The 57,671-nt window shown below is 57.9% G+C and carries 52 protein-coding genes and 2 pseudogenes (2 of these 54 only partly in view); 28 read left to right on the top strand and 26 right to left on the bottom strand.

The genetic code is table 11. From position 1 onward, the window contains the following. The 6 genes from AC5I5B_RS06550 to AC5I5B_RS06525 all read right to left on the bottom strand — a co-directional run. A protein-coding gene (locus AC5I5B_RS06550; RefSeq protein ID WP_495752595.1) for an alpha/beta fold hydrolase crosses the window boundary here: on the bottom strand, positions 1-68 show its start. The gene continues 733 nt to the left of window position 1, outside the view; only the first 68 of its 801 coding nucleotides appear in the window; its start codon is at positions 66-68; the stop codon falls past the left edge of the window. Between the two features lies 1 nt (position 69). Beyond that, on the bottom strand, positions 70-1,146 hold the full coding sequence (locus tag AC5I5B_RS06545; RefSeq protein WP_495752594.1) for an LLM class flavin-dependent oxidoreductase: 1,077 nt from the start codon (positions 1,144-1,146) through the stop codon (positions 70-72). A gap of 22 nt (positions 1,147-1,168) precedes the next feature. Then, positions 1,169-2,683 carry an aldehyde dehydrogenase gene (locus AC5I5B_RS06540; protein WP_495752593.1) on the bottom strand — a complete coding sequence of 505 codons (1,515 nt, stop codon included), beginning with the start codon at positions 2,681-2,683 and terminating at the stop codon, positions 1,169-1,171. Position 2,684: 1 nt separating this feature from the next. Continuing rightward, entirely contained in the window at positions 2,685-3,677 is a 993-nt protein-coding gene (locus AC5I5B_RS06535) for a flavin reductase (protein ID WP_495752592.1), read from the bottom strand. 166 nt (positions 3,678-3,843) lie between these two features. Further along, positions 3,844-5,646, bottom strand: coding sequence for a helix-turn-helix domain-containing protein (locus AC5I5B_RS06530; protein WP_495752591.1), 1,803 nt, complete (start codon positions 5,644-5,646; stop codon positions 3,844-3,846). Between the two features lie 254 nt (positions 5,647-5,900). Beyond that, positions 5,901-7,217 (bottom strand): amidohydrolase, encoded by a 1,317-nt coding sequence (locus tag AC5I5B_RS06525; protein ID WP_495752590.1) that lies wholly within the window; start codon positions 7,215-7,217, stop codon positions 5,901-5,903. 349 nt (positions 7,218-7,566) lie between these two features. Here AC5I5B_RS06525 and AC5I5B_RS06520 point away from each other — a divergent pair, with 349 nt between their 5' ends. From AC5I5B_RS06520 to AC5I5B_RS06500, 5 genes and pseudogenes are all read left to right on the top strand, one after another. After that, positions 7,567-8,160 (top strand): amino acid synthesis family protein, encoded by a 594-nt coding sequence (locus AC5I5B_RS06520; protein ID WP_495752604.1) that lies wholly within the window; start codon positions 7,567-7,569, stop codon positions 8,158-8,160. Positions 8,161-8,208: 48 nt separating this feature from the next. After that, positions 8,209-9,705, top strand: a complete 1,497-nt coding sequence (locus AC5I5B_RS06515) for an NAD-dependent succinate-semialdehyde dehydrogenase (RefSeq protein WP_495752589.1) — start codon at positions 8,209-8,211, stop codon at positions 9,703-9,705. A 35-nt stretch (positions 9,706-9,740) separates the two neighbouring features. After that, complete coding sequence (locus tag AC5I5B_RS06510) at positions 9,741-11,117, top strand: aspartate aminotransferase family protein (RefSeq protein WP_495752588.1); 1,377 nt, start codon at positions 9,741-9,743, stop codon at positions 11,115-11,117. Between the two features lie 173 nt (positions 11,118-11,290). Beyond that, a pseudogene (locus tag AC5I5B_RS06505) lies at positions 11,291-12,232 on the top strand (recombinase family protein); the annotation flags it as partial. Positions 12,233-12,459: 227 nt separating this feature from the next. Next, complete coding sequence (locus AC5I5B_RS06500; protein WP_495752587.1) at positions 12,460-13,296, top strand: p-hydroxycinnamoyl CoA hydratase/lyase; 837 nt, start codon at positions 12,460-12,462, stop codon at positions 13,294-13,296. A 276-nt stretch (positions 13,297-13,572) separates the two neighbouring features. Here AC5I5B_RS06500 and AC5I5B_RS06495 read toward each other — a convergent pair whose 3' ends face one another. Further along, entirely contained in the window at positions 13,573-14,451 is an 879-nt protein-coding gene (locus tag AC5I5B_RS06495) for a LysR family transcriptional regulator (RefSeq protein ID WP_495752586.1), read from the bottom strand. Between the two features lie 215 nt (positions 14,452-14,666). Between AC5I5B_RS06495 and AC5I5B_RS06490 the strand changes: the two genes are divergently transcribed. After that, entirely contained in the window at positions 14,667-15,191 is a 525-nt protein-coding gene (locus AC5I5B_RS06490) for a hypothetical protein (protein WP_495752585.1), read from the top strand. 386 nt (positions 15,192-15,577) lie between these two features. On the opposite strand, the gene AC5I5B_RS06485 is transcribed toward AC5I5B_RS06490, so the two are convergent. After that, positions 15,578-16,411: an MBL fold metallo-hydrolase gene (locus AC5I5B_RS06485; protein WP_495752584.1), complete on the bottom strand. Its 834-nt coding sequence runs from the start codon at positions 16,409-16,411 to the stop codon at positions 15,578-15,580. Positions 16,412-16,699: 288 nt separating this feature from the next. Here AC5I5B_RS06485 and AC5I5B_RS06480 point away from each other — a divergent pair, with 288 nt between their 5' ends. Beyond that, positions 16,700-17,668, top strand: coding sequence for a LysR family transcriptional regulator (locus tag AC5I5B_RS06480; RefSeq protein ID WP_495752583.1), 969 nt, complete (start codon positions 16,700-16,702; stop codon positions 17,666-17,668). Between the two features lie 210 nt (positions 17,669-17,878). Here the strand turns inward: AC5I5B_RS06480 and AC5I5B_RS06475 are convergent, their stop codons facing one another. From AC5I5B_RS06475 to AC5I5B_RS06410, 14 genes are all read right to left on the bottom strand, one after another. After that, entirely contained in the window at positions 17,879-18,703 is an 825-nt protein-coding gene (locus tag AC5I5B_RS06475) for a glycoside hydrolase family 16 protein (RefSeq protein ID WP_495752582.1), read from the bottom strand. A gap of 145 nt (positions 18,704-18,848) precedes the next feature. After that, entirely contained in the window at positions 18,849-19,805 is a 957-nt protein-coding gene (locus AC5I5B_RS06470) for an ABC transporter ATP-binding protein (protein ID WP_495752603.1), read from the bottom strand. Beyond that, positions 19,805-20,791: an ABC transporter ATP-binding protein gene (locus AC5I5B_RS06465; protein ID WP_495752581.1), complete on the bottom strand. Its 987-nt coding sequence runs from the start codon at positions 20,789-20,791 to the stop codon at positions 19,805-19,807. The genes AC5I5B_RS06470 and AC5I5B_RS06465 overlap by 1 nt, the downstream gene beginning before the upstream one ends. 9 nt (positions 20,792-20,800) lie before the next feature. Further along, positions 20,801-21,709, bottom strand: a complete 909-nt coding sequence (locus AC5I5B_RS06460) for an ABC transporter permease (protein WP_495752580.1) — start codon at positions 21,707-21,709, stop codon at positions 20,801-20,803. Next, positions 21,706-22,695, bottom strand: coding sequence for an ABC transporter permease (locus tag AC5I5B_RS06455; RefSeq protein ID WP_495752579.1), 990 nt, complete (start codon positions 22,693-22,695; stop codon positions 21,706-21,708). Before AC5I5B_RS06455 ends, AC5I5B_RS06460 begins: the two co-directional genes overlap by 4 nt. A gap of 162 nt (positions 22,696-22,857) precedes the next feature. Further along, entirely contained in the window at positions 22,858-24,441 is a 1,584-nt protein-coding gene (locus AC5I5B_RS06450) for an ABC transporter substrate-binding protein (RefSeq protein ID WP_495752578.1), read from the bottom strand. A 305-nt stretch (positions 24,442-24,746) separates the two neighbouring features. Next, positions 24,747-25,505: a GntR family transcriptional regulator gene (locus AC5I5B_RS06445; protein ID WP_495752577.1), complete on the bottom strand. Its 759-nt coding sequence runs from the start codon at positions 25,503-25,505 to the stop codon at positions 24,747-24,749. Positions 25,506-25,589: 84 nt separating this feature from the next. Beyond that, positions 25,590-26,579 (bottom strand): ABC transporter ATP-binding protein, encoded by a 990-nt coding sequence (locus AC5I5B_RS06440; RefSeq protein ID WP_495752576.1) that lies wholly within the window; start codon positions 26,577-26,579, stop codon positions 25,590-25,592. A 26-nt stretch (positions 26,580-26,605) separates the two neighbouring features. Continuing rightward, the gene (locus AC5I5B_RS06435) at positions 26,606-27,610 is read right to left on the bottom strand and encodes an ABC transporter ATP-binding protein (protein ID WP_495752575.1); all 1,005 of its coding nucleotides are present in this window, start codon (positions 27,608-27,610) and stop codon (positions 26,606-26,608) included. Then, entirely contained in the window at positions 27,607-28,269 is a 663-nt protein-coding gene (locus tag AC5I5B_RS06430; protein WP_495752574.1) for an ABC transporter permease, read from the bottom strand. Before AC5I5B_RS06430 ends, AC5I5B_RS06435 begins: the two co-directional genes overlap by 4 nt. A 218-nt stretch (positions 28,270-28,487) precedes the next feature. Then, the gene (locus AC5I5B_RS06425) at positions 28,488-29,507 is read right to left on the bottom strand and encodes an ABC transporter permease (protein ID WP_495752573.1); all 1,020 of its coding nucleotides are present in this window, start codon (positions 29,505-29,507) and stop codon (positions 28,488-28,490) included. Between the two features lie 24 nt (positions 29,508-29,531). Further along, complete coding sequence (locus tag AC5I5B_RS06420) at positions 29,532-31,151, bottom strand: ABC transporter substrate-binding protein (RefSeq protein WP_495752572.1); 1,620 nt, start codon at positions 31,149-31,151, stop codon at positions 29,532-29,534. A gap of 106 nt (positions 31,152-31,257) precedes the next feature. After that, on the bottom strand, positions 31,258-31,773 hold the full coding sequence (locus AC5I5B_RS06415; protein ID WP_495752571.1) for a RidA family protein: 516 nt from the start codon (positions 31,771-31,773) through the stop codon (positions 31,258-31,260). Further along, entirely contained in the window at positions 31,770-32,555 is a 786-nt protein-coding gene (locus tag AC5I5B_RS06410; protein WP_495752602.1) for an HpcH/HpaI aldolase family protein, read from the bottom strand. The genes AC5I5B_RS06415 and AC5I5B_RS06410 overlap by 4 nt, the downstream gene beginning before the upstream one ends. Before the next feature lie 142 nt (positions 32,556-32,697). Between AC5I5B_RS06410 and AC5I5B_RS06405 the strand changes: the two genes are divergently transcribed. From AC5I5B_RS06405 to AC5I5B_RS06340, 14 genes and pseudogenes are all read left to right on the top strand, one after another. Further along, entirely contained in the window at positions 32,698-33,582 is an 885-nt protein-coding gene (locus AC5I5B_RS06405; protein WP_495752570.1) for an SMP-30/gluconolactonase/LRE family protein, read from the top strand. Between the two features lie 61 nt (positions 33,583-33,643). After that, positions 33,644-35,116 carry an NAD-dependent succinate-semialdehyde dehydrogenase gene (locus AC5I5B_RS06400; RefSeq protein ID WP_495752569.1) on the top strand — a complete coding sequence of 491 codons (1,473 nt, stop codon included), beginning with the start codon at positions 33,644-33,646 and terminating at the stop codon, positions 35,114-35,116. A 48-nt stretch (positions 35,117-35,164) separates the two neighbouring features. Then, positions 35,165-36,364, top strand: coding sequence for an L-2-hydroxyglutarate oxidase (gene lhgO / locus AC5I5B_RS06395; RefSeq protein ID WP_495752568.1), 1,200 nt, complete (start codon positions 35,165-35,167; stop codon positions 36,362-36,364). Positions 36,365-36,370: 6 nt separating this feature from the next. Continuing rightward, positions 36,371-37,585, top strand: coding sequence for a multidrug effflux MFS transporter (locus AC5I5B_RS06390; RefSeq protein WP_495752567.1), 1,215 nt, complete (start codon positions 36,371-36,373; stop codon positions 37,583-37,585). Between the two features lie 422 nt (positions 37,586-38,007). Beyond that, positions 38,008-38,949 carry an ABC transporter permease gene (locus AC5I5B_RS06385; protein WP_495752566.1) on the top strand — a complete coding sequence of 314 codons (942 nt, stop codon included), beginning with the start codon at positions 38,008-38,010 and terminating at the stop codon, positions 38,947-38,949. Next, positions 38,946-39,851, top strand: coding sequence for an ABC transporter permease (locus tag AC5I5B_RS06380; protein WP_495752565.1), 906 nt, complete (start codon positions 38,946-38,948; stop codon positions 39,849-39,851). Before AC5I5B_RS06385 ends, AC5I5B_RS06380 begins: the two co-directional genes overlap by 4 nt. Before the next feature lie 2 nt (positions 39,852-39,853). After that, positions 39,854-40,834: an ABC transporter ATP-binding protein gene (locus AC5I5B_RS06375; RefSeq protein ID WP_495752564.1), complete on the top strand. Its 981-nt coding sequence runs from the start codon at positions 39,854-39,856 to the stop codon at positions 40,832-40,834. Then, the gene (locus tag AC5I5B_RS06370) at positions 40,831-41,823 is read left to right on the top strand and encodes an ABC transporter ATP-binding protein (RefSeq protein ID WP_495752563.1); all 993 of its coding nucleotides are present in this window, start codon (positions 40,831-40,833) and stop codon (positions 41,821-41,823) included. The genes AC5I5B_RS06375 and AC5I5B_RS06370 overlap by 4 nt, the downstream gene beginning before the upstream one ends. Before the next feature lie 33 nt (positions 41,824-41,856). Beyond that, the gene (locus tag AC5I5B_RS06365; protein WP_495752562.1) at positions 41,857-43,446 is read left to right on the top strand and encodes an ABC transporter substrate-binding protein; all 1,590 of its coding nucleotides are present in this window, start codon (positions 41,857-41,859) and stop codon (positions 43,444-43,446) included. A gap of 70 nt (positions 43,447-43,516) precedes the next feature. Beyond that, complete coding sequence (locus tag AC5I5B_RS06360; RefSeq protein WP_495752561.1) at positions 43,517-43,864, top strand: N,N-dimethylformamidase alpha subunit family protein; 348 nt, start codon at positions 43,517-43,519, stop codon at positions 43,862-43,864. Next, positions 43,861-46,134 (top strand): N,N-dimethylformamidase beta subunit family domain-containing protein, encoded by a 2,274-nt coding sequence (locus AC5I5B_RS06355; RefSeq protein ID WP_495752560.1) that lies wholly within the window; start codon positions 43,861-43,863, stop codon positions 46,132-46,134. Before AC5I5B_RS06360 ends, AC5I5B_RS06355 begins: the two co-directional genes overlap by 4 nt. Further along, positions 46,131-47,447: an amino acid deaminase gene (locus AC5I5B_RS06350; protein WP_495752559.1), complete on the top strand. Its 1,317-nt coding sequence runs from the start codon at positions 46,131-46,133 to the stop codon at positions 47,445-47,447. The genes AC5I5B_RS06355 and AC5I5B_RS06350 overlap by 4 nt, the downstream gene beginning before the upstream one ends. A 32-nt stretch (positions 47,448-47,479) precedes the next feature. Further along, positions 47,480-48,295, top strand: coding sequence for an SDR family NAD(P)-dependent oxidoreductase (locus AC5I5B_RS06345; protein ID WP_495752558.1), 816 nt, complete (start codon positions 47,480-47,482; stop codon positions 48,293-48,295). 126 nt (positions 48,296-48,421) lie between these two features. Further along, positions 48,422-49,128, top strand: a pseudogene (locus AC5I5B_RS06340) (IS6 family transposase). Between the two features lie 174 nt (positions 49,129-49,302). Here the strand turns inward: AC5I5B_RS06340 and AC5I5B_RS06335 are convergent. Together AC5I5B_RS06335 and AC5I5B_RS06330 are read right to left on the bottom strand one after the other, a co-directional pair. Then, positions 49,303-50,109: an SDR family NAD(P)-dependent oxidoreductase gene (locus tag AC5I5B_RS06335; RefSeq protein WP_495752557.1), complete on the bottom strand. Its 807-nt coding sequence runs from the start codon at positions 50,107-50,109 to the stop codon at positions 49,303-49,305. 105 nt (positions 50,110-50,214) lie between these two features. Then, positions 50,215-51,198, bottom strand: coding sequence for an MDR family oxidoreductase (locus AC5I5B_RS06330; RefSeq protein WP_495752556.1), 984 nt, complete (start codon positions 51,196-51,198; stop codon positions 50,215-50,217). Between the two features lie 122 nt (positions 51,199-51,320). Between AC5I5B_RS06330 and AC5I5B_RS06325 the strand changes: the two genes are divergently transcribed. Beyond that, positions 51,321-51,698 (top strand): winged helix-turn-helix transcriptional regulator, encoded by a 378-nt coding sequence (locus AC5I5B_RS06325; protein WP_495752555.1) that lies wholly within the window; start codon positions 51,321-51,323, stop codon positions 51,696-51,698. Between the two features lie 105 nt (positions 51,699-51,803). Here AC5I5B_RS06325 and AC5I5B_RS06320 read toward each other — a convergent pair whose 3' ends face one another. Both AC5I5B_RS06320 and AC5I5B_RS06315 read right to left on the bottom strand, forming a co-directional pair. After that, on the bottom strand, positions 51,804-52,307 hold the full coding sequence (locus AC5I5B_RS06320) for a hypothetical protein (protein WP_495752554.1): 504 nt from the start codon (positions 52,305-52,307) through the stop codon (positions 51,804-51,806). Between the two features lie 145 nt (positions 52,308-52,452). Continuing rightward, positions 52,453-52,593, bottom strand: coding sequence for a YjiS-like domain-containing protein (locus AC5I5B_RS06315; RefSeq protein WP_495752553.1), 141 nt, complete (start codon positions 52,591-52,593; stop codon positions 52,453-52,455). A gap of 298 nt (positions 52,594-52,891) precedes the next feature. Here AC5I5B_RS06315 and AC5I5B_RS06310 point away from each other — a divergent pair, with 298 nt between their 5' ends. The 6 genes in view from AC5I5B_RS06310 to AC5I5B_RS06285 are tightly spaced (at most 43 nt apart) and all read left to right on the top strand, a layout consistent with a single transcriptional unit that may run on beyond the window. Then, positions 52,892-54,082, top strand: a complete 1,191-nt coding sequence (locus tag AC5I5B_RS06310) for an ABC transporter substrate-binding protein (RefSeq protein WP_495752552.1) — start codon at positions 52,892-52,894, stop codon at positions 54,080-54,082. Between the two features lie 21 nt (positions 54,083-54,103). After that, a complete protein-coding gene (locus tag AC5I5B_RS06305) occupies positions 54,104-54,976 on the top strand; it encodes a branched-chain amino acid ABC transporter permease (RefSeq protein ID WP_045019934.1) in 873 nt (290 codons plus the stop codon). A 43-nt stretch (positions 54,977-55,019) separates the two neighbouring features. Then, positions 55,020-56,006 carry a branched-chain amino acid ABC transporter permease gene (locus tag AC5I5B_RS06300; RefSeq protein WP_495752551.1) on the top strand — a complete coding sequence of 329 codons (987 nt, stop codon included), beginning with the start codon at positions 55,020-55,022 and terminating at the stop codon, positions 56,004-56,006. Further along, positions 56,003-56,776 (top strand): ABC transporter ATP-binding protein, encoded by a 774-nt coding sequence (locus AC5I5B_RS06295; RefSeq protein WP_495752550.1) that lies wholly within the window; start codon positions 56,003-56,005, stop codon positions 56,774-56,776. The genes AC5I5B_RS06300 and AC5I5B_RS06295 overlap by 4 nt, the downstream gene beginning before the upstream one ends. Continuing rightward, entirely contained in the window at positions 56,766-57,509 is a 744-nt protein-coding gene (locus AC5I5B_RS06290) for a branched-chain amino acid ABC transporter ATP-binding protein (RefSeq protein WP_495752549.1), read from the top strand. Before AC5I5B_RS06295 ends, AC5I5B_RS06290 begins: the two co-directional genes overlap by 11 nt. 36 nt (positions 57,510-57,545) lie before the next feature. Next, positions 57,546-57,671 carry the start of an aspartate transaminase gene (locus AC5I5B_RS06285; RefSeq protein WP_495752548.1) on the top strand. It continues 1,083 nt past the right edge of the window, so only the first 126 of its 1,209 coding nucleotides appear in the window; the start codon lies at positions 57,546-57,548; its stop codon lies off the right edge, out of view.

Raw genomic sequence — 57,671 nt, 5'->3', positions numbered from 1 at the left:
TCGCCGCTGCCATCGATGCGGTAGTTGAGCGTTACGTCTGCGACGGTATGGCGCTGGAGATTTGCCATCTCAACCCGCCGCCGCGGTTCGCTGTACATCCTTTTCGCGGGCTGCGAAGAAGGGCATAACTTCATTGGCAAACAGTTCCAGCGTCCGCTTTTGCAGTTCGAACGGCAGGTTGAAGGTGAGGCCCAGACAATATTGGTCGACGCCAGCTGCCTCATATACCAACAGCTTTTCAATAACCTCGTCGGGTGTACCGAACATCAGGTTTTTGCGGATGTTTTCCGGATTATAATTATCCTTGCCCTTCACAGCTTCGTAAGGAACAGCCTCAGGGAAACCGTCTTGCACATTGCCAATGTTCTGCATCAGGTTTTCGAAGGCACGGCCATAATCCATGCTGTGCTGAACAGCCAATTCCCAGCCATCGGACTTGTCGTAGACGCAGGTGCGGCGCTGCATCATGAAACGCGGACGTGGAACTTCCGGATGGTCGGAAACAGCCTTGTTGAACTTGTCGGCAAGCACCTGAATTTCAGCAGCCGGTGCAGAAAGCGGGGTCGAGAGAATATTGGCGCCATTGGCAATCGCCCAGTCGAACGATCCCGGATCACGCGCAGCAACCCAGATGGGCGGATGCGGTTGCTGCAGTGGCTTGGGAACGGCAGCGGTGACAGGGAATTTCCAGTAGTGGCCGTCATGCGCATAGTCGCCGGACCAGAGCTTTTTCACCGCTGGCACGATCTCCTTCATGTAGGCAACGCCTTCCTGCTGCGGCATGCCGCCGGCCATCCGGTCGAATTCATACTGATAGGAACCGCGCGCAATACCAAATTCCAGACGACCGTTTGTCAGGTGGTCGCATAGTGCAGATTCGCCCGCGAGACGGATGGGGTTCCAGTAAGGTGCAACCAATGTGGAGGTGCCAAGCCGGATACGGTCCGTATGCTGGCCAAGCCACACCAGGGTCTGGAAGGGGTTAGGAGAAATCGTGCATTCCAGCGTGTGATGTTCCGCCGTCCAGAGTGCTTCGAACCCGCCCTCGTCTGCGAGGCGCGCCAGAGTGAGAAGGTTGTTCTTCACCCGTTCCATCGGAACATCGGGTGAGAAACGTTCCATTGAGAGAGAGACCGCGAACTTCATGGTGCTGCCTTTCGATATTTGATTACTTGAGGCGAATGACGAATGGGTCCTGCATCGAACCCGAATAGTCGATGATGACGTTCTTCAACCGCGAAAATTCCTGCATGACTTCGAAACCGCCACGACGCCCGTAGCCGCTCTCCTTGAAGCCGCCATTTGCCGACATGAAGGAGGCAGAGCGGTAGGTATTGACCCACACCGTGCCTGCCTCGATCTGGTTTGCGAACCGCAAGGCGCGGTCGATATCCTTCGTCCATATTCCCGATGCAAGACCGTAGCGGGTGTCGTTGGCAAGCGAGATCATCTCCGCCTCGTCGCGAAACGGCATTATGCCGACCACGGGACCGAAGATTTCATCCCGCATGAAGGTCATGTCGTTTTGGGCGTCCACCATCACTGTCGGCTCGAAGTACCAACCGCCGGGCGCAAGCTCTCCTTTTTGCGGCCTGCCGCCACCGGCTGCCACTTTTGCCCCTTCTTTCACGCCCGATGCTACGTAGGAATGGACTTTGGAAAGCTGGTCAGCGAGCGCCAGCGGGCCGATATCGGTATCCTCGACAGTGGGAAGACCGACACGTATCTGTTGGGTGCGGGCCACGAGCGCTTCAACGAATTTGTCATAGATACTGGCCTCGACAAAGCAGCGCGACCCGGCAACGCAGGTCTGGCCAGCAGCCGCGAACACACCCGAGACAACGCCGTTTACGGCATGTTCGATCTCCACATCGCCAAACACGACATGCGGAGACTTCCCACCAAGCTCCATCGAGCATGGCACGAGGTTTTGTGCAGCATTGCCAGCAATCCGTCGCCCAGTGACGGTGCTGCCGGTAAAGACATATTTCGAAATGCCTGGATGGCGCGTGAGCGCTTCACCAGCGCTTTTACCAGTGCCAGTGACCACATTGACGACACCGGCGGGAAAGCCTGCTTCGTGGATAAGCTCGGCAAGCGCCAGCGTCGATGCCGTTGCATGTTCGGATGGCTTGATGACGACCGTGTTGCCGATTGCAAGACACGGTGCGAGTGTGCCTGTCAGCAACATCAGCGGCGAGTTCCACGGCGTGATCATGCCAACAACACCAAGCGGTTCGCGCAGGTTGATGTTCAGCGTATCGAGCCGGTTAATCGGGATCGTATCACCCTGCATCTTGTCGGCCATGCCAGCGAAATAATGAAAGGCGTCCGGCATGGCACGCATCTGCGCGCGCGTTTCCTTCAGCAGCTTGCCATTGTCCCGCGTCTCTATTTCGGCGAGCGTATCGGCATTTGCGCGAACGAGTTCGGCGAGTTTGCGCAGCAGCGCGCCCCGGTCCGTTTGCGTCATACGCCGCCAGACGGGATTACGGAAAGCATCGGTTGCGGCAGCAACAGCAATCGCAACATCGTCGGCGTCAGCTTCTGCAAATTCATACCAGACCGCGCCAGTCGTCGGGTCGTAGCTTTCGATGAAGTTGCCGTTCTTCGGAGCGACGAAACGGCCGCCGATGAAAAGCTCCTGGCGTGAACCTTCGATGGAATTGACTGTCGTCTTCATATCATTGTCCTTGGTCTTGGGAGGCCTGGAGCCAGGTTTGGGCTTCGCCTTCGATCATTGCGACACGGCCGCCATCATCGGAATCCATGTAGATACCGAAGCGACCCGCCTGCCGTTCACGAACGTAACGTCGCAGCATGGACCGCATTTCATGGGTGGCGATCGCCTCGTAAGGGAGATCCTCGATGGAAAAGAAACGCAGGTCGGCAGGAAGCGCGATACCAGCTTGTTCACCTGCCAGTCTGGCGCGATAGACAAGGTAACCCGGATCGCTGTCTGCAACGTCAAAGACGGAATAAAGGAACGTGTTCTCAGGAAGAAGGCGAAGCGCATCGCCGCCATCGACCACGAGCTGGCTGTCGGCTTTTCGCCGACGTGCCGAAGGCAGGACCCAGCCGCCTTTGCCGTCCGAACGAAGGAGAAGGCCATCACGCGCCTCGATGAGATATCCGATAATCATGCCATGCGAGGCAAGCCATCCACTCGGCAGCGGGTCTTTCACGCTGGCGTAGCGACCGCGGCAAAAGCCGAGCGGTGCTGTCGGGCTGGTGCCGAAGGCACGCACCTGGCCGATCAGAACCGTGTGGTCACCGGCATCGACCGAATTGTAGGTCGTGCAATCGAACCATGTGAGGCTGTCGGTCAGAACGGGTGCGCCGGTATGAATACGATCATGGGTGACAGACTGGAACTTGTCGGGCGATTTGGACGCAAAGGTGCCGGAAACGTCGATCTGACCTTCATGCAGAATATTCACGGCAAAACAGCCGGAACTGGTGAAAGCTTGATAGCTGGAGGCAGACTTTGCCACGCACACGAGCAGCAACGGCGGGTCCAGCGAGACCGAGGTGAAGGAGTTGGCCGTCATGCCCCGCGGAGTTCCATCCGCATCGAGCGTGGTCACGACAGTCACGCCCGTGACGAAGGTTCCGAAGGCACGCCGCAGCGCGACAGGGTCAATGGAAGCATTCTCCAGCGCCACTATGTCCGTCATCCTGATCGCCTCCTCTTATTGTCGTTGAAAGAAGGCTATCGCGGCATGCACAGCCATTCTTCCTCGACTTCTGAGGATTGTCTGGAAAACTTCTCCTGCGAAGCATAGGAGGCGAAAAATGCCGGGAAAACGGCCTCTCCGGCGTCTGTTTTGACGTGGAATTCGATCACTTTTCGGCGGCAGCGCTGTTGTCGATAACGCCATGCAGGCGAATTGCCAGCTCGACGGCAAAACGCTTGTCCGGAGTCTCCACGTCTATGCCGAAGAGTTCCTGAATGCGTGACAGCCGGTAACGCAACGTCGTGACGTGCAGGCCAAGAGAATCAGCGCATGCCTGACTGCGGCAGCTTTCCTGAAGGTAGGTGGACAGTGTTTCCAGATAGGGTGTGCCGTTTTCCCGATCATGCACCGCGATGGCACCGACGCTTTCTTCAACGAAACTGCGGACATCACCGGCTTCCGATGCGGCAACCAGCATCGGCAGAGGACCAAAGTCCTGCGTAGAGACGGCCCCCGTTAATCCGAAAGAACGTCCGATGCGGATCATGCGGCTGCACCGCTCCCAAGCCGCCGGATAATCGGTAAGCCCGGCACAACGGTTCCCGGCAACCACAATCGGCGCCTCATCGAAATATCGGCCAAGCGCGTCGGAGATACGGCGCGTCAGTTTGGTTGTGCGTTCCTGGCGCTTGCTGACATCATAGGGAATGAGGCATACCACGCCGCCATCGGTCGCGATAAGATTTACCGGAAGCGCCGACTGGAGCATGATGCGCGACAAGGTATGTTCGACATCGACAGACGCGCCCCCGAAAGCCTTGGTCTTTTCCGGAAAGTCGATAACGATCATCTGCTGCGGTATCGAGAAATTCATACCCAGTCGCTGCGCTCTCTGAGCGATATCGCCGACATTGCGCCAACGCCCCTCGACGATCTCGAAGAAAAGTTCGGTCTGTGTTCTGGTCTCGAAACGGAAGCGGATGAAGCTTCGCATCATCTGAACGCTCAGCGCGAATTTGGCGCTATCGAGCATCAGGAGATCGAGTTCGCTGAACTCGCGCGAGGTCGGAAAGATGATCAAGGCTCCGACCAGTTGATTATCCACCATCAAGGCCTCAATCCGTGTCGTGATCCTGAAACGTTGAACGCCATCGTCCAGAAACAAGGTCGCAGCGTCCGCGGTCCCGCGCTCGACCGCGTCGCGCGCTGCCTTCATCAACGGCTTGGCGAGGCTGCCGAGGACAGCATGTTGCCAGCTGGCTTCGGTATACATCTCATTCGGGGGGCGACCGGAAATGACCTGATTGGCGGTAAAATCCACAACCACTGTGGGATTGGGCAGCATTTTGTCAACCATCGCGGAAAGCGGTGCCACCGACCCATCCCGCAAAACGTGCTCAAGCAACGATGTGTGGGAATTCAAGGCACGATCGAGACGCTGGGCTGTGCGTTTTTCAGCCTCCAGCCGATGTTCCCGCTCTACCGCGATGGCACCCATGTGAATGATGGTGCCGAGAAAGGCGAGGTCGGCGTCCGAAACATCGGTGATCTGCCGCGCGATGACGCTGAGAACCATCGGTCGGCCAGCAGCATCGTTGCAGTTCATCGGGATCACCAGCACTGTACGGTAATCGCGCTCGAACGCCTCTTTTCGGTAACCGGGAAATTCGTCGGACTCGCGGGCATCGCGAATGTAAACGGGTTCGTTGCGCTGCAATGCGATGAGTGACGGGCTTGTCGCTAGCTGCCATTTTTCCGGCAACGGCCGGTCGATCAACGTCGGATCGTAGCGGGCAATGACGTAGGCATCACCATGCGCCGCATCGATTCCCATAATCGATCCCAGCGCCCAATGAGCATGACGGCAAGCGGCGTCGATGAGGTGCTGAAGCACTGTCTGAAGGTCGCCAACACTGTTGATTTGGCTTGCTACATCGCGAAGCGACAATATTTGAGACTTCTGATCCAACACACCCGCCTTTGACATTCGTCAAACACAATGCGCGGACACGCGACGCTAGTCTACTCTGTTTCAGAGAAATATTTCAACTTCTCTTACTCAGAAGCAAAGTATGGAGAGAGCCGCCGATGATCAATGCCATGACAATGAGCAAACGCTCAAATATGCGCTATTCATAAAGCCGTGGGTCAGACGGCGCACCTGTCGCGAAACCAGCAAAGCACCGTCCGACCCTGAAAAACCAAGCTAAGCTATAGCGAGCGTCAGTTTACCTTGGCTTTTTCATGCACCGAAAGCGCCAGCACCTTCGCACCCGTGCGAATCGCGACGTCGGCATCAGGCGAAAACAGTGGCGAGTGATTGGCAGGGACAGGCTTGTTTTCCAGCTTGGCCTTTTCGATCTGCGCCGGGCTGCTTGCACCAATCCAGTAGAAGATGGAGGGAACGCCTGCCTCGATGAACTCCGGGTATGTCTCTACACCCAGATTTGGCTTTACGGCCGCAGGAACGTAGGTGATGTCCGTAAACGACACATCCAGCGATGGCTTTAAATCCTCGATCAACTGAGACGAATTCACGCCTGCGACGGCACCGCCGCCGATGCGCAAGAACTCCGGATCCGGTGCCATTGCCGATTTGGCGGCGCTATCCGCCACACGATGCATCGCATCCAGAAGCAGCTTGCGTGTTTCCGGCGATGTGGAACGCATCGTCAGCTTCAGCTTCGCCTGATCGGGAATGATGTTTCCGGCAGTTCCGGCCTGAAAACTGCCTACGGTGATGACGCCGGGTTCGCGCGGGTCTTTCTCACGGCTGACGACAGCCTGAATATCGGTCACGAAACGGGCGCCGATAACGATTGGGTCAATAGAAAGATGCGGCGCACTGCCATGCGCTCCCCGGCCCTTGAATGTGAGATCGAACGTATCCGAATTTCCGCTGAACGCTCCATCCTTGACGGTGATTTTGCCGGAAGGATCGGAATTGATATGGACTGCAAAGCCGAAATCAGGTTTCGGAAACTTCTCGAACAAACCAGCCTTCAGCATCGCCGTTGCACCGCCGCCGATTTCCTCGGCAGGTTCGCCCACCAGCAGCAAAGTTCCGCGCCACTGGTCTTTCATGTCCACCAGCATCTGCGCGGCACCAAGCCAAGCTGCCATGTGGACATCGTGCCCGCAACTGTGAGCCACGAACACCTTGGCAGAACTGTCCGTATGTCCGGGCCATTGCGTTGCTGGCACCTGAACACGACTGGCATATTCCAGCCCCGTTTTTTCCTCCATGGGAAGAGCGTCCAACTCCGTGCGCAACATGATGGTTGGTCCATCGCCATTTTTCAAAACGGCAACGACACTGGATTCGACGCCAAGCCCGAGCGTTACGTCAAAACCAATTTTTTGAAGTTCCCCGGCCAGCAATTTGGCCGTGCGCATTTCATGAAAACCAAGTTCCGGGTTGGCGTGAATGTCGCGGTAGATTGTTTGCAGTGCAGGATATTTCTGCTCGATCAGAGCATCGACATGTTTGCCATCGGCAAGCGCCGGGCCTGCGCCCAGTTGCAAGGCAAGAAACAGCAAGGCGGTGTTTGCGGGTCTCATCTTCATTCGGTTCCCCTTTGGTTTTTCCCGACATTAATGACCGGGTCATGATGGGGATGCCCTTTCGCCCGGGCATTCTCCGAGACAGAGGACAAGGGGCGTAATTTTTTCTCCTGATCAAGCTAAGCGCCTTTATATGAGGCATGCCGTGTACTCTGGTCTTCACCCTCGCCCGATCCTTGAACACATCAGCCGTTGGACATCGCCACGCTACGGCTCCTACCAATTACAGGAACCGTATTCTTCGATTTCCTCGATACTGCGGAAGATATGGCCCGGCGACACGCCCTAGACTGCGAACATGTTCAACCAATTGGCGGCGTTTCACATGACCATCGGCATCAGAAAAATTTGCACCTTCCTTGAGGAAACGATCATCGAAGGCGGCAAAGTCGCACCTCGCCCGGTCAACATCGTCGTGGTCGCCGCCATCATACAGAACCCGTGGGCCGGTCGCGGCTTTGTCGAAAACCTTCGCCCGGAAATCATCCGCATTGCGAGCGATCTCAGCCATGAAATGACCTGTCGTCTCCTTCGTCAGATGCCCTCGGACAAGATCGAGGCCTGCGGCAAGGCCGCAGCCGTCGGCGTCAACGGTGAAATCGAACACGCGTCTGCGATGATCCACACGTTGCGGTTCGGCAATCCTTTTCGAAATGCGATAGGCGGAACGAATTATCTTGAGTTTGCCAATACCCGAAATGCACCAGGTGCCCTGCTTGCCTTGCCGATGATGCACAAGAGCGAAAACGGCAAACGTTCACATTTCCTGACGGCGAATTTCCAGATCGCCGATGCACCGGGGCAGGACGAGATCATTGTTGCTATCGGCGCATCCGACAATGGACGCGCGCATGCACGCATCGCCGACCGTTTCCAAGACATCGCCGAGATGGAAGCCGAGGACGCTGCCCGGGCTTAGAACAACGCGGCAGTGCATCGATCACACCCGTACCAAGAGGAGGCAGGTATGACCGCCGAATATGCTTTGACTGTTTTTCACCACGCACTTTCCAGACTGAGCGATCCCGGTCTCTTGCGCGAACTCTCCTATATAGGCGGCCAATGGATCGCGAGCCGTGATGGTAAAAGCTTCCAGGTAACCGACCCGTCGACGGCTGAACCGATCGCCTGGGTAACCTCACTCGATGCCGATGAGACCGCGGGAGCCATTTCGGCGGCGGCAGCGGCATTCCCTTCGTGGCGGGACGTTATGCCGCAAAAGCGGGCAGATATTCTGCGCGACTGGCACAGGCTCATTCTCGATGCACGCGAAGACTTGGCTCTGCTGATTACCCTCGAACAGGGCAAGCCGCTCGACGAATCCCGAGGCGAAATCGACTATGCCGCTTCATTCGTCGAATGGTATGCGGAAGAGGGAAAACGCATCAACGCAGAGGGTGTGACCAGCCATCTGCCCAATGCCGAAATGATTGTACGGCGCGAGGCACTGGGCGTCGTCGGCATTCTCACGCCGTGGAATTTTCCATGCGCCATGATTACCCGCAAGGCCGCGGCCGGACTGGCGGCAGGTTGCACCGTGATCGCTCACCCCTCCAGTGAAACGCCGCTTTCCGCACTGGCACTGGCAGAGTTGGCCCATCGTGCCGGAATTCCGGCAGGCGTTTTCAACGTCGTGACGGGCGACGCTGCCACCATTGCCGGACGCATGAACGCAGATGCGCGCATTCAGGCCATGAGCTTCACAGGCTCCACGCAGATCGGAAGGCTGGTTGCCGGCCAATGCGCGCCAACCATGAAGCGGCTGGTGATGGAACTGGGTGGCCACGCGCCTCTGATCATCTTTGCCGATGCCGATATCGACAAGGCGGTGGACATCGCCATCAACGCGAAATTCGCGACCTCCGGCCAGGACTGCCTCGCCGCCAACCGTATCTATGTCGAGCGGCCGACGCTTGATGCTTTCGCGAAGGCCTTCAAGACTCGCATCGAGGCGCTGAAGGTTGGCAACGGACTTGAGGCGGCCGTGGAAATAGGCCCGCTTATGCATGAACGCGCCATTGCCAAGGTCGAAGAGCAGGTTGCCGATGCACTAAAACGCGGCGCTACGCTTTTGACCGGCGGCAAGCGCCATAAGGCTGGCCAGCTATTTTATGAGCCTACACTTTTGACAGATGTATCGGACAATGCGCTGATCATGCGTGAAGAAACATTCGGCCCGGTCGCCGCCGTCACGGCCTTCGACAGCGAAGCGGAGGTGATAACCCGCGCCAATGATACCGAATACGGCCTCGTCGCTTACATCGTCACCGAAAATGGCGCCCGCCAGATGCGGCTCTCCCGCGCGCTGGAGTACGGCATGGTGGCAGTCAACCGCGTCAAGATCACCGGCGGCCCAATTCCCTTCGGTGGCTGGAAACAATCCGGTCTTGGCCGCGAGGGCTCGCGTCACGGCATAGAGGCCTTCACCGAGCTCAAATATCTCTGCATCGATACGGCTGCCTGATCCCGGCGCCACATGAAACAGAAAAGGAAAAGACGATGTCCGACAGAAGCAACGAACTCACTGCCTGGGACCGCGACCACTTTTTCCATCCCTCCACGCATATGGGCATGCATGCCCGCGGCGAGGCGCCGACACGCGTCATCGCCGGCGGCGAAGGAGTCTACATTACCGACACAAACGGCAAAAAAAGTCTCGATGCCTTTGCCGGTCTGTACTGTGTGAATGTTGGTTACGGCCGCCAGAAGATCGCCGATGCGATTGCCGAGCAGGCCAAGAACCTTGCCTATTATCATGCCTATGTCGGCCATGGCACGGATGCTTCCATTACGCTTTCAAAAATGATCATCGACCGGGCGCCGGAAGGCATGAGTCGTGTCTATTTTGGGCTTTCCGGTTCCGATGCCAATGAAACCAACATAAAGCTGATCTGGTACTATAACAACATTTTGGGTCGGCCGGAAAAGAAGAAGATCATCTCGCGCTGGCGCGGTTATCATGGATCCGGCGTCATGACCGGCTCGCTGACCGGCCTACATCTTTTCCACAATGCGTTCGACCTGCCGCGTGCGCCGGTTCTGCACACGGAAGCGCCCTACTTCTTCCGCCGCCCTGACCGCTCGATGGACGAGGAACAGTTTTCGCAATATTGCGCCGACAAGCTGGAAGAAATGATTCTTGCGGAGGGACCGGATACGGTTGCCGCCTTCATCGGCGAGCCGATCCTTGGCACCGGCGGCATCGTGCCGCCGCCGGCCGGCTACTGGCTGAAGATCCAGGCCGTGCTTGATAAGTACGATATCCTGCTTGTCGCCGACGAGGTGGTCACGGGCTTTGGCCGTCTCGGCACGATGTTCGGGTCCGATCACTACGCTATGAAGCCAGCGCTGATTACGATCGCAAAGGGTCTGACCTCTGCTTACGCACCGCTTTCCGGCACGATCGTTTCCGACAAGGTCTGGCAGGTTCTGGTCAAGGGTTCAGACGAACTTGGAGCTATCGGCCATGGATGGACTTATTCGTCGCACCCAATTTGTGCGGCCGCCGGCATTGCCAATCTTGAATTGATCGATGAACTAGGGCTCGTCGAAAATGCAGGCTCCACCGGTGCTTATCTCCGCGCTGAATTGGCCAACGCTATCGGGCATCACAAGAATGTCGGAGAGGTGCGTGGCGATGGACTGATGGCGGCTATCGAATTTGTCGAGAACAAGGACGATCGCGCCTTCTTCGATCCGGCGAAAAAGATCGGGCCACAGATTGCCGCTGCACTTCTGGAACGCGGTGTCATCGGTCGCGCCATGCCACAAGGGGATATCCTAGGTTTCGCGCCACCACTTTGCCTAACTAAGGAAGAGGCCGATACCGTCGTCGAGGCTGCAGTCAGCGCCATCGAGTTCGTGGTTGGTCGCTGAATGACATCTCCTTGCTGACGGACAAGCTGCCACGCCTTCGGCGTCGTTGCTCGACCTGATATTCAAACCCCGAACGCTCGACGGACTGAGCGACAAGGATCGCAAGAAGGCAGTATCAACTCTGGCTTGCCTGTTAATGCAGGCGGCCGGTCTGGTCGTCGAGGAGATCAACGATGACCAGCACTGATTTGATTCCGACAGCGCTGCTCGCGCGCAAGGCCGTCGTTTATGTGCGGCAATCCACGCAGTCGCAGGTTATGACCAATCTGGAAAGCCAGCGACGGCAATATGATCTTGTTGACGTGGCGCGACAACGCGGCTTCAGCGACATCGCGGTGATCGACGACGACCTGGGACGCTCTGCCAGCGGAACGGTCGCGCGCGCCGGCTTCGATCGTCTCGTCGCCCTGTTGTGCGGCGGCAAAGTTGGTGCCGTTTTTTGCTTCGACGCCTCACGCCTCGCACGTAACGGCCGCGACTGGCACCATCTGCTCGAACTATGCGGCCTCGTTGAGGTCCGTGTCATAGATCACGACGGTATCTACAAGCCATGTCGGCCCAATGATCGCCTGCTGCTGGGAATGAAGGGCAGTATCAGCGAGTTCGAACTGGGCGTGCTGAGAGCCCGCATGCTGGATGCCGCCAGATCGAAAGCGCGGCGCGGCGAATTGCGACTTTCCGTTCCGTTCGGCTACATTTGGCATAGGGAAGCGGGGCTTGGACTTGATCCTGATCTGCGTCTGCAAGACGTGATCCGATCGATCTTCGCCCGCTTCCATGAGCTTGGAAGCGCACGCCAGGTGCTGCTGTCGATGACAAAAGATCAGATTTACTTCCCACGGCCGTCGGATGAGGGGCGCATGACCAACTTCGTCTGGACGCCGGTCCGTTATCGCAATGTAATCGGCATCCTCAAGAACCCCTTCTACGCCGGGGTCTACGTCTATGGGAAGAGCGAGAAGCGGACTGCCATCGTTGATGGACGAGCACGTCGCAGCTATGGGCATGGCAAGCCGGGTGGCACCTGTGAGGTAATGATCCGGGGCCGTCATGAGGGTTATATCAGTTCGGACGAGTACGAGCGTAACCAAAAAGCATTTAAGCGCCCCCGATATTTTTCCTCCGTTGAAGGATTTCCACGCACGCCATCGAACAAAATCAGGAAAGCGGCACTGAAAGAAGCGCCATACAGCGAACTGCCCATGGTCGACACAGTCGCAAACAAGGCAGCAAGCTAGATCGGAAATACCGATCCAAATCACATGCCACCAAACGGAGAAACAACGTTTCTTCGAACGATCTCCTGCGCTTACCCGCGCGCATTTCCTTAGGAGGAAATCTTATGACTGAGACGACTGTTACCAGCGGGCCTGTAGTATACGACGTCAAAGACGGTATTGCCTGGCTCCGTTACAACCGTCCTGAAAAACGGAACTGCATGAATCCGGCTCTAAACCGGGGCATGATGGAAGCCCTGACCGAACTGGAGTACCGTGATAACGTCCGGGTTCTCGTTCTAACGGGCGAGGGGGCTGCCTTCTCCGCCGGTATGGATTTGAAGGAATATTTCCGGGAGACCGAGGCGAAAGGCCTTGGGGCTGTTCGCCAGGCGCAGTCCGAAAGCTACGGTTGGTGGCGGAAGCTTCGCTGGTATCAGAAGCCAACAATTGCGATGGTCAATGGCTGGTGCTTTGGTGGCGGGTACGGTCCGCTCTTCTCATGCGATCTGGCTTTCGCGGCCGATGAAGCCCAGTTTGCTTTGTCTGAAATCAACTGGGGCATTCTTCCCGGTGGCGGCGCTACCAAGGTCGTCACCGAACTGATGTCCATGCGTGATGCGATGTACCATGCTTTGACCGGCGAACTTATTGATGGTCGCAAGGCGGCCGGGTGGCGCCTGGTGAATGAAAGCCTTCCCCTCGCCAAACTACGGGACCGCGTCAAGGAGGTGGCCAAGATCCTCATCAGCAAGAATTCCACAGCTTTGAAAGCGACAAAGGACGCTGTTCGGCGCGTTGCCGAAATGACATATGATAACGCGGAGGATTATCTCGTTCGCGCCCAGGAGGCCGCAAACTCGTTCGATGCCGGCGGGCGTAAGGAAGGGATCCGTCAATTTATCGAGGAGAAGAGCTACAAGCCAGGTCTTGGTGGTTACGACACGAGCCGCGCAGGTTGACGCCATATCCAAGAGCAATTCACCGAGACGGGCGTCTTCGCTGCTTGCGTTCCGATCACTTAGCCCTTTAACTCCTCGGAGAACCTGAAGTCGTTGCCATGGTCGCCGTGTAGCTGTGCACGGACGGAGCACGCTTCGTGACGGGTCAAACGCTCTCCAGCAAGGGAGGCTTTGCAATTCCGGGCCTGCACAATAGGCGACGAACCGCGGGACGTCGATATCATGGGATCCGGAGGGTTTCATCCAAGGCGATTTTACGCAGGCCAGCTACCGAGATTACAGATGCCCGTCCGGAAAGGCCTTTTCCAGAAAGCGGGCAAAGGCTTTGACTTTCGCGCCAGGCAGTCGGCTCGACGAGTGAAGGACCCACAGTTCAGCCGGGCGCTCCGTTGCAGGTCCCCAACTGATCAGGCGGCCAGTCGCAAGGTCCTCGGTAACCAGCACCTGCGGCAACTTGGCTGCGCCGATCCCTGTCAGGACAGCATCCCGAACCGTCGGGAACGTGGGCAGTTCGAGGACAGTCCGGGTCTGCACAACCGCGCCGTCTGGCCCTGGCATTCGCCAGGCATTGCGATCCGTGGCGCCGTTCCTGCGCACAACTGGTAACAGATACTCTGTGTCGTTGGCTTTGTCCGCCGGGGCCACGAGTGACGGGGCGGCAACGATTAGCAACTGGTCGCGCGCGAAACAACGGCCGACCAAAGTGGAATTTGGTGTCGGGTTCAGGCGGATAACGACATCGTAACCTTCTGCGACGAGCTCGACCTCGCGGTCCTCCATGATCGCGTCGAGCTTCACCTCGGGATAAGCTTTGGTGAAATCGGCTGCCAGCTTTCCGAGGAGAATTTGTCCGAAAACGGTGGGCAGGCTGATCCGCAACCGGCCGCTTGGCCGGGAGCGTCCATCGCGCAGCAGTTCCGTGACCTCGGCGATTTCGCCCAGCGGACCCGACGTTCGCGAAAACAGGGTCTCTCCCTCCGCCGTGAGATGAATCGAGCGCGCGCCTCGCTCGAAAAGGCGAACGCCCAGGCTCGCTTCCAATTCCATGACCTTGCGGGAGAGGGTCGCCTTCGGTCGACCACTCGCGCGGCTCGCTTGTGTAATGCCACCGTTCGCTGCGACCAGAACAAAGTCAGATAAAGCTTCCAGATCCATAAACGCTCCGCCTTCAATTGCATGCCGGAGGATATCACCTCAGGCTCTCGCAAGACACAGTTCGCCCTCTGCAATCGTTCCAATTTTGAGACGCAAGGTCTCACACCGGGAGCTCTGATCTCAACATTAATTGCCTTATAACGACTTCGAAAGCAACTGATCGACCCGGCAACAACGCCCCGACCAAGCTGCCAACCTGACGATTGGAAAAAGAAATGACGACTTATACATCTTTGGATCAAGCACACGCTCGCCCTGTGTTAACTATCGCTGGCAAAGTCGGTGCAGCGCTCTTTGTCCTTTGGGGCATACTGCATATGTGGGTTGGCTACGAAGGTCTCCGCCTTTACTTCGCTAGTCCCGCCCAGGATCAGTGGCGCATGTTCATCGGCGGCAGCAACGTGCCTTTTAGCTCGTTCGTGTTTCCGACCGACCCGGTAACCTCCCTCGCCCACGCCAATCTTATCCTGAACTTCAGCCTGGATGTGGCCGGTTATGGCGTACTTGGAATCATTGTTGCGTGGTTGCTGTTCACGCGTGCTTCCTGGATTGCCTATCTGCTCGGAGTGGTCCTGGTCGGCATCGCAGACCTGAGCTTCACGTTACTACTGGTCACGCCTGGCATCATCGAGCTAAACGTCGCCACCATTAGCGGCCCGGTCATCTGGTTGCTGGCAATCATTATCACGCCCTTCGGTATGCCAACGCCCTTCAAGAGCTTCGTGCAGGAAGCCATCTAAGCAAACTCACGATCAGTGATCGAAAAGATCAGGCGGTTGCGATCGCAGAGCTTGGTCCAAGCGAACGATGCAGCACGTGCCCAACATTCCGTAGGCACGTGCTGGTTTTTTCAAAAGTGACGGCGGAATATGCCTTACAAGAGAAGTTCTACGAGTCCCCAACATCATCACCGCACTGCGGTACCTTTTTGGAAAAACGTTACGACCTCGAAGCGAGTTACATTGCCCGTGCCAAGAATTCCGCCCTACGTCTATTGACCGGCCGCGTCAACATCTACACAGCAAGTCCTTCCAATATTGCCGTTTAAGTAACATAGGGCTGGTATGACTACGCGCTTTCCAGCGCGGAACGCAGATAACCATCAAGAATTGCGATCCTGACCAGGTCAAAACTCTGTCGAATAGTTCACCGGAATCCAGTCGTAGCCACTTTCATTTGTGCGCACGCGGCCAAGCCCCGGAAAGGCGAGATGTGCTCCCCCAAGCAGTGCGCCGGACTGGGCGGCGTGATCGAACAGAACGCGACGGGTCTCCGCTGCCTTTGCGTGATCGCGGTCGAAAGAGATTGTCACATCTGGCTTTGCAAACTGTACGGGACCAACATGGATGAGGTCGCCGATAACCAGCAGCCGCTCACCTTCACTCTCAACGGCGTAGACGATGCTGCCGGGTGTATGACCGTAAGCGGTGGTTGCCGATATGCCATCCAGGAACTGGGTGTTACCGTCGAAAGCCTTGAAACGGCCTGCTGCCACATACGGCCGAAGAGACGCCATCGCGCCCTCGAAGAAGCCGTCCGGGTCCCCTTCTTTGGCCTTGTTCGTTTCAGACAGCCAAAACTCGGAATCGTGGCGGTCGGCATGGACAGTTGCATTTGGAAAGACGGCCGCGCCTTCCTTGACGAGTCCGCCGACATGATCGGGATGAAGGTGGGTCAACAGGACATCGTCGACCTGTTCCGGCTGATATCCGGCCTTCTTCATGTTTTCGATAAGTTTGCCAAGCCTGGGTCCGAATAATGCTCCGGCGCCGACGTCGATGAGGATGAGACGCTTTCCGGTATTGATGAGGTAGGAGTTGAATGAGGTTTCGACGGGAACACCAAGATGAGACGCAGCCAGCGATGCCCGAGTATCTTCCCCGGGACCCGAGAGTAGTTTGTCCACGGGCAATTCAAGAGTGCCGTCACTCACCGCCGTCACTTCGAAGGAGCCGAGCATAAGTCGGTAATAGCCCGGAGCCTGGGTCCGCTGCATCGGGGCAGCGGCATTTGCTGGTGGAGCAAACGTTGGCGCTCCCAGCGGAGCTATGGCTACAAACGCAGCGAGTGCGATCGTGCGGAGTGAACATGAGGATGCAAGCTGTCTGACCATGTTGAATACCTTTCGGAAACTTCCTTCGCGACATCGTTGGCGTGCGCTTGACCCGCAAGGCGATATCGATCGATCAACATGTGGACCAATCAGAATACGCTTACAAATTGATAGTAGCGATGGTAAGTATCTCCCATGAAGATAAGAGATGCGACCCTTCGAAACCTCGATCTTAATCTCCTGCACGCTTTTTCCGTGCTCATGGAGGAGCGAAACGTTAGTCGTGCGGCAGAGCGCTTGCTGATCGGTCAACCTGGTTTATCGACGGCGCTGAAACGCTTGCGCGATGCACTTGGAGACGAACTGTTCGTGCGCGTAGGGCGAGGGCTGCAGCCGACGGCGCGAGCGCTCGCAATTGCACCGGCGATCGAAGATGCGCTGTCCGGCATCGAACGGGCGGTTCGCCCTCCAACAGCTTTTGATCCGGCGACATGGCGCGGCGAATTCCGCGTCGGAATGTGTGACAATCTGGAAATGGTTTTCTTCGGCCCATTGGCTGCGCGCCTTCGACAGGCGGCCCCCAGGGCGCGGGTTGTGGCGGTCGCTTCGTCGAAACGCGATTCCGTGCAGTTGCTCGAAGAAGGTGCCTACGACTTCAGCGTCGCCGTTCACAACGAACCAGCCTCTTGGCACATCCGACAACACCTGTTCGACCAGCATCTCCTGTGCGTCTATGACGCCAAGCAGATAAAGCTGCGGACCCCCGTAAGTCTGGCGACCTTTGCCAATGCGCCACACGTTGTCGTTTCATCGGAAGGGAATGCGTCAACGAACATCGACGCTGTAATCGAGAATGGCGGCGGCGGACGACGTGACATCGTTGCCGGCGTCTCGCGCTATGCAGCAGTTGCGCCCCTGTTACAGTCAATTCCCGCTATCGCAACGATCCCGGAAGCGATCGCTCGTTGCATGGAACGTCTTTATGGCCTGCAGGTCTTCGTCCCACCTCTTCCATTGACTGTAGAGCCGATTTCAATGCTTTATCGCCGGCTCGACCTCGCAGATGAAGGGCAGGTGTGGTTCAGGCAACTCTTTAGAGACGTCGTTGCCCATACGTTAGCCACGTCGGGATGCACGACCGCTTTGAAGAGAGAGGCAGCTTAATCCATCTCTTATAACTGACCACGTTTTGTCGTCGACATCATCGGGCGAAGCGGAAGCGCTACGAACCGATTCCGGCGCTCACCGAGCATATCAAGTCAGCATTGATGTCGGCTCGTCTTCGTCCGCCTCGGATACGACATTCTAGCTGGCTTGCAGGATCACCAATCGATAGCAAACGTGTCGAAAGAGCCTTGCTTTTGTCCCGGGGTGTCAGTTCACTTTCTGGTAAATTCGGAGGTAGTCGATATCCATGCTGACCGGGAAGATCTTGTTGTCTACGTTACCGGCCATGTCGCCGCCGATTGCCAGGTTGATGAGGAGATAGTGGGGGGTGTTGAACGGCCAGCTCGCGGCGCCCTTGCCCGGGTTGTTGTAGGTTAGATAGGACTTGCCATCGACACCGATCGAAATCATATTCTCCGTCCACGTCGCGTAGTAGGTGTGGAAGCGGCGGCAGGCATCACTGACGGTCGTTTCTCCGCCAATGCCGAACGTTCCCGCCGTTGCCTTTGTGTGAATCGTTCCGGTAATCTTGCTCGGTGCCTTCCCGACCTGCTCCATGATGTCGATCTCGCCGTTGTCCGGCCAGGGGGTTCCCTCAGGACCGAGCATCCAGAAAGCCGGCCAAGTGCCGAGGCCGCAGGGTAGACGCGCCCGGATCTCATAGTGGCCATATGTCCAACTGGCCTTACCGCGCGTAATGAGACGCGCAGACGTATAGTCCTGACCGCCGTAGTCTGCCGCCGACGTGAGCCGCTCCTTGCGAGCGGTGATGGTCAGGTTGCCGTTCGCTACCTTGCTGTTTTCCGACCGCTTAACCGAATAATACTGCTTTTCGTTGTTGTACCAGCCCGACTTGTTGGCTTCCGTGTCATAGGTCCACTTATTCGGATCGGGTAGACCGCGTCCGTCGAACTCATCCGACCAAACCAGCTTATAGCCGCTCGGCACCGAAGCACTTTGCGCCAAGACTGGTGACGCGCAGAAAAGCGCGAAAGCAAAGAACGCCGTACGCGAGGCGAAGGGTGCACTCAAGTAACTCTCCTCGATTGGAATAGACCGGTTGTTTATTGAGCAAGCAGTGTGGCCAAAATTGCCGAACCAAAATCTCCGGTCATCAGCGTTAGCCCGCCATGCAAGAGTTCGAGCGATTTTTCGACTTTGCCTTGGTGGTTGGCCCTCACGTCTGGAGATGGCAGGCGACAACATGATTTGAGATTGAGGAGACGAGGCTCGGCGCTTCCGTTCGGCAACGATCAAAGACATAGGGACATCGCGTATTGAACCGGCAGCCAGACGGCGGATTGACCGGGCTAGGCAGTTCACCACGAAGTACCAGGCGACTTCGGTCGACCGCAGGATCCGGGATGGGGACTGCCGACAGAAGGGCCTGCGTATAAGGGTGCCCTGGCGACTGGAAAATATCGCGCCTCGATGCCACCTCCACGACCTTGCCGAGATACATCACCGCCACGCGATGCGTCATGTGCTCTACGACCGCCAGATCATGACTGATAAACAGCAGTGCCAGACCGAGCCGGTCCTGGAGATCTTGTAACAAATTGACGATTTGGGCCTTCACCGAAACATCGAGGGCCGAGACCGCTTCATCACATATGATGAGCTCGGGCTCGGTGGCCAAAGCCTTGGCAATTCCTATCCTTTGCCGTTGCCCACCCGAAAACTCGTGCGGAAAGCGGCTGGAAGCATCGAGCGGTAGCCGGACGGTTTCCAGCAAGGCATCAATTCGACGATTGAGTTCAGCCCGCGAATTTGCCAAACCGAAATTGCGGATGGGCTCGGCCAAAATATCACGGACCCTCATTCGCGGATTGAGGCTTGAGAAGGGATCCTGAAAAACGACCTGGACCCTCTGACGCAAAGGCCGGAACGCCGCCGCAGAAAGATTGTCTATCCTTTTCCCATCAAGGATGATTTGCCCTGAGGTGATGTCGCCGAGCCGCAATACTGCTCTGCCGACCGTGGACTTGCCGCATCCGGATTCTCCGACCAGGGATAGGGTTTCGCCGCGATGGACCTTAAACGATACCCCATCGACCGCCTTGATGACGCCTCGTCCGCCAGGCAGCGTGAAGTGCTTCTTCAGATCGTCTACTTCAAGGAGCGGCGTTTCCATCAGGCGGCCCATGCTTCTTCTGTGTGATGACACGCCACGACGTGACGTGGCATTTTCAACTCGAGGGGCGGTGTCGCTTCGCGACAGATCGCGGTTGCAGCGCTACATCGACCAGCGAACACACATCCTTGGATGCGCTGCTTCAAGCTTGGAACCTGCCCGGGGATTTCGGCCAGGCGGGAATGCTCTCCTGTCAACGAAGAGCCGATCTTCGGAATGGCTGCCAAGAGGCCCTTCGTGTAGGGATGAAGCGGCCTGCGGAAAAGGTCCGCCACTGACGCCTCTTCTACTTTCCTGCCGGCGTACATGACCATCACGCGCTGGGCGACCTCCGCGACCACGCCGAGATCATGAGTGATCAGCATGATTGCAGCCCCCGTTCGGGATTTCAGGTCGGACATCAGTTCCAGTACCTGTGCCTGGATCGTGACATCGAGCGCGGTTGTCGGTTCGTCGGCAATGAGCAGCTTGGGGGAACAGGCGAGTGCGATAGCGATCATTACGCGCTGCCGCATACCGCCGGAAATCTCATGCGGATAACTTCTGAGCCTTGCGTGTGGATCGGAAATCCCGACCAGTTCAAGCATCTCGACGGCACGACGTTCCGCATCGGTGCGGTTCAACCCGTCATGGAGCCTCAAGGTTTCCGTGATCTGCAGCCCAAGCGTCAAAACCGGATTCAAACTGGTCATCGGCTCCTGGAAAATCATACCGATTTCCTTGCCGCGAATCTTGCGCATCTCTCGTTCCGTGAGTGTCAGGAGATCCACGCCTTCGAGCTGGATACTGCCTGCAATTTTGCCAGGTGGCTCCGGGATTAGTCGCAGGATAGAGTTTGCCGTCACCGACTTGCCGCAGCCGGACTCACCGACGATTGCCAGCGTTTCGCCCTGATCGATCGTAAACGACACGCCATCGACCGACCTGTTCACCCCGTCACGCGTGCGAAAATGCGTTTGAAGATCATCGACTTTCAAAAGGGGCATCTGGATTTCCTAACTCTTCGTCAGTCGGGGATCGAGCAGGTCGCGCAAACCGTCACCCAGGAGATTAATGGCGAGGACGGTTACCGACAGAAAAACTGCTGGAAACAGGACGATGTAGAATTTCACCTGCCAGAGCGCTTTGCCTTCAGCCATGATGTTCCCCCAGGAGGGTATGATTGATGGCGTTCCTACTCCGATAAAAGACAGGATGGCTTCCGTTATCATCGCGCTGGCGCAGATATACGTCGCCTGCACCGTCAAGGGCGCGAGTGTGTTCGGCAGAATGTGCCGCCATATGATAGCAGGCGTCCTCGTGCCGGAGGCGATCGCGCCATCGATGAACGGGCGCTCTCGCAGCGACAGGACGACACCCCTAATCAGGCGCGCTACGCGAGGAACTTCCGCAATGGTGATCGCGATGACAACGTTTCCGAGGCTTCCCCTTGTCAGCGCGAGAAGAGCGATGGCAAGCAGGATCGGCGGAATCGACATCAGGCCATCCATCATACGCATCACGATGCCGTCGAGGGGACGAATGAAGCCGGCGACCAAACCAATCGCCAGCCCGATGGAGGATGCCAGAACCGCAACGCTGAACCCAACCATCAGTGAGATTCGCGCACCGAACAGGACGCGCGAGTAGATGTCGCGTCCCAGCATATCGCTGCCGAACCAATAAACGGAAGATGGCGGGCGTGTACGCGTGGTCGGCGACAGCGCCGTCGGATCCACGGTCAAGAGGTATGGCGCGAGAAGGGCGATTAGGATCATGGTCAGCAAGATCCCGCCGCCGATCGCAATCATGGGCTCGCGAAAAACAAATCCGATCAGCCCGTTCCTGCGCCTAGTGGGTGGGATGATGTCGGGAAGAGGGGAGGCCGAAGCTTGATCGGCAACGACTTTCAAAATCCTGCTCAATAGCGAATCCTCGGATCAAGGAGGCCGTAGATGAGATCAATGCAGAGATTGACGATCACGTAGGCGAAACTGAAGAGCAACACGAGACCCTGGATCATCGGATAGTCGCGCCGCAGGATGGAATCGACCGTAAGCCTGCCGAGGCCAGGAATGACGAAGACACTTTCGGTGACGACCGCACCGCCGATCAGCGATGCTATTCCAAGCCCGATCACTGTGACGATGGGGACAGACGCATTTTTCAGCGCGTGGAGGAAGAGAATTCTTGCATTGCCGAGGCCCTTGGCGCGCGCAGTCTTGATGTAGTCCTGCTGCAGCACCTCAAGCATCGATGCCCGCGTCATCCGGGCAATCAGAGCGATGTAGCCGCTCGCCAGCGCCAATGCGGGCAGAATGAGTTTGCGGAACCAGAGCCAGGGGTTTTCGGTTGGCGGCGTATAGCCTTGAACCGGCAGCCAGCCCAGTTTCAGCGCAAACAGGTAGGCGATGAGGTAGGAGATCACGAAGACCGGGATGGAAAAGCCGAGTACCGCAAAAACCATGACCGACTTGTCAATCCAGCTTCCGGCCTTCCAGGCGGCGAGCGCGCCGAGCGGAACAGCGACTGCGACTGCGAACACGAAAGTCAGCGCCATGAGCGACAAGGTCGGCGCGATGCGTTGAGCGATCAGATCCGCCACCGGCAAATTCGAAAAGATGGATGTTCCGAGATCGCCGTGCAGAATCCGCCAGATCCATGCTCCAAAACGCACGACGAACGGTTGATCGAGGCCGAGCGTTTGGCGGATCCGTTCGACTTCTTCCGGAGTAGCCTGTTCACCGGCAATGATGCTTGCTGGATCTCCAGGGGCCAGATAGAGAAGGCTGAAGACAAAGAATGCCACGATCCCCATGACGGGGATCGTCGATAGGATGCGCCGTCCAGCAAAACTGAAAATAATTCGTCTCCACATCCACTGACCAACCTGAACGGTGCTTTGTGGCATGTTTCAAACTCCCGCTTGCGTGGCGTTGGTTGCCTAATGGTAAGCTCACGTAGCCGTCTGGAACTACAGCGTCTCCACTGGCGGCAGGGCCCAATTGGCTCCGACCGCCAGCTTTGACGCCGCTTTTGCTTCCCCAATCTGACCTTGGTGCAGGCTGGGACTTCAGGTTTTCCGGACACCCCAGAAGACGGGCGAACTTTCCACGACGCCATTGAGGTTGTTGCGGAACGCGGTTGGCTGATAATAAAAGCCAACCGGAATGAACGGCATGTCCTCGAAGGCCTGCAGCTGAATATCGCGGGCGATCGCCTTCTGCTCGGCGAGGACTGACGTTCCCATGAACTTGTCGCGCAAGCTCTCCAGCGCCTCGCTCTTGGACCACCCGATCGGGCCGGCATCGCCGAGGCCGCGCAGCAGGGAGCTGCTAAGCGGATTTGCTGTCACCACGCCTGATGTGTAGGTGATCCAGAGGTTCCATCCACCCTTGTCGATCGGCTGCTTGGAGGAGAGGCGAGGCAAAACGGTACCCCAATCCGATGTCTGGTAGTCGAGATTGACCCCGACGCGCCTTAGCATGTCGCCGAGGATTTCACTCATGGCGTTGAGTGCAGGCAGATCGGTCGGAACAACCAGAACAATTCTCTCACCGTTATACCCCGCAGCCGCAAGACCCTTCTTGACCTTGTCCAGACTGCGCGGAGAGGTGAGCACCTCCATGCCGGCATTGCTTGCGTAAGCCGTGTCGGGTGGAAAGAAACCGACATTGTCCTTCCACAAGCTCCGGTCGTCTCCCATGGTGGCCGTCATGAAGTCGGACTGATTGATCCCAGCCAGCAATGCCCGGCGAATGGCAGGATTGTTGAACGGTGGCAAGAGGTGGTTGAAGCGGACTTGGCCGACAAAACCAGCCTTGTCCATAATCTTGACGGCGATGCCGTCATCCCCCTTGAGCATGGGGATGAGGTCAGGCGTTGGCTGTTCCCACCAGTCTATCTCGCCTGACATGAGTGACGCGGCTGCCGTCGCTGCGTCCGGCATCGTGTGCCACTCGACACGCTCGACATTGACATGCTTGCCGCCCGCCATAAGGCTCGGCGCCCCATCGCGCGGAACATAGCCATCGAAACGTTCGTAGACGGCGAGTTGACCCGGGTTGCGCTCCTTTGCGATGAACCGGAAGGGACCGCTGCCGACCATCTCGGTGACCTGCTTTGACGGATCGGTGTTCGCGAGCCGCTCGGGCATGATGAAACAACCACCATTGGTGATGCCAAGCGTGAAGGGGAGGATCGGGAATGGCCGTTTGAGACGAATTTGAACAACCTTGTCAGAGGCCGCGCTCATCTCATCGGTCATGGCCTTCAGGGTCTTGCCGACTTGGCCGATTTTGCACCAGCGTTCGATGCTTGCGACGACATCCCTGGCGAGAACCGGCGAACCATCATGGAACGTCAACCCGTCGCGAAGGGTGATTTTCCAGGCGAGGCCATCGTTTTCGACAACATGGCCGGCGACCATCTGCGGCTGCGGGGCATAGTTGGCGTCCAGTCCCCAGAGCGTGTCGAAAACCATGTATCCGTGATTACGGGTCACCAGAGCCGACGTCATAACCGGATCAAGCGTCGCCAAATCGGCCTGAGGAACGAATTTGAGCACCGAGGCGGAGGCGCTTCTACCGATGCTAGGTAGTGCAAGGGAAAGGACCCCAGCGCCTGCGGCCTTTAGGAGAGTACGACGATAGACCATGACCATGTTCCCTCATTTGTTATTTTGCTATATCATACACCAAAATTCGAACTTGCAAGCGATTTTTGCACAATTGGGCGCCTAAACGGCGCGAAAGTCGCATAAATGTGATCGATAAAGAGTAAAATGTCTTTTACGCCCTCTGAGAGGTAGATGGCGATTCGATGGAAAACTATCAAATGAAGATCGCAAGCGACGGAAGAACTTCATTTTGGTATATCAAAACAGCCGAATTTCAGTCGAGCTGTTCCTCCGGCAATTCATCAGAGCGATGTGCCAGACTCAGTCCTGGTGAACTGTCCGAACTATTCCGTACTCGCCTTACGACGACCAGCCCGTTTGCCTAAACCTCTGGGTACCATTTGTCCGGATCGGAATTGTTCGAGAATGCGATAGGAGCCCTCTCGCAGATCTCTCACAACAAGTTCTCCGACTTCGGCGGGCGAGCGCCTGATCAGTGCGTCAATCATCAGCAAATGCGGATGAACATCGGACGCGGCTTGCCGAATGTTGGGGTACTGGTTGTTGACAAACGGCCCGACGAGTAGCCAGAGATTCTCAATCACGCTGATCAAAATCTCGTTGTTCGAGGCATGATAGATGACGAAGTGAAATTTCTGGTTGGCCACTTGGGCCGCTTTCCAGTCTTCGCCGGCCTCGGCCTCCATGAACAGTTTATGGAAGTGGCGCATCTCGTCTATCTGCTCGGAAGTTATATGGACAGCGGCCTGTTCACCGGCAAGCCGTTCCAGGGGCACGCGCGTCTCACGGATTTTAATATACCGCTCCAGAGTTAAAACCGGAACACGTGGCTGGTAGCCATGGCGAAGTTCGAGCGCGCCCTCTCTGACGAGTTGGATGACAGCTTCACGAACAGGCGTCTGAGACGTTTCGAAGGTATTGGCGAGACCGCGAATGTTCAGGCGTTGGCCCGGCTCATAAAAGCCGGTCATCAACTGCAAGCGCAACCGAGCGTAGATACGTTGCGAGAGGCTGTCGCGCGACATCGCCGTGTCGTCGGTCGGCTCCAACTCTTCCGGCGCTGCAGAATTCGATCCTTCCACTATGACCTCTCAATTCGGCAGCTGGGCCGGTGGAATTGCAACAACAGGCACCCGACTGTCCTGCTCAACGGCAAACTCGCCATCCTATGTCATCGGGAAATGGCAGGCATAAGAAACGCTGCCGTCCTGTACCATAGGTGGTGCGGTTGTTGAACACAGCGACTGCGCTTTCCAGCATCTTGTGCGAAACCGGCAGCCGCTTGGCGGATCGGCGGGGCTTGGTGGATCCCCTTGCAGCATGACTCGGCGACGTTCGCTTTCCTGGTCGGGATCCGGCACTGGCACGGCGGACAAAAGTGCATGCGTATAAGGATGTCGCGGTCTCGCGAAAATTTCGTCTCGGGGCGCTATCTCGACGATCTTGCCGAGATACATCACGGCGACGCGCTGGGAGATGTGGCGAACGGTCGACAGATTATGGGCGACGAAAAGATAGGAAAGCTCGAACCTCTCCTGCAGGTCGGACAGCAAATTCAGAACGCCGGCCTGGATGCTGACGTCGAGTGCCGAAACCGGCTCGTCCAGAAGAATGATTTCCGGCCTGATGGCCAAGGCGCGGGCAATCCCAATGCGTTGGCGCTGGCCGCCAGACAACTGATGAGGAAACCGGTCCGTATAATCCCTGCTCAGGTTGACGAGATCGAAAAGCTCTTCGACCCGTGCGCGTGTCTCACCGCGATTTAGCTTCAGCATGCGCAGCGGTTCTGCGACAATCTCACCGACACGCATACGGGGATGGAGTGACGCCGAAGGGTCCTGGAAGACGACCTGTATACGTCGCCGTTGCTGACGCATCTCCTCGTGAGAAAGCTTGGCAAGATCGACGCCATCGAGGTAGACCGCCCCGGAGCTCGGATCGGTCAATCGGAGAATACATTTCGATAGCGTGGACTTGCCGCATCCAGACTCGCCAACAAGACCAAGGGTCTCGCCACGCGCAATGTCGAAGCTGACGTCGGAAACGGCGCGAATAGCCGAACCCCCAGCAAACGCGGATCTGCTCGCCGGGAACTCCTTTACGAGGTTTCTAACGGACAAAATCGGGCCAGCGGACCGTAGGCCGGGAGCAGGCACGACCGGGGATGTGTTCCTATGTTCGATCATGCGAAGGCCTTTTCCGGTGTGTAGGATGGAAGCTCCTCAGCGAAATGGCAGGCAGACAATTCCTGGCGCACTGGACGCAGCGTCGGCCGTTCGAACGAACAGCGTTCGCGCGCGAACGAACATCGAGGGTGGAAGGCGCACCCGGGCGGCATGTTGAGGATCGTGGGCGGCGCGCCGCCGATGTCGGTCAAGCGGCCAATCGGGCCGGAGATTGCGGGTAGAGACCCCAACAAGCCTCGAGTATAGGGATGGGCTGGCGTGTAGAATATCTCGGCGGCCGTACCGCATTCCACGACCGATCCCGCGTACATGACCGAGACACGTTCGGCCATTCCAGCGACGACACCGAGGTCATGGGTAATCAGGATGAGGCCGAGCCCGTGATCACGGCAGAGCGCTTTCATCAATTCGAGGATCTGGGCCTGGACCGTGACATCAAGAGCCGTCGTCGGTTCGTCGGCGATAATGAGTTTTGGACGGTTGGCGATTGCCATGGCAATCACGACACGCTGGCGCATGCCACCCGAAAACTCATGCGGATATTGTTCCATCCTCTGCTCGGGGAAAGGGATGGCGACATCGCGCAAGAGTTCGATTGCCCGGGCTCGGGATGCCTTTAAGGACAGTGCAGGGTTGTGAAGCCGGATCGCTTCGACAATTTGCGTTCCTACCCGGATCACGGGATTGAGGGCCGTCATCGGGTCCTGGAAGACCATCGACATCTGGCCACCTCTGATACGCCGCAACTCTCTTTCGGGCCTGCCAATCAGTTCAACACCTTGAAAGCGCGCAGAGCCCGTAACTCGCGCGGATGCCGGTAGCAGCCCCATGATCGCTCGCATGGTGATGCTCTTGCCCGAACCCGACTCTCCGACGAGGCTCATAATCTCGCCCGCGGTGAGCGACAGGCTCACTCCCCGAACCGCCTCGATGTAGCCGTCCGGTGCACGAAAGGAGATTTTTAGATCCTCGATTTCCAACAGAGCCTGTTCATTTTTCATGTTGCCGACCTCGGGTCTAGGATATCACGAACGCGGTCACCGATGAAATTAAGCGCAATAACGACGCTGAGGATCGCCAATCCGGGTGCCGCGGCGATCCACCAACTGTAGAAATTGACCGAGCCTTCCGAAATCATCGCCCCCCACTCCGGTATCGGCGGGGACGAGCCGAGACCGATGAAGCTCAACGAGGCCGTCAAAAGCACAACCTGACCAAAATCCATGGTCGCGTTGATGAGGACAGGCGTCCAGGAAAGCGGCAGGATATATTTGAGCAGAACCCGCGCTCGCGTCGCACCGGATGCGACCGCGCCTTCGACATGATCCATATGCTTGACGCTGTTGACCTGCGCCTGCATCAGCCGCGCATAAATCGGCCACCAGACGATGATCATGGCGATCGCGGCTGTCCACAGGCCCGGACCGAGTGAAACAGCGACAGCCATGGCGAGAAGCATGGGAGGGAAGGATACAGTGACATCGACAAGACGCATGATGATGGTATTGGTCCATCCGCCGAGGAACCCTGCAAGTGCACCAAGAAACGATCCGAACCCTGCACCGACCGCGACGACAAGGACGGCAATCGGAAGAGAGCGCACTGCGCCATACATCGTGCGGGAAAAGACATCGCGACCGAGGCTATCGGTGCCGAACAAATGCTGCAGGCTCGGAGGCTGCAGCCTTCGACCGACCATTTCCAAGGGATCGGCGGGAACCCAGAACGGCGCGGTCAGGGCAACGGCGATCCAAAATAGAATGATCAGAGCGCCGAGATACGCGGGCAACGCGGCTTTGAGGTCGCGCCGAAGAAATCTGATGAGCCTCCTTGCCTTCGTAGGCGGGTAAGGCATGTCAATGGTGACCATGTCGGGACCTACTGAAGCTTGATCTTCGGATCGACAAGCGCATAGGCGAGATCCGTCAGAACATTGGTGAAGAGAAAGGCCGCGGCACCCAGCATCGTGACGCCCATGATCGCTGGATAGTCGAGTGCGCGTGCGGATTCGACGGCGTAGGAGCCAATGCCTGGCCAGGAGAAGATCGTCTCGGTGAGAACCGCTCCGGTGAGAAGAAAGGCGAAGGAATAGCCGATGATCGTGATCGCCGGAATAAGAGCGTTCGGAAGAGCATGGCGAAACAGGATACGCGCTTCGCTTGCACCCTTGGCCTTGGCCATCGCCACGTAATCCTGGCTCAGTGCCTCGAGCATGCTGCCTCGGACGAGACGCGATATGATGCCCATCACCGACCAGCCCAAAACACAGGCAGGCAGGATCAGATGATAAAATGCCTGCCCGAAGGTCGCCCAGTCTCCCTGCAGGATGGCGTCGATCGTATACATGCCGGTGACGGAGGGCGGCGGCGTTGCGCGGGCGTCAAGTCGGCCAGGGCCTGGCATGATGCCTAATTGCACTGAGAAGATCGAAAGGAACACCAGTCCGGACCAGAATACCGGGGTCGATGAGCCGAGCAAGGCAAACAGCCTTATGCCGTGATCGAAGACCCTATCCCGCAGCCTGGCGGCTGCAACCCCTGTGACGACGCCGAAAAAGGAAGCGACGACCATCGCCGCAAGCACGAGCTCGAAGGTCGCCGGTAGCCTTTGCAGGAGATCGTCGACGACCGGACGTTTTGTTCGAAACGAAATGCCGAGGTCGCCCTGGACGGCGTTCTTGACGTAGACAACATACTGCGTGAACGGGCTCTTATCGAGCCCCCACCTGGCTTTGGCCGCCGCCACCGCTTCCGGATTGCTCAACATGCGCTCCGGCAGGATCGAAGAAAGCGGATCGGCCTGGGTTGCGTGCGAGAGCACAAAAGCAATGGTGAGCACGCCTAGCAGCAGCGGCGGCAGGCTGATCAGGCGCCGAAGAAAGAATTTGAGTGCGCTCATGATGGTTCACCTGCCGCCAGAGGTTTAATTGCCGGACTTGAACTTCAGATCGCGAAGCGGAAGAAGCTCGTTGATGCTGTAGCTGACGCCCTCGATGTTCTTTCGATAGGTCAGGATGTTGTCGGGATTGACCAAGGGGACGATGACCCGGTCGTTGATCATCTCCATCGCCACATCATGGTAAAGTTGATCACGCTTTCCGTCTGGCGCGGCGAGCGCCTCATTGAGCAGCTTCTCTTCCTTCGGGTTCATGACGCCCTCTATCTTATCGGAACCGGAGCGGGCTGCCCATCGCGTTCCGGGAATCATACCGAAGGTTTTGACGAATTGCCCGGAGCCGTAATAATCCGGCGCATAATAAGAAGCGGTCAGCGGAATATGATCTCCCTTGACCGCGTCCAGCCAGACAGGAAACGTTGCGGGCTGCAGGTGCAGACGAATATTCGCCTTGCCGAGGTCCTGCTGCAATTTCTGCATCAGAAGCGACATGTCGACGCCATAGTAGTTCGAATTCGGAAATGTCGCGTCGAGATCAAGGCCGTTCTTCAGACCGGCTTCCTGCAGCAATGCCTTTGCCTTGGAGAGGTCGTAGGTGGGTTCCGGCAGGCCTTCGGTTCCGGGAAAGCCATTCGGGATCGGTGAGGGCTGCAACTTGCCGGCGCCTGCAACGGTGAAGTCGATCAATGACTTGTAGTCGACGGCAAGGGCGATCGCTTGACGAACCTTGAGGGTGAGTGGGACTTGGTTTGCCTTTGCGCCCGGGCTGATCGCCATATAGATGTAGTTGTAGGAGGGAACCGTTTCGACCTTGATGTCCGGATTGTTGAGCGTCGCTGCCGTGTCCGGTGAGATCTGCATGGCGATGTCGATATCGCCACTCTGAAGCATTTGGGCCTGGGCGACTGCGTCCTTCACCTGCCGGATGATAACTTCCGAGACACCGGCCGGTGTACCCCAGTATTTCGCATTCCGTTTGAAGCGCAATTCGTCGTTGGGGCTATATGAGCCAAGCTCAAACGGTCCGCTGCCGGCGGAATGGGCCAGGAACCAGGGCTCAGCGGTGTCGGTATTGGCGCCGTCCTTCGTAGCGAGCGCGCCATTGGCCTCAGCAAGCTTGCTGTTGACGATGGAGGCGTTCGGACCCATGACCTTGCCGAGGAATTCGGCATCCGGCTGACTGAGATGTGCGACGACGGTTTTTACATCCGGTGTTTCGATCGTCTTGATCGTATCGAGCAGCCAGGACATGCCGCCTTGCGCATTGGCAAGCCTGTTCCAGGACCAGACCACATCCTTGGCTTCAACAGGCGAACCATCGGCAAAGACTGCCTTCGGATCGATGTGGAAGGTGAAGACCGTATTGTCGGAATTGGCTTCCCATGATTTTGCCAGCGCCGGGAGAACTGACTTGCGGTCGGTGCCGAGACGAATCAGCGTCTCATATACAGAACTCAGATAAATCAGGCAGGTGTCGCAAGCGGCACGCGCCGGATCGAGCGAATTGATATCGAGGCCCCGGGCTACGACGATCGGCTTGTCTGCCGCCTGGGCAGCGAAGGCCGAACTGGAACTGACAAGAGCCGCCGTCAGGACCACTGAGGCGGCGTAGCTGTGAATAGGCCTGCGAAAGAGACTGTTCATCATGGTCTTCCCATTTCTTGGTGCGCTTGTTGTTCCCCGGTGGAATACGGCGGCGCAATCGACCAACTCCACCTTTTTTTGATTGATGCGAGCGACTTTGCGGCGCTTCTTATGATTTGATCGCGACGATCATTTCCAGTTCAACGGATATTCCGCGCGGTAGCGAGCCGGCCCCAATCGCCGACCTGGCGTGCGGTCCTGCTTCCGGCCCGAAGACCGACGTCAACAGATCCGAGCAGCCATTGATGACCCTAGGATGATCTTCGAACTCTTCGATGGCGTTGACGAACCCAAGCACCTTGACGATCCGCTGAACCCGGTTCAGGGAACCGATCTCGTGCTGGAGGGCCGCCAGCAGATTGATCGTCGTCAAGCGCGCATGGGCGTAAGCTTGCTCAATAGTGACATCGCGCCCGACCTTACCTGTCAATCGGATACCATCCGGGGTGACTGGCCCTTGACCAGACAAATAGACCAGATCCGCGTGACGAACGGCCATCACGAAATTAGCGACCGGCGCCCTTGGAATTGGCAAGCGCAGGCCCAACCGCTCCAACCTCTCATAAGGTCCTAGAAGTTCGGTGCGTTCAACCTCGATGTCGGTTGGCTCAGTCGTTGCACTCATCGAACGGCTCCTTGCACCCCCATAAGATCATCGCGAAAAAGCCGAACGGCATCCGCCGCTGCACGCGCGAGAAACGAGCCGTCGCTGCCGATGGTGATCAGCCGGAACCCCATCTCAGCCATTCTACGGGCGTACAGCGGGTCGACACAATGTAGGCCTGCGAACTGTCCGCGTTTTGCCGTTTCATCGAGGACATCCCGGTAGATTTTGAGCATCTCCGGCTCCTGCCGGTCGAAGATCGGTGGGAGGCCGTATGAAAACCCGAGGTCGCTTGGGCCAACGTAAACGCCGGAGACGCCCTCCACATCGAGAATCCCGGTCAGGTTCTCGACCGCTTCGGCGGTCTCGATCATGGGGATGATCAGCACTTCATCGTTTGCAAATGCCTGATAGGCGCCGCGTTCTCCGTAAACGGCGGCACGCGACGGTCCGTTGGACCGGCTGCCGCGGGGAGGGTACAGGCACGCATCGACGAACGCTTGCGCCTGCTCCACCGTATTGACCATCGGGCAGATCACGCCCCAGGCGCCTGCATCGAGAACCTTGCCGACCATTGCCGCGTCATTTGCCGGGACGCGAACGAGCGGCGTCGCCGCAAAACCGGAAATCGCCTGAAAGCAATGCACCATGCTCATGAAGTCCTGAACGCCATGCTGCAGATCGACAGTGATGCTGTCCCAATCCGCCCTGGCCAGAAGTTCCGCGGAATAGCCAGACGGAATGCTCAGCCAGCCATTGGCGCAGCTGCGTTCCGTCAAAGATACCTTCAGGCTGTTTTTCATTCCTCCGCTCCCTTTGTGTATTTTTGATATAGCATATTGCCATATTTGCGCAAGTATGAAATCAATATCGCCGCAAAATGTGTTATTTGATATAGCAAACTCGCTGCGCTTGCGCCAGCGATCATCGTAAAAGGCGGCGCCGGTGGACGTGGACACCCAATTTGAACGGCTGATTTCGTTTCGCATGGAGATCGGCGAAAGCCCGGTCTGGGATAGCAACCTGCAGAAGCTGTGGTTCGTCGACATCCTGGCGCCGGCGATCTATGCGCTGGAGCCGGTAACAAAGGAGCTTTCGACCTATATGATGCCGTCGCCCGTCGGCAGTGTCGGCCTCGCGACGGAGGGGCGACTGATCGTGGCCATGCGCACCGGCGTACACCTCTTCGATCCTGAAAGCGGTCGCTTGGAGTTTTTGGTCAACCCCGAGCCTGACGTTGCGCTCAACAGGCTGAACGATGGCAAGGTCGGTCCGGACGGCAACTTTTGGGTCGGCAGCATGCATGATGAGCGGCCGGCACAGCCGACCGGGGCGCTATATCGTATAGCGCCAGACGGTCGCTGCGACCGCATGGTCTCCGGGATCCACGTGTCCAATGGCCTGGCCTGGAGCCCCGACGGCAAGACGATGTATCATGCGGATTCCCGCGGCTATTGCGTCAAGGCCTTCGATTTCGACCCACGGTCCGGCGAGATCGCCAAGGAAAGGCTCGTCGTCGAGTTAAACTTCGAGGACGGCCTGCCAGACGGCGCGGCCGTCGACGTTGACGGGATCTACTGGAGTGCCGGCATCACCGCCGGAGTTCTTCACCGGATCGACCCAGAAACGAGCACACGTCGATCAACCCGCTTGCCGGTCGCAATGCCGACAATGCCCTGTTTCGGCGGAGCGGATATGCGCACCTTGTTCATCACCTCCCTGACCGGCACCCGCGACGGCGTGTCGGGCGAGGGCACACTTCTTGCCTGCCGGATGGAGCGGCCCGGCGTACCAGTCGGACGTTTCGGCGTGCCTCAATTACACCGGTAACCTGCCGCCACCGACAAAGTTCTTCGCGTTTTCACGACTACCGGAACAGGATCTCAAGCTCATGGAAAATACCGCAATCACAGGTTCAGCTGCCCTTGCATACCCCGATGTGCAACTGCTTATCGACAATGTCTGGCGACCGGCCTCGAGCGGGTTGCGTTCGCCCGTGCATAACCCTGCCACGGGCCAGCAGATCGGATCTTTTGCACATGCCGGCGAGGTCGACATCGGTCTCGTCCTTGAAGCGAGTGCGCGGGGCTTCGAGGTTTGGAAAAAGGTTTCGGCCTTTGAACGCTGCAAGTTGATGCGGCAGGCTGCATCGCTTTTGCGGGAGCGGGTGGAAACCATCGCAACCCTGCTCACGATTGAGCAGGGTAAGCCGATTGTAGAAGCAAGAACGGAAACGCTCGCCTGTGCCGATCTTATCGACTGGTTCGCGGAGGAGGGAAGGAGGGCGTATGGCCGGATCATTCCGCCGCGGGGACCAGCCATCCGCCAGAGCGTCACCAAGGAGCCTGTCGGTCCCGTCGCGGCGTTTACGCCATGGAACTTCCCAATCAGCCAGCTGACAAGAAAACTTGCAGCGGCACTCGCAGCTGGTTGCTCGATCGTCATCAAGGCGGCGGAGGAAACACCAGCCTCTCCGGCGGCACTGATCCAGACGTTTCTCGATGCCGGCTTGCCGCCCGGCGTCATCGGTCTGCTGCTCGGCACGCCATCGGAGATTTCTTCCCGGCTGATTGCGCATCCCACTATCCGCAAAGTGACTTTCACCGGCTCGACACCGGTTGGCAAGCAGTTGGCGAGCCTTGCCGGACTGCACATGAAGAAGACGACGATGGAACTCGGTGGCCACGCTCCGGTCTTCATTATGAAAGACGCCGACCTCAACCGAGCCGCGTCGGTCATGGCTGCATCGAAGTTTCGAAACGCTGGGCAGGTCTGTGTTGCACCCACACGATTTTTAGTGGAACAGCCCGTCTACGAGGAGTTCGTGGATCTTTTTGCAAAGGCCGCAGGATCAATCAAGGTTGGCAACGGCCTCGACCCTCAGACGGGAATGGGTCCACTCGCAAACGGCCGCCGTCTCGAGGCAGTGCAAAGCCTCGTTCAGGACGCCACTCAACGCGGTGCGCGCCTTATCGCTGGCGGCAAGCGGATAGGTAATGAAGGACATTTTTTCGAACCAACAGTGCTGGCTGACGTGCCTGTAGAAGCGCGCGCCATGAATGAAGAGCCCTTTGGACCGGTCGCGCTATTGGTGCCGATGGAGTCGTTGGACGACATGTTGGATGAGGCGGCCAGATTGGATTTTGGGCTTGCCGCCTACGGCTTCACCCGGTCTGCTGCGTCGGCGGCGCGGATCGCTGATGAGGTCGCCTCGGGCATGTTGTCCATGAACCACGCAGGCCTTGCCCTGCCCGAAGTCCCGTTCGGTGGGGTCAACGATTCCGGCTACGGCACGGAAGGAGGCGCCGATGCATTGGAAAGCTATTTGAACACAAAGTTCGTCACCCATCTCCAGGTCGACTAACCTTCAGCAGGCGGCACTGACACCGCATTCATTCGAACGGTAAACACCATGAATTATGATGTCCTGATTATCGGCGGTGGCATAATCGGGCTGGCCTGCGCGCGCGAGGTGGGCCTGCGATACCCCGGTCTCTCTATCGGCCTTCTTGAGAAGGAGGACGAACTGGCGCGTCATCAGACAGGCAGAAATAGTGGCGTCATCCATGCTGGCGTCTATTATCAGCCGGGAAGTTTGAAGGCACGGTTTTGCAGGGACGGTGTGGACGCGACGATCGAATTTTGCCGTACGCATGACATCAGGTTTGAGCAATGCGGCAAGATGATCGTTGCTACGAAGAGCGACGATCTGAACCGGATGAATGCCCTTTATGACCGCGCGATTTCAAACGGCGTCGCGATTGAACGGCTCGACGGACGCGAGCTGTCGCGCCGCGAGCCACATATTCAGGGCCTCGGAAGCCTGTTCGTTTCGACCACCGGCATCGTCGACTACGCCCAGATCACGCGGGCCATGGCGACGGAGACCGAAACGCGAGGCGCGCAGATCCACAAGGGACAAGAGGTCGTCACGATTCGTGAAGAAGCCTCGCTTGTGACCGTCGAAACCACACGCCAGACATTTACGGCATCGAACATCATCGTCTGTGCGGGCATAATGGCGGATCGGGTCGCCGAAATGAGTGGTCTCGAGCTTGACTTCCAGATGGTCCCGTTTCGCGGCGAGTATTATCGCCTGGCGGCCAGGCACAATGAGATCGTCAACCATCTCATCTACCCTGTGCCGGACCCTGAACTGCCGTTTCTCGGTGTCCACCTGACGCGAATGATCGGTGGCTATGTCACTGTCGGCCCAAACGCCGTCTTGGCTTTTTCTCGCAACGGTTATCGCTTTGGCGATATCAGTCCGCGCGACCTCTATGAGACCGTCTCGTATCCGGGGTTTCGCAAGATGGCGAAGCGTTATCTGTCCTCCGGTTTGTCGGAGATGTGGAATTCGTTGAGCAAGCGGCGTTACCTCGCTCTTTGTCAGCGCTATTGCCCCGAGCTGAAACTCGAAGACCTCGAGCCGTACAGGGCGGGCGTCAGAGCCCAGGCGATCATGCGTGACGGAACGCTCGTCCATGATTTCATTTTCCGTCAGACCAGCCGCTCGATCCATGTCTGCAATGCACCGTCGCCAGCTGCAACTTCCGCCATGCCGATCGCGCGGGAGGTCATCGATCGGGCATCCGCGCAATTTGCCTGGTGAGACGAATTGGATAATCCCACCACAGTTTCTGCCGCTCCGGTCGTTCGCATGAGTGCCCGCCGGACCAGCATTATAGGCGGCGCACTGGCGACGCTCGGGCCGATCTCAATGTCGGCCTATACGCCGGCAATGCCGCAGATGATGGCGGCGCTACATACGACAGAAGCGGCAATCAAGCTGTCGCTGTCTGTCTATTTCGGGGCGTTTTCGGTGACCCAACTGGTCTGTGGGCCGCTCTCCGACAGGTTCGGACGACGACCGACCGCACTTGTCTTTCTTGCCATCTATATTGCCGGCGGGTTTGTTGCCGCGGGCGCGTCGACAGTATTCTGGCTTGTCGTAGGGCGTCTATTGCAGGGCATCGGCGCCTCGGTGGGGATTACGGTCGCGCGTGCGATTGTCAGGGATCAATTCGACGGTCGCGAGGCGGCAACCGTCATGAACCTAATTGGCATGATGCTGGCGATTGGTCCGGCGATTGCCCCGACGCTGGGCAGCCTCGCACTTTTGCGAGGCGGCTGGGAATGGGTATTGATCATGCTCGCGCTTTTCGGCGTTTGCGTACTCACCCTCGTGCTTTGCGCGCTACGCGAAACATGTCCATTCCGCGATGAACAGCTTGTCCCGATGGGGCCGATTGCTTCCTATCTGGCGCTCATTGCCGACAAGAGCTTCATGGCCGCAACGGTCGCATTGGGATGCGCGATCGGAGCGCTTTACGCCCTGGCGACAACACTTCCTTTTATTCTGATCAAGATTGTCGGGCTTTCTCCAACAGAATTTGCTCTCGGCATGTTGTTGCAATCCGGAGGCTATATCGCAAGTTCGATCATGCTGCGTTACGCCTCGCCGGGGCTCGGAGGCAACCGCTGCGTGGCCATCGGATTGGGCCTGGTCGTCACTGCCGGACTCCTAATGTTCGTCGCGTCGATGCAACTTGCGCCGCACTTTATTACCATCATGGGACCGGTTGGCCTTCTTGCATGCGGCCTGGCCTTTATGACTCCGCATCTGAGTGTCGTGGCGCTCGCCCCGTTCCGCAAGGCTGCGGGCTCCGCCTCTGCAATGATGGGTTTTATTCAAATGGGGTGCGGGTTCGCGGGTTCCCTCGTGACTTCGGTGTTCGTTTCCCCGGTACAGGCTTTCGGCACGGTCATCCCCATACTGACAATCATGGCGGGGACCAGTTATCTGCTGTTTCAACGGCTTCGACGCGCATGACTTGTCAAATGTGGTCGGCCGGTAATGCGACAGATGCAGGAAGTAGCGTCGTCGGACCGCGTTGATGAATAGCGAACGGTAAAACTGTGAAGCGCTATTTTAATATATCAAAAAGCGCGCACAACTGCGGCGAATTTCGATAGAAGTTCCTATGCAACAGCCTCGACAAGGGCTCCGCAGACGGATGCCGGCACACCACCTCACGAGGCGATCGTATATGCTGCTCGCGCTATTAAACATCTGTTTTTACCTAGTATAGTTGATCGATATTCACGTGGACCCGACTAGTGGAACGCGATATTCATGGTGCCTACCTGTCCCAAAACCCTCCTTTTCAGGAATTTTCCTTAATGCTTCACATTCAGATTTGACAGCACGCAATGCGCATGTATGATATAGCAAAACAACAAGGGAACGATATTGTGTTCGGCTTTGCGATGCGTCGTCTCGCCACGATGTTGCCTATCATGCTCATCGTGGCGCTACTCGTTTTCAGTCTTCTCTATTTCGCGCCTGGCGACCCTGCCGTTCTTCTGGCTGGCGATCAGGCCTCTCCACAGCAAATCGCGGCGATCCGTCAAAACCTCGGGCTTGATCAGCCTTTCATCCCCCGGTTCATTGGCTGGATCGGTGGCCTTCTCAAGGGGGATCTCGGCACCTCCATTGTCAGCAATGTTCCGGTGACGACATTGATCGCACAAAGACTGGAGCCGACTCTGTCGCTGATGGTGCTGACGCTCCTTTGGTCGCTGATCGTGTCCGTGCCCCTCGCTCTCATTGCCGCATGGCGACGGGGCATGTTTGTCGACCGGCTTGTCATGCTGTTCGGCGTGATCGGTTTCTCGGTGCCGCTCTTCGTTTTCGCCTACTGCCTGTCCTATATTTTCGCTGTCGAACTGAAATGGCTGCCCGTCCAGGGATACAAGCCGCTCTCAAGCGGGCTATGGCCCTGGCTATCGAGCCTCATGTTGCCGGCTTTCGCACTCGGAACGGGATACGTTGCGCTGATCTCGCGCGTCGCCAGGGCCGCGCTTATCGAGGTGCTTGATCAGGATTATATCCGCACTGCCCGCGCCAAGGGGGCTTCTCCACGGCAAATCCTGTTCGGCCAGGCTCTCAAAAATGCGGCGGTTCCAATCGCAACCATTGTGGGAATAGGCGCGGGGCTGCTGATCGGCGGAGCGGTTGTCACCGAGACGGTCTTCGCCTTGCCGGGCATCGGAAGGTTAACGGCCGACGCGATACTTCGACGCGACTATCCGGTCATCCAGGGTGTCGTGCTGCTTTTCTCGTTTGCTTACATGATCGTCAATCTCGTCGTCGATCTCCTCTACCCACTTCTGGATCCGAGGATACGCTATTGACCAGCCCGCTGTTCGCCTCCCCGCCGATCGCGCATGAACTTCCAGATATCCTCGAATATCGACCCCCGCGCAAAGGTCTTGCCGCAATGCTCTCATCCAATATTGCAGCAAGTTTTGGCGCTACGGCATTGCTTGTGCTGGGGTTGATCGCGCTGCTTGCTCCCTTTCTTGGTACGTCGGATCCGATCGCCATTTCGCCCATCGCGAGACTTCAGGCCCCATCGATGGCCCATTGGCTGGGTACGGATGCTTTTGGTCGCGACCTTTATTCGCGTATCGTCTACGGCGCGCGCGTTTCACTCGTTGTCGGTTTTTCCGTAGCCGCGGTCGCAACGGTGATCGGCGTCGCTTTAGGCGTTGTAGCAGGATACAGCCGGATCGCAGACGGCCTTGTCATGCGGATCATGGACGCAATCATGTCCATTCCCTCGATCCTGCTGGCCATTGCACTCGTCGCCCTGACCCGTCCCTCCGTTCTCAATGTCGTTGTTGCCATTTCCGTCGCAGAAATTCCCCGCGTCGCGCGGCTTATCCGCGGCGTGGTCCTTTCGCTTCGCGAGATGGACTACATCAGCGCCGCGATCTCGACCGGATCCACGCCAAGACGGATCATTCTTCGGCACATCCTGCCGAACGCCGTCGCACCGATCATCGTGCAGGCAACCTATATCTGCGCTTCGGCGATGATTGTCGAAGCGACATTATCCTTCATTGGGGCCGGCACGCCGCCTTCGATCCCCTCCTGGGGCAATATCATGGCGGACGGGCGCGCCTTATGGCAGGTCAAGCCGTTCATCGTCCTGGCGCCAGCGCTGGTTTTGTCCTTCACCGTGCTTTCGGTCAACATGGTTGGCGACGGGCTGCGTGACCTCTTCGATAGCAAGATGGTCACGGGGATATGACAATGGCCCTGCTTGAGATCGAAAGTCTCCAAACCCATTTCCGTACGCCGGACGGCATCAACCGGGCAGTTGATGGGCTGAGCCTCAGTGTTGATGCTGGACAGACGCTCGCAATTGTTGGCGAATCTGGATGCGGCAAGTCCGTAACGTCGATGTCCATCATGCGCTTGTTGCCGGAACGAACGGCAACGAGCGCGGGCCGTATCATGTTGAATGGACGCAACTTGTTGGAGCTTGACGAAGCCGAGATGCGGCGTGTTCGCGGAAACGAGATCGGTATGATCTTTCAGGAGCCGATGACAAGCCTCAATCCGGTGCTGACCGTCGGACGCCAGATTGCCGAGACCGTTGGGTTCCACGCGAAGCAATCAAAGGGGGAGCGATACGCCCAAGCCAGAAAGATGCTGGAGCTGGTTGGGATTCCGGATCCGGATCGTCGCCTCCATGAGTACCCGCACCAACTGTCGGGAGGCATGCGCCAGCGTGTAATGATCGCTATCGCACTTGCCTGCAATCCCAAGATTCTTATTGCCGATGAACCGACCACCGCGCTCGACGTGACCATCCAGGCGCAGGTCCTCGATCTGCTCGCCGATCTGCAGAAGCGTTCCGGAACCGCTGTGATCCTGATCACCCATGATCTGGGCGTGGTCGCGGAGGTCGCTGATCGGGTAGTCGTCATGTATGCAGGCAGGAAAGTCGAAGAGGCCACCACCCGAGATCTTTTGAACATGCCGCGTCACCCGTATACACGGGGCCTTCTGGATGCGGTCCCGAGAATCGGAGACCGGCGGCGTGATAAGCTGAACGAGATCCCGGGGCAGGTCCCAAGCCTCAAGAAGCGCATCATGGGTTGCATCTTCGCCAATCGCTGTCCCTTGGTCACGGACTTTTGCCGCGCGCACGCGCCCGCCCTGCAAACCAAGGCACCAGGCCACGTGGTCGCTTGCCATCTTGCGGCTATTGAAGGGATCGCGGCATGAGCATCGCCGATCAGCCTCTCCTCTCGATCAGGGCAATCAATAAACACTTTCCGCTTCGCAAAGGAGTTTTCTCCCGACGTCACGTCGTTTTGAAGGCGGTTGACGGCGTAAGCTTCGATATCCTGCGCGGTGAAACGCTGGCGCTGGTGGGGGAGTCGGGCTGCGGAAAATCAACCGTCGGCAAGACAATCATCGGTCTCATTCCACCGACGGACGGGTCGATATGGTTGTCGGGTGAGCGGATCGACACGCTCAATGGCGAAGCCTTTCGGCGGCGACGCCGGCAAGTCCAGTTCATTTTCCAGGATCCATATGCGAGCCTCAATCCTCGTATGCGGGTTCGGGATATCATTTCCGAACCGATTCTGAATTTCGGGCTGGCGGAAACCAGCCGGGATATAGATATGCGCATTGCCGAACTCATCGAGCTGGTTCGGCTTCCCGGCGATGCGGCGGACCGCTTTCCTCACGAATTCTCCGGGGGACAGCGGCAGCGCATCGGCATAGCGCGCGCGCTCGCTCCACGGCCTGATCTCATCATATGCGACGAGGCTGTTTCGGCTCTCGATGTTTCCGTCAAAGCCCAGATCGTCAATCTATTGCAAGAGTTGAAAGTCGAGCTCGGGCTCTCTCTTCTCTTCATCAGCCACGATCTCGCCGTCGTCGACCACATCGCCGACCGTGTCGCGGTCATGTATCTCGGACGGATTGTCGAGATCGCATCAAGGGACGCCTTGTTCGAAAATCCGCAACATCCCTACACGCAGGCATTGTTGTCGGCCGTGCCTGTCCCGGATGTCAACGTAGAGCGCAAGCGTATCGTCCTGCAAGGCGATCTTCCGTCACCGGCCAATCCGCCTCCGGGCTGCAGTTTCAGCAGCCGGTGTCCGGCGGTGTTCGGCCGCTGCAAGCTGGAGACGCCGCAACTTCGTCAGACCGACACCGGGCACTTGGCCGCCTGCCATCTGCTGGAAAGCACTCCACAATGAAACCACGCGACAATCAACAGGGGACAGTGACCAATGAAGCGCAGACAGTTTCTTCAGACCACCGCCGGGTTTGCCGCCGCGGGTGTCCTGCCGGGTTTTTCGCCGGCGGCACGCGCTCAGACCTCCAGCGTGCTCAAGTTTGTGCCGCAAGCGGACCTTGCGGTCATCGACCCGCATGGATCTCCTTCCTACGTCACCCGAAATCACGCGATGCTTGTCTTCGACACTCTCTATGGCGTGGACAGCAACAACGTTCCGCAGCCGCAGATGGTGGAAGGGCACCACGTCGAAAATGACGGCAAAACCTGGCGGCTGTCACTGCGCGAGAAGCTCAGCTTTCACGACAAGACGCCGGTGCTTGCTCGCGACGTTGTGGCAAGCCTCAATCGGTGGATGCAAAAAGACGGCTTTGGAAGGACCTTTGCCGGATTTCTCGACGAACTGTCAGCACAGGATGACCGGACCGTCGCCTTTCGTCTGAAGCAACCATTCCCGATACTTCCCGATCTTCTCGGCAAGATGGCGTCTTATTCAACCGGCATCATGCCAGAGCGTCTCGCAAAAACGGATGCGAACACGCCAGTGCCGGAGATTATCGGGAGCGGCCCATTCCGTTATGCAGCCGCGGAGCGCGTGGCCGGTTCTTTGAACGTCTATACGAAATTCGAGGGCTATGTACCCCGGTCCGAACCGGCGTCGAATCTCGCTGGCGGCAAAGTTGTTCATTTCGATAGGGTCGAATGGCACACCATCCCCGATCCTGCCACGGCTGCCGCCGCTCTTCAGTCTGGTGAAATCGACTGGTGGGAGCAGCCGACTGCCGACCTCGCAGCGATTTTTGCAGGCACCGATGTCAGTGTCAAGGTCAAGGATAGGTCCGGGAACATCGGTCTTCTGCGGCTGAATTTTCGCCAACCCCCGTTCGATCGGGCTGAGATACGCAACATCGTTCTGAGGGCCATCAACCAGCGCGATTTTATGCTCGCGGCGGTTGGTGCGGACGAGAAACTATGGAAGGTGCCCGCAGGGTTCTTCCATCCAGGCTCTGTCCTGGCCTCGACGGAAGGACTGGAGACCTTCTCGAGGGAGCCGGATTACGGCTCCGTCAAAAAAGAGCTTGTTGCCGCCGGATACAAGGGCGAGCGCGTCGTCTTACTTTCGACTTCGGATTTTCCCGTGATCCGGGCTTTCGGCGAAGTGACGGCCGATCTGTTCCGCAAGATCGGCCTCAACGTCGACCTTCAGGTGCAGGACTGGGCGACCATCTCCACGAGGATGAAGAACAAGGGCGATCTGGCCTCGGGAGGCTACAGCGCCTATTGCAATTTCGTGGCAGGCGCTGGAACCTTCAATCCGGCTTCCCACACGTTCCTCCGCTCCAATGGGGAGAATGCGTTCGATGGCTGGCCCGATATCCCCGAGATTGAAAAGCTGCGCGCAGCCTGGCTGAGTGCACCGGACGTCGCGGCGCAAAAAGAAATCGGCCGAAACATCCAGGAAATTGCTCTCAAGAAGGTGCCCTACATTCCACTCGGCATGTTCTATTTCCCAACCGCTTACAAATCGGACCTTACCGGAGTTCTCGACACAATGCCGCTCTTCTGGAGCGTTCGTCGGGGCTGACCGGTCCATGCGGATACGGGCAGAAGCCTGTGTCCGTTCCCGTTTACCAACTATGTACATGGAAAATACGATGCTGCGCACGGATCCGCACACTGCCCATTATAAAGTCGACCCGAACAGAACCGATCTGGTCGACGAGTTTCGACGTGCCCCGAAAGGGCCGCACAGCGCCGAACTTCAGAAAGTGCTCCATCGGATGAGGTGGTCGGGCGAAGGCGGTCGGTTTGCCGTCGTCCCGGTCGATCCCGGGCGCGTATGGATGCTTTGCCGTTTGCCGGAAAGGCGCGGCGAACCGATCGAGACATTTAAAGATACGACGTTCCGAAGTCTGGCCGAAGCGGAGTGGCATGTGTTCAAGATCCGCTGGCAGGCAATCACCGGCGTTGCAATCGAAGACGGGAACGGGAAACGGCAATGATCGATACGACAAGCATACTTGGCTACGCAAAACCCTGGAGCGTTGCTCCCGGCGAAACTGTCGCATTTCATCTGGCGAGTGAATTTCTGGATTCGGCCGCAATCCGCGTTGTACGGGTTCGCTGTGCCGATCCTGACGAAAACGGCCCCGGTCTGAAGCTTCATCATGTTGCAAGCTCTCTTGATGGGACGGTTGCACTGAGCCCACCAACGGTCCAGACCGGATCGTTTGTGCAAATTCCCGATATAGCCCTTCTTAAGCATCTGAACGAATTCAGCATTGGTTTGTGGATTTATCCTACGCGTGTCGGTGCAGGATCTCAAACGATCATCTCGCGATGGAATGGCCGTTTGGATTGCGGCTGGAAGCTCGCGCTCGATGCCGATGGTGCGTTGTCGATCGTCATCGCCGGGAATGGTGCGAGAGCATCGGCGCGGACGAACGGTTCCGTTCTGAATCGGGAATGGATTTTTGTGACCGCATCGTATTCCGGGTCTCATGGGAAACTGGAGATTTCCGCAACGAGCCTCGCGACCGATGGCGGGCGCGCCCGAAGCCTCGTTGGCTCCGCGGCCGCACCGGCCGGCTGCAGGTGGCCAGCCTCGACGCCGCTTATCCTCGCGGCCGAATGGCCGGGAGATGGTGCTGAAAACGCGCGAGCAGCCAAGCATTTCAACGGAAAAATCGATCGGCCGCGCCTTTATGCAAAAGCGGTCAGTGCCGATTTCATGCGTTCTTTGGTGGAGTCTCTTCATCCCTCTCCAGCCGATCCCGATCTGCTCGCGGCCTGGGATTTCAGTAGTGATATGAGTTCGGATACATGCTGGGACATTTCCGCCCATGCGCTACACGGAGAGGCACATCACTTACCAATGCGGGCCGCGACCGGGGCAAACTGGACCGGACAGGTTCAGAGCTGGAAGGAAGACCCGACACAGTACGGCGCCATTCATTTCCATGACGACGATCTCGAAGATGTGGGCTGGGCCGCTTCCTGTGAGTACGAAATTCCCGCAGATCTCAAATCCGGCTTCTATTCGTTGGAAGCAACTGGTGAGGTCGACGGGCGCAAAGTCGAAAGCCATACAATCTTCTTCGTCCGCCCCCCAGCCGGCAAGCGTACCGCTGACGTTCTAGTGATCGCGCCCACGGCAACCTATCTTGCCTATGCGAACAACCATTCTCGCATCGACCAGACTCATTTCGAGGTCATGGCGGATGGTCTGATGGTGCTTTCCCAGGATGACCTGTTCACGCATGCGCATCGCGAATTCGGCATGTCGCTCTATGACACTCATTCGGATTTGAGTGGTTCCTGCTATTCATCCGCAGCGCGTCCTATCATCAACGGGCGTCCGCGATCGAGCACGTTCAACTACGTTAACGACACGCATTTCCTTGATTGGCTGGAGGAGGAGAGGGTCGGCTATGATGTGGTGACCGATGAGGACATCCACCGAAAGGGGGCCAGTCTCCTCGCATCCTATCCTGTGGTCGTGAACATGACCCATCCGGAATATTATTCCCGCGAAATGCTCGACGCCCTAACCGCTTATCAAAACGGCGGCGGGCGTCACATGTATCTTGGTGGAAACGGATTTTACTGGAGGGTTACCTTCCACCCCAAAAAGCAGGGCGTCATAGAACTGCGGCGAGGAATAACGGGGCTCCGAAGCTGGGAAGCCGAGGCCGGGGAAGGCAGCCTGTCGTTTACTGGAGAGCCAAGTGGACTGTGGCGCAGCAGCGGACGAGCGCCGCAGCGGTTGTGCGGGGTTGGATTCTCGGCGCAGGTTTTCGACCATTCCGGCTCCTACCGCCGTCTTGCGGATAGTTTTGACCCACGTGCCGCCTTTGTCTTCGACGGGATCGGCGACGATGAGGTTATTGGCAATTTCGGCCTCCGGCTCGGTGGGGCGGCCGGCCTCGAGATCGACCGCTCCGACCGCGATCTGGGATCGCCACCGGAAATGCTAGTGTTGGCGACGGCGGATCAGATGGGGCCGGGCGGTATTCCGGCACCCGAAGAACTCCCGGCTCTCTACCGCGGTTTCACGGGAGAAGAAAGCAACATTGCCCGGGCAGACATCGTGCTTTGCCCGACGGACAAGGGCGGGGCGGTGTTTTCGACGGGCTCTATCGCCTGGTGCTGTGCGCTCTCGCACAACGGTTACGACAACAATGTTAGCCGAATGACACGGAACGTGCTGCGGCGGTTTATGGACCCCAGTCCGCTCGATCTTTCAGAATCCGGGCGGGAAAGGACGAGATGATGACGGAAAAACTGCTTGCCGGGCGCGATTGGGAGGCGCCGCTTCACTTCACGGAGAAAGGCGTGCCGGGGAGTGTAACGGAGCTACCGCTCTCCCAAGTCGCCGACATGAACTGGAATGTGCTGGCGGAAGATTTGCCGATGCCGGTCGCCGTCATCCGCCGCGACGCACTTTTGCACAACAGCGCATGGATGAAAAGATTCTTGCACGACACAGGCGTTCAGATCACCCCGCATGGCAAGACGACGATGTCGCCAACGCTATTTGATCTGCAGTTGGCGGACGGTGCATGGGCGATCACGATCGCTACCCCGCATCAGTTTCAAGTTGCGCGACAATTTGGCTACAAACGGATCTTCATGGCCAACCAATTGATCGGCCGCCAGGCGATTTTGGATATTGTCGGTGCCCTCGTCGAGGATCAAGATCTTGATTTCTATTGCCTTGTCGATGACCCATCCAATGTCGCTGCTCTCGCGGCGGGCGTACGGGCGCGCGGACTGCTCCGTCCGCTGAAGGTTCTGGTCGAGCTAGGATATCAAGGGGGCCGAACGGGTTGCCGCGATACGGCGAAGGCACTCCAACTCGCACGCGCGGTCCATCGCGAGCGGGACGCCCTTGCCTTGTCGGGGATTGAAGGCTTTGAGGGCCTTATCCGTGGTGACGGTACCGCCGAGGCGAGGGCCCAGGTTAACAGCCTCCTCGATGGAATGATGAGCCTCGCGGAAGCTGTCGAGCAAGAAGGTTTGTTTGCGCCAGGGCTGGTTCTGCTTTCAGCCGGTGGATCGAGCTATTTCGATATCGTCAGCACGCGATTGTCGCAGGCTAATCTCGACCGTCCCTTCAAAGTGCTACTTCGGTCCGGTTGCTACATCACCTATGATTCCGGGCTCTACGTCCGCGCCATGCAGGCCATGAGCGAGCGAAATAACGCGCCAGCCGGAACAGAGGAGGGGTTGCGCGCGGCCCTGGAGGTTTGGGCCTATGTTCAATCGCGCCCGGAACCGGGCAAGGCAATCATCGCTTTCGGCAAACGCGACGCCTCGCACGACGAGCCACCAGTACCTCTGAAGTGGTTCCGCCCGAACACACACAACAAAGGATCTCCAGTTGACATGCCGGAAGGCCACACGGTTACTCGGCTGAATGACCAGCATTGTCACATGGAGATACCGGAAAACTCGCCGCTTGCGGTGGGAGATCTTGTCGGTTTCGGCATCTCCCACCCCTGCCTGACATTCGACAAATGGCGCGTAATTCACCTGGTCGATGAAACCTACCGGGTCACGGGCTCGTTCCGAACCTATTTTTGATAGCTTCACACAGAAATCCAGAGGAATTCAAAATGAAAGAAGAGAGCAAACGCGTGATGGTGATCACCGGTGCGGCGAGCGGCATCGGTGCAGCATTGGCGCGACTGTCCGCGAGCGCGGGCTACCGGGTTATCATCGCTGACGTCAATGAAGGTGCGGCCATCCGGGTGGCTGCGGAAATCGGCGAAGCAGCCGTTGCCAAGCGGATCGATATCTGCTCGGAAGGCAGTTGGAAAGATCTTGTCGACAGCGTCTTCGCGGAGGAGGGGCGACTGGATATCCTGGTCAACAACGCAGCAATCGTCCATACGGGTTTTGCCCGCGACGTCTCGATCGATCTGCACCGAAAGACAGTCGATACGAATTTCTTCGGCGCCGTTATTGGGATGCAAACCGTTCTACCGCGCTTTCGCGCTCAGGGCTTTGGTCACCTGGTCACGGTTTCGAGCATGAACGCGTTCCTTCCCTTCCCGGGGATTGCGAGCTATTCGGCCGCGAAGCATGCTTTGCGAGCATTTCACCATGCAGTCGCCATCGAGGAGCGCAAGATCCCTGTTGATTTCACTATAGTCTATCCGACAGCAACCGAGACGCCGATGCTGGCCAAGGAAGCTGAGGACGATGCGATGGCGCTTGCTTTCGCCGGGCAGGCAGTGACACCGGATTTTGTTGCCGATGCAATCCTCAAGGGTATCGAAGATAAGGCGGTGGAGGTATTCATTCCACTGGACAGAGGTACCGTCGTCAAAACAACAGGTGTTGACCCGGAGGCCCTGCGGGCGATGGTAGAGCGCAATGAGGTGATAGGGGCTGAAAAATTGAGGGAACGGCGAGAAAAACTCCGCTAAGGTTTTGATTAAGTCACTGATCTAGAACCGAAAGCAGTTGGGTATCGTTCGCGGTACAAAGGATACCGATTGACAGGTGTTGTCACATAAACGCGGCATCAGTGAATTTGGCATAGAGACGGTGGTATGAAGAGTACAGCCGTGAGCTACAAGCGCCACCGTTTCCCGCAACAGATCATCTCGAATGCAGTCTGGCTGTATTTCAGGTTTCCGCTGAGCTTACGCCTTGTCGAGGAAATGCTGCTGGAGCGCGGAATTGTCGTCTCCTATGAAACGATCCGGCGATGGGGACGGAAATTCGGGCCGGCCTACGCAAAGCAACTTCGTCGCAAGCGACCGTCGCGTCAGGATGTCTGGCACCTGGATGAGGTCGTAATTTCCATCGCGGGCAGAAAGCACTGGCTTTGGCGTGCCGTCTCGATCAAGAGGGCTACGTCCTCGACGAGATTGTTCAGAGCCGACGCGACACGAAGGCCGCCAAGCGGTTGCTCATCAGGCTGCTGAAGAAAGCAGGCATGTCGCCCAAGCGGATCATCACCGACAAGCTCCGCTCGTTTGGCGCTGCCAAGCGAGAGGTTATGCCTGATATCGAGCACCGATCCCATAAGGGTCTTAACAATCGAGCGGAAAATTCCCATCTGCTACTGCGGAAAAGGGAGGGGACGATGCAAGGTTTCCGATCAACCGGGAGCTTACAGCGCTTCATTTCGATCTTTTCGGCACTTCGAAATCTCTTCGTCGCCCCGCGTCACAAACGATCCGCACTGGCCACTCACATTCACCGCATCCGCGCGATTGCGCATTGGAAGGCCGTCACGGGTGCCATCGCCTGATCTCAGAGAGTCGCAGGCGTAGTTCGATCACCGCTCGATAACGTGACAACTCCGGGTGAAGTGCTGCACAAGGATGAGTGGCGTCCCGACGGCGGGTACGAGACGGCGATAGGCGAAGCGGGTCAATCCGCTTCGCCATATTGCGTGAGGGCATTCGTCAGGGACGTCGCCATTTCAGACACTTTCTTGGGATAGGGAAGAGAGGTAACGGTCTGCGACGGCGCGCCGGGACAGGTTCGGTGCCATCGAAAGGCGCGCCTGCTGCATGGCGATCCAGGGCGCATCATCGGGGAGGGGCGGAATGGTGATCGATTCGCGGCGGTCAAAGCCGACGAGCGCGGCATCGACGAGATCCTCCACTTCCATGAGCATTTCGATCGGGAAGGAATTGATGTCCTTCCCCGACCGCTCCCAGAGTTCTGTCCTTGTCGCGCCGGGCAGCACCGACTGCGTGTAGAGACCTTGCGCGGCGTAGTGCGCCGTCATCGACTGGCTGAGATTGAGCAGGAACGACTTTGAGCCGCTGTAGATACCGTCGTAGCGCTCCGGGGCGAGGGCGAGGACAGAGGCGATATTGATGACAGCGCCCTGGCCCCTGGAGACAAAAGCCTTGGCGGCAGCCGCGGCAAGGCGTGATGGGGCCGTGATGTTGAGGGCAACGATCCTCGAAATCTCGGCACCACCATTTTCGAGGAGGCTTCCGTTCAAGGACATGCCTGCATTGTTCACCAGCAGCGTTACGTCGCCCTTCGTCAGCCTGTTCTCGACTGACGCGAGATCCTGTTCCTTGGTGAGATCTGCGACAAGGATTTCGGTCTTCGCACCGGCATCCCGTATGCGATCAGCAACCGCTTCCATTTTTGCGCCGTCACGGGCGACAAGGACAAGGTCATAGCCTCTTCTTGCCAGCCGATCCGCATAGACGGCGCCGATACCGCCGGAAGCTCCGGTGATGACGGCTGTTCCAAATTTCTCACTCATGCAGTTGCTCCTGTCTGTTGGAAGGTGGTCGCGCAGAACCGCAATCCGGCAGGAGTAGCCAACCGGAGGCTGATGCACGTTTGTGGGATTCAGGTAACTGGCCGACTATCGGCTCACATCGACGAGCGTTCTGCCGCGGATGCGTCCCGCAAGCATCTCGCCGACGACTGTGGTTACGTCGCCGAGACCGACCTCGGACACTGTGGAAGCGAGTTTCTCCTGATCGAGGTCGGTCGCCAGGCGCTGCCACGCCTGCTGGCGGATGGCCTGCGGAGCCTTAACGGAATCGATACCAGCAAGGGTCACCCCGCGTAGAATGAAGGGCAGCACGGATCCCGGAAGCTCCCTGCCGCCCACGAAGCCGCAGTTGGTGACGACGCCGCCGTACTTCGTCTGCGCGATGATGTTGGTCAGCGTCCTGCCACCGACCGCGTCGACGCCGCCGGCCCAGCGCTCGGCCGCGATCGGCGGCCCCTCCTGTGACAGGGCGTTGCGATCGACCAGTTCGGCAGCCCCGAGCGACCTGAGATAATCGGCCTCTGAGACTTTCCCCGTCGAAGCGACCACGCGGTATCCCAGTTTCGAAAGGACGGCGATCGCGATGGATCCAACGCCGCCTGAAGCGCCTGTGACGATAATCTCGCCGTGCTCCGGGAAGACGCCGCCGTGTTCAAGCGCGAGCACGCTCAGCATCGACGTAAACCCTGCCGTCCCTATCGCCATTGCGTCGCGTGTCGAAATCGAGGAGGGGAGTTTGACCAGCCAGTTGCCGGGGACGCTTGCGCGTTCCGCGAAGCCGCCATTGTGCGTCTGGCTGAGGCCCCAGCCTGTGGCCACGACCTTGTCCCCCTGCGAAAACCTTGGATCGGACGAACGTTCTACGGTTCCCGCGAAATCGATGCCGGGGATAAGCGGGAAGGTCTGGATTATGTTGTGGCCGGCAATCGCGATGGCGTCCTTGTAGTTCACGCTCGACCATTCGACCGAAACGGTCACGTCCCCCGCAGCCAGAAATTCGTCCTGGGCCGTCTCAACGGAGGCACTCACGCCTCCATCCGTCTTCCTTGCCACAATCGCCCTGAAGCTCATCGAAAATTTCCCTGCTCGTGAACACTGGTATCCATTTAAGCGCAGGCGGAAATCATTGTAAGAACGCACTTTTACAGCCTATACTATCATTAATGTCAGTAAGGTTCGAAGGAGCGTCTGTCGTGAAGCCAAAGCGTCTGGAGCCGAAGAGCGGGTGTGCAGCGGAACTGACGATGTCAGTCATTGGCGGCCTCTGGAAGCCTACGATCCTCGTTAACCTCCTGATGGGCAAAAAGCGCTTTATGGAGCTGAGCCGTCTGATTCCCGATGCGACGCAGAGAGTGCTGACACTGCAGCTTCGGGAGCTCGAAGCAGACGGCCTGGTGACGAGACACATCTATCCCGAGGTACCACCCAGGGTCGAATACGAGGCCACCGACCTGGCGCGTTCCGTCGCTCCTATTCTTGGCAGCCTGCGTGACTGGGGAAACCAGTTCCGCGCGAACGAGCAGCGGTTGTCGGAACTGGAACCTCACTGCCCGGCTGAAGAGGTCGCCTGAACCGAGTGCTTCCCAGGAAAGGCAGAGATGTATGCCTCTCGCATCCCCGCCTGCATTGGCAATCCTGCACAAGAACCATCCGAAAGGCGCTATGATTCGCCATTCTTAGCGAGAAGACATTCTTCGGATGCGTCGAATGCCATTACCTCGGTCGCCGAACGTTGTTAACGCTTCAGCAGATAGTTTAAGACTGGGGACTGAACTGTCTTCAAAGCCTCCGCCAATTCGCAGTATTTTTTTGAGGGGGGGGTCCCACGCCACTCCTCGATCCAGAAAGAACCGCCTCAGGTCTTCGCCCATTTTGGCTTTCTCATTGATGCCCGCCGCTTCCATAAATGCCTCTCCAGACGCAAACATGGTTTTTGCTATGCCCATCACAGCATCTCGTTTGGCCGAAAGTTTCTCATCGTCGAAAGGGCGAGACTTCACGCTGTGCAGTTCGGCCGATAGAATGAAGGCCCTGGGCGGCACGCTCATGCCGTTGCGCTGGCATCCAGGATTTGCAGTCGGTTGCGGCAATATCTCCCGACCCTCGGTAACGGCAATGACAGAAGCGTAGTGCGCGGAGGACCACACGGACTTCAGACCGATGCCAAGTGTCGCGTGCATCAATTGCGTCCTCTGCCTCACCACAAGACCGCGGTCGCGAAAAATCATACCGAAGGCTTGCTTTGCTTTTGACCTCCACAAGCCTTGTGTCCGGCGACCAGAGGAGACGACGGGCGTTAGACTGTCCAGCATCGCGCCGGATGTTTTAGCGGCGGCCTTCGACGGCGGAACGGATATGCGAGCGGTTAACGCCGATGTCGGAAAGGCTTTTGTCATCAAGCGCGCTCAGTTCGGCCATGGCGCGGCGGTTGCGGAAGTAGTTACGAACGGTGTCGTGAAGTTTCATTTTCATAGGTTCCTTCGATGGTGTTGCATAAAATATGCCCATACGGACGCGAAAAATACAGGCATTTGCCTGCATGGAAGACATGCAAAAAACGAAACACGGCGTCTGGATATGGGGAAACAACTGTCGGCATAAGGAAACGCTATAGCGGCAGAAAGGACTTGTGTTGGCAAAATATCCGGCGATGAACCTACTCTGCCTGAAAGATTAGCATGACGTTAATCGACAAGAACCGCAAAAGCGGCAAAAGCTCGCCCGGCTAAAGCCGGAACAGATAAATCCGAAAAGGAGTGGGAACATGAAAAACGGCATTACTCGCAGACTTCTACTGGTTTCCGCAGCAGTCGCTCCAATCCTGAGCCTGTCGCCGGCCATGTCCGCCTCCGCTTATGCGGCCGACACGATCAGGCTTGGCCTCGTGGCGCCGATGAGCGGCCCGAATGCGCGCTACGGCGCTTTCTCGATGCATGGCGCGGAACTCGCGGTAAAGGACATCAACGCGGCCGGCGGCATCAACGGCCAGCAGATCGAACTCTTCAACGCCGACAGCCAGGGCACGCCGGTTGAAGGCGTTTCGGCCACCCGCCGCCTGATCGATCAGGACGAGGTCGATTTCGTCATCGGCGATGTCTCCAGCTCCGTGACGCTCGCCATGCAGCCTGTCGCCGAAGATGCGGAGGTTCTGCTTCTGAACGCCGCGTCCTCCAACCCGAAGATCACCTATCAAGCGGGTGTCGGCGGTTTCAAATGGACGTTCCGCAATTATCCGACGGATGAGAACCGCGCGCTTGTGGTGGCGAAGTACGCCGCCGAACAGCGCGGTTTCACCAAGTTCGCGGTGCTGTCGGTCGATAGCGATTACGGCCGTTCCGCCATCACCTTCACCAAGAAATACCTGCCCGACTTCAAGGGCGAGATTCTCAGCGAAGACTATTACAAGGAAGGCGAGGTCGACTTCCGCAGCGTGCTTGCGAAAATCCGCGACAACGGCGCGCAGGCGATCATCATGTATGGTCTCGCCGATACGACCCCAATTGTTGCCCGCCAGATGCTGGAACTTGGACTTGCCGGCAAGGTCGTGTTGATCGGTAACGGTGAATTCAACACCGAAAAGACGATCAAGGCTGCGCCCAAGGCCATGGAAGGTGCTGTGGAGGCCGCCGCCTGGCTACCGCAATTCGATAGCCCGGCCAGCAAGACCTTCGTCGAGAAATTCACCGCCACATATAAAGAGGCCCCGAACAATCACGCCTATGTGCATTGGGATACCGTCAACCTGCTCGCCCAGGCGATCAAGGAAGCCGGAAGCTCCGATCGCAAGGCGGTCCGCGAGGCACTCTCCAAGATCAAATACAAAAGCCCGGTCGGCGAGGTCACCTTCGATGACCACAACCAGGCGCGCCTTCCGATGATCCTTCTCCAGATCGAGAACGGCAAGCCTAGTATCAAGGGCGCTTATACGGCGGAAATCCAGTACCCTGCTAACTGACGGACCGGAAGGGGTACAGCCATGTTCTCGACAATTCTCGAGCAAGTCGTAAACGGGATCGTCACGGGTTCCGTCTACGCGATCGTCGCCGTCGGCATGACCATGATTTTCGGGGTGCTGAGAGCCATCAACTTCGCTCATGGCGAATATTACATGCTCGGAACCTTCGGGGCGTGGTTTGCCGTCGATTATCTCGGCCTTTCCTATGAGGCTTCGATTGTCGTCGGCGTCCTTTCCACCGTGGTCGTGGCCTATGTGGTCGGCCAGCTCGTGATGCGCAGAATGGTGGGAGCGCCGGCGGAGTCCGGCGTTCTCGCCACCCTCGGCATCGCGCTGATCCTGCAGAACGCTGTGATTTTCGTCTTTGGCGGCGGCTACAAATTCTTCGCCGGCGGTTATATCGAGCCGGTTTCCATTCTCGGTTTCACGCTAGCGCAGCAGCGCATCATCATTTTGGCCGTGTGTCTGATTGTCTTCGTTGGCCTTGAACTGATGGTGACTTACAGCCGTCTCGGCATGGCGATGCGGGCGGTCTCGCAGAATGTGGAATGCTGCGGCGTGGTCGGCATCGATGTGTCCCAGGTCGTGTTGCGGACCTTCGTTCTCGGCGCCGCACTCGCCGCACTTTCGGGCGTCCTGACTGCGCCGGTGAATGTCAGTGTCTATGGCGGCATGGGTGAACTCATCACCTTCAAGACCCTGCCGATCATCATCATGGGCGGTCTTGGAAATGTGCGGGGAACCTTCTTTGCCGCTATGATCCTTGGCATCGCCGAAAGCCTCGTCGCCACCTACGTCGGGCTGCAATTCCGCGACACTGTTGGTTTCGCAACGCTGATCCTGATGCTGATGTGGCGTCCGCACGGCCTGTTTTCGACGCAGGCGCGCTTTTAGAAGCCGCGCCAGCCGAATTTTCTCGAATTTTGAGGACTAGAACATGTCTCTCACAGACACCGTTCCCCAGGCACGCCGCCGCGATCTGCGCATTCCGCTCGCCGTCGTCCTGATTATCGTTGCACTTGCCGCACCCTTCATCGGCACGCGCTACGTCACGCATTCGCTCATCATCGCGCTCATCTTCATGTTGCCGGCGCATGGGCTCAACCTGCTCGTCGGTTACACCGGTCTGCTGTCGCTGGCGCAGGCGGCATTCTTCGGCATCGGAGCCTATACGGCCGGCCTTCTGGCGGTGCATTTCGAGACGCCGTTTTACGTGAACCTCATCGCCTCCGGCCTCGTTACCGGTGCGATTGCCCTACCACTGGGCATTCCGGCGCTGCGCCTTCGTTCAACGTCCTTCGTCATGTGTACGCTCGGTTTCGTCATCATCGGCCAGGCGATCGCCAAGAACTGGATCTCGCTGACCCGCGGCGACATGGGCCTCTCCGGTATCCCCAAGCCTTACTTCGAGCTTGGCCCGCTTTCCTTCACCGTCAGCGGAACCACCAATTTTTATTATCTGGCGCTCGCCATCTGTGTGCTCGGCACGCTCGCCGCATGGGCAATTGTCCGCTCGCCCGCGGGCCGCAACATGGTCGCCATCCGTGAAAACGAGACGCTGGCGGAATCCCTCGGTGTTCCGACATGGCGTTACAAGCTGATCGTCTTCATGCTCAGCGCCGTTTTCGCCGGGGTAGGGGGCTGCCTTTACGCCCATTATCTGACGGTGGTCAGCCCGCTGACTTTCCAGATGTATTATTCGACGACGATGCTGATCATCGTGCTCGGCGGCGGCGCGGGCATGATTTCGGGAACCGTGTTCGGCAGCCTGCTCTTTGTCGGACTGACCGAGGCGCTTCGCGTGGCTCCTGAAGTGCGGATGATCGCCTACGGCTTCTGCCTTCTCGTTCTCGTCTTCTGGTTCAGACAAGGTTTTGCTCCCCTGATCAATCGCTTCTGGAACGCGATCGGAGGCTCGAAATGACCGCTCATCTTCCCATCCTCGAGATAAAGAACCTCAGCAAGTCCTATGGTGCGGTCAAGGCGGTCAACGATGTCAGCATGCACATCAACCGCGGCGAGATTGCCGGGCTGATCGGCCCCAACGGCTCCGGCAAGTCCACCTTCTTCGATTGCAGCACCGGGCTTGCGAAGCCGGACACCGGCAAGGTGATACTGGACGGACAGGACATCACCGGCTGGTCGCTCAACCGCATCGCCCGCGAAGGCCGCATGCTGCGGTCTTTCCAGAAGACGGTTACCTTCAAGGCGCTCGATGTGGAAGAGAACCTCGTCATCGCCGGCCAGATGTTCACCTTTCCCTCGCTATTGTCGACATTCGGTCTCGGCGGCATGTCGCGCCGTCGCGTGGCCGGGCTCAGGGAGCGTGCACGCGAACTGATCAAGATGGCGGGGTTGTGGGACGTTCGCCACCAGCCGGCCGGCAATCTTTCCGGCGGCCAGCAGAAGCTCATTCAGTTCGCTTCGATGCTGATGCCGGAACCGAAGCTCATCCTGCTGGACGAGCCGATGGCGGGCATCAATCCGAAGATCATCGAGCGCGTGGTGGAGACGATCCAATATGCGAACAAATCGCTCGGCGTCAGCTTCCTCGTCATCGAACACAATATCGATGTCGTCACCAGCATCTGCCAGCGCGTGGTCGTGCTCGATCAGGGAACGAAACTGGTCGAAGGGCTGCCGCATGACATCATCAAGGACCAGCGTGTGAGGGAGGCCTATCTTGGAGGCTAACAGCAATCTTTCCATCAAGAGCCTGCGCGCGGGATACGGCAATCTCGATATCCTCAACGGCGTCGATCTGGATGTGCCGGGCGGTCAGTTCGTGGCCCTCATGGGGCCGAATGGCGCGGGCAAGTCTACCCTGCTCAAGACGCTCTACGGCATGACGACCATCAAGGAAGGCGGCATCGACTGGCGCGGCAAGAACATCGCGGGATTGTCGTCGCGCGCCATTCTGGGTGAGGGGATATCCTTCGTGCCGCAGGGACGTTGCAACTTCCCGGTCATGACCGTGGATGAAAACCTGCAAATGGCCGCCTATACCATCCGCGACGCCAAGGTGAAGGCGGACCGGGATTATGTCTACGATCTTTTCCCGATCCTGAAGACGCGGCGCTCGACGCTTGCAGGCAACATGTCGGGCGGCGAGCAGCAATTGCTCGAAGTGGCGATGGCGGTTCTGCAGCGGCCGAAGGTGCTTCTGGTCGACGAGCCCTCGGTCGGCCTGTCACCGGCCGCAATCGGCATCGTTTTCGACGAACTCCTGCGCCTGCATGCGAACGGCATGACCATCCTGCTGGTCGAGCAGAACACCAAAAAGGCCATGGAGGTGGCGCAACGGGCGGTCATCCTCCGTCTCGGCAAGGTGATCTGGGACGGCAAGCCGGCGGAGATCACCCATGACGAACTCGGCGAACTGTTCCTGACCGGAAAGATGCGTGGCGAACTCGAAGCCGCGCACTGACAAGCCCATAACGATAGATCCAGACGAGGAAATCCCATGAGCACTTTTGTGCCTGCATCACGCGTGTCGAGAATAAAGGTATCGCCGAGCACGGCGGCTGCGGCCCGTGCCCGGGAACTGAAGGCCGCCGGTCGCGACATCGCCGATCTGACGGTGGGCGAA

It is taken from the genome of Agrobacterium sp. (genome assembly GCF_059499945.1).
The sequence above is the reverse complement of the archived record's forward strand: the minus strand, read 5'-3'. Positions and strand labels throughout refer to the sequence as shown.

Coding starts and splice junctions, on each gene's coding strand:
- AC5I5B_RS06545 (WP_495752594.1), bottom strand. CDS start 1,146: ATGAAGTTCGCGGTCTCTCTCTCAATGGAACGTTTCTCACCCGATGTT.
- AC5I5B_RS06455 (WP_495752579.1), bottom strand. CDS start 22,695: ATGCCACAAAGCACCGTTCAGGTTGGTCAGTGGATGTGGAGACGAATT.
- AC5I5B_RS06365 (WP_495752562.1), top strand. CDS start 41,857: ATGAAGCGCAGACAGTTTCTTCAGACCACCGCCGGGTTTGCCGCCGCG.
- AC5I5B_RS06295 (WP_495752550.1), top strand. CDS start 56,003: ATGACCGCTCATCTTCCCATCCTCGAGATAAAGAACCTCAGCAAGTCC.
- AC5I5B_RS06410 (WP_495752602.1), bottom strand. CDS start 32,555: ATGAAAAACAGCCTGAAGGTATCTTTGACGGAACGCAGCTGCGCCAAT.
- AC5I5B_RS06495 (WP_495752586.1), bottom strand. CDS start 14,451: ATGGATCTGGAAGCTTTATCTGACTTTGTTCTGGTCGCAGCGAACGGT.
- AC5I5B_RS06335 (WP_495752557.1), bottom strand. CDS start 50,109: ATGAGTGAGAAATTTGGAACAGCCGTCATCACCGGAGCTTCCGGCGGT.
- AC5I5B_RS06350 (WP_495752559.1), top strand. CDS start 46,131: ATGATGACGGAAAAACTGCTTGCCGGGCGCGATTGGGAGGCGCCGCTT.
- AC5I5B_RS06500 (WP_495752587.1), top strand. CDS start 12,460: ATGACTGAGACGACTGTTACCAGCGGGCCTGTAGTATACGACGTCAAA.
- AC5I5B_RS06375 (WP_495752564.1), top strand. CDS start 39,854: ATGGCCCTGCTTGAGATCGAAAGTCTCCAAACCCATTTCCGTACGCCG.
- AC5I5B_RS06415 (WP_495752571.1), bottom strand. CDS start 31,773: ATGAGTGCAACGACTGAGCCAACCGACATCGAGGTTGAACGCACCGAA.
- AC5I5B_RS06360 (WP_495752561.1), top strand. CDS start 43,517: ATGCTGCGCACGGATCCGCACACTGCCCATTATAAAGTCGACCCGAAC.
- AC5I5B_RS06490 (WP_495752585.1), top strand. CDS start 14,667: ATGACGACTTATACATCTTTGGATCAAGCACACGCTCGCCCTGTGTTA.
- AC5I5B_RS06515 (WP_495752589.1), top strand. CDS start 8,209: ATGACCGCCGAATATGCTTTGACTGTTTTTCACCACGCACTTTCCAGA.
- AC5I5B_RS06355 (WP_495752560.1), top strand. CDS start 43,861: ATGATCGATACGACAAGCATACTTGGCTACGCAAAACCCTGGAGCGTT.
- AC5I5B_RS06470 (WP_495752603.1), bottom strand. CDS start 19,805: ATGGAAACGCCGCTCCTTGAAGTAGACGATCTGAAGAAGCACTTCACG.
- AC5I5B_RS06330 (WP_495752556.1), bottom strand. CDS start 51,198: ATGAGCTTCAGGGCGATTGTGGCAAGGAAGACGGATGGAGGCGTGAGT.
- AC5I5B_RS06300 (WP_495752551.1), top strand. CDS start 55,020: ATGTCTCTCACAGACACCGTTCCCCAGGCACGCCGCCGCGATCTGCGC.
- AC5I5B_RS06520 (WP_495752604.1), top strand. CDS start 7,567: ATGACCATCGGCATCAGAAAAATTTGCACCTTCCTTGAGGAAACGATC.
- AC5I5B_RS06435 (WP_495752575.1), bottom strand. CDS start 27,610: ATGAAAAATGAACAGGCTCTGTTGGAAATCGAGGATCTAAAAATCTCC.
- AC5I5B_RS06400 (WP_495752569.1), top strand. CDS start 33,644: ATGGAAAATACCGCAATCACAGGTTCAGCTGCCCTTGCATACCCCGAT.
- AC5I5B_RS06310 (WP_495752552.1), top strand. CDS start 52,892: ATGAAAAACGGCATTACTCGCAGACTTCTACTGGTTTCCGCAGCAGTC.
- AC5I5B_RS06465 (WP_495752581.1), bottom strand. CDS start 20,791: ATGCCCCTTTTGAAAGTCGATGATCTTCAAACGCATTTTCGCACGCGT.
- AC5I5B_RS06450 (WP_495752578.1), bottom strand. CDS start 24,441: ATGGTCTATCGTCGTACTCTCCTAAAGGCCGCAGGCGCTGGGGTCCTT.
- AC5I5B_RS06420 (WP_495752572.1), bottom strand. CDS start 31,151: ATGATGAACAGTCTCTTTCGCAGGCCTATTCACAGCTACGCCGCCTCA.
- AC5I5B_RS06320 (WP_495752554.1), bottom strand. CDS start 52,307: ATGCACGCGACACTTGGCATCGGTCTGAAGTCCGTGTGGTCCTCCGCG.
- lhgO (WP_495752568.1), top strand. CDS start 35,165: ATGAATTATGATGTCCTGATTATCGGCGGTGGCATAATCGGGCTGGCC.
- AC5I5B_RS06540 (WP_495752593.1), bottom strand. CDS start 2,683: ATGAAGACGACAGTCAATTCCATCGAAGGTTCACGCCAGGAGCTTTTC.
- AC5I5B_RS06480 (WP_495752583.1), top strand. CDS start 16,700: ATGAAGATAAGAGATGCGACCCTTCGAAACCTCGATCTTAATCTCCTG.
- AC5I5B_RS06425 (WP_495752573.1), bottom strand. CDS start 29,507: ATGAGCGCACTCAAATTCTTTCTTCGGCGCCTGATCAGCCTGCCGCCG.
- AC5I5B_RS06305 (WP_045019934.1), top strand. CDS start 54,104: ATGTTCTCGACAATTCTCGAGCAAGTCGTAAACGGGATCGTCACGGGT.
- AC5I5B_RS06485 (WP_495752584.1), bottom strand. CDS start 16,411: ATGCTCGGCTCCTTCGAAGTGACGGCGGTGAGTGACGGCACTCTTGAA.
- AC5I5B_RS06315 (WP_495752553.1), bottom strand. CDS start 52,593: ATGAAACTTCACGACACCGTTCGTAACTACTTCCGCAACCGCCGCGCC.
- AC5I5B_RS06510 (WP_495752588.1), top strand. CDS start 9,741: ATGTCCGACAGAAGCAACGAACTCACTGCCTGGGACCGCGACCACTTT.
- AC5I5B_RS06345 (WP_495752558.1), top strand. CDS start 47,480: ATGAAAGAAGAGAGCAAACGCGTGATGGTGATCACCGGTGCGGCGAGC.
- AC5I5B_RS06370 (WP_495752563.1), top strand. CDS start 40,831: ATGAGCATCGCCGATCAGCCTCTCCTCTCGATCAGGGCAATCAATAAA.
- AC5I5B_RS06535 (WP_495752592.1), bottom strand. CDS start 3,677: ATGACGGACATAGTGGCGCTGGAGAATGCTTCCATTGACCCTGTCGCG.